This is a genomic window from Allobosea sp. 67-29 (assembly GCF_001898115.1).
GTDB lineage: Bacteria > Pseudomonadota > Alphaproteobacteria > Rhizobiales > Beijerinckiaceae > Allobosea.
Window position 1 is genome coordinate 469,247 of sequence record NZ_MKSQ01000005.1, and the last position, 55,975, is coordinate 525,221.

45 protein-coding genes and 1 pseudogene (1 of these 46 only partly in view) are annotated in these 55,975 nt (G+C 68.8%); 21 read left to right on the plus strand and 25 right to left on the minus strand.

What is annotated here, in order from left to right; genetic code table 11:
* From BGO20_RS02775 to BGO20_RS02815, 9 genes and pseudogenes are all read right to left on the minus strand, one after another.
* Positions 1–642, minus strand: the 5' portion of a protein-coding gene (locus BGO20_RS02775) for a Gfo/Idh/MocA family protein (RefSeq protein WP_291663225.1). 504 nt of this gene lie to the left of the window's left edge; 642 of the gene's 1,146 nt are visible here — the first part of the coding sequence; it begins with the start codon at positions 640–642; the stop codon falls past the left edge of the window.
* 85 nt (positions 643–727) lie between these two features.
* Entirely contained in the window at positions 728–1,708 is a 981-nt protein-coding gene (rocF, locus tag BGO20_RS02780) for an arginase (protein WP_291663227.1), read from the minus strand.
* A gap of 106 nt (positions 1,709–1,814) precedes the next feature.
* On the minus strand, positions 1,815–2,636 hold the full coding sequence (efeO, locus tag BGO20_RS02785) for an iron uptake system protein EfeO (RefSeq protein WP_291663230.1): 822 nt from the start codon (positions 2,634–2,636) through the stop codon (positions 1,815–1,817).
* Position 2,637: 1 nt separating this feature from the next.
* Positions 2,638–3,957 carry an iron uptake transporter deferrochelatase/peroxidase subunit gene (efeB, locus tag BGO20_RS02790; protein ID WP_291663231.1) on the minus strand — a complete coding sequence of 440 codons (1,320 nt, stop codon included), beginning with the start codon at positions 3,955–3,957 and terminating at the stop codon, positions 2,638–2,640.
* Entirely contained in the window at positions 3,954–4,967 is a 1,014-nt protein-coding gene (locus BGO20_RS02795; protein ID WP_465245989.1) for a cupredoxin domain-containing protein, read from the minus strand. The genes efeB and BGO20_RS02795 overlap by 4 nt, the downstream gene beginning before the upstream one ends.
* A gap of 6 nt (positions 4,968–4,973) precedes the next feature.
* Positions 4,974–5,783: pseudogene (efeU, locus tag BGO20_RS02800) on the minus strand (iron uptake transporter permease EfeU); the annotation flags it as partial.
* Between the two features lie 185 nt (positions 5,784–5,968).
* On the minus strand, positions 5,969–7,351 hold the full coding sequence (locus tag BGO20_RS02805; RefSeq protein ID WP_291663233.1) for an aldehyde dehydrogenase family protein: 1,383 nt from the start codon (positions 7,349–7,351) through the stop codon (positions 5,969–5,971).
* 36 nt (positions 7,352–7,387) lie between these two features.
* On the minus strand, positions 7,388–9,043 hold the full coding sequence (locus tag BGO20_RS02810; protein WP_291663234.1) for an acetolactate synthase large subunit: 1,656 nt from the start codon (positions 9,041–9,043) through the stop codon (positions 7,388–7,390).
* Positions 9,044–9,191: 148 nt separating this feature from the next.
* Positions 9,192–9,980: a class II glutamine amidotransferase gene (locus tag BGO20_RS02815; protein WP_291663236.1), complete on the minus strand. Its 789-nt coding sequence runs from the start codon at positions 9,978–9,980 to the stop codon at positions 9,192–9,194.
* 289 nt (positions 9,981–10,269) lie between these two features.
* Between BGO20_RS02815 and BGO20_RS02820 the strand changes: the two genes are divergently transcribed.
* From BGO20_RS02820 to BGO20_RS02830, 3 genes are all read left to right on the plus strand, one after another.
* Complete coding sequence (locus BGO20_RS02820) at positions 10,270–10,866, plus strand: TRAP transporter small permease subunit (protein ID WP_291663237.1); 597 nt, start codon at positions 10,270–10,272, stop codon at positions 10,864–10,866.
* 158 nt (positions 10,867–11,024) lie between these two features.
* Positions 11,025–12,686 carry a TRAP transporter large permease gene (locus BGO20_RS02825; RefSeq protein ID WP_291663509.1) on the plus strand — a complete coding sequence of 554 codons (1,662 nt, stop codon included), beginning with the start codon at positions 11,025–11,027 and terminating at the stop codon, positions 12,684–12,686.
* Positions 12,687–12,701: 15 nt separating this feature from the next.
* Positions 12,702–14,120 (plus strand): sodium:proton antiporter, encoded by a 1,419-nt coding sequence (locus tag BGO20_RS02830; RefSeq protein ID WP_291663238.1) that lies wholly within the window; start codon positions 12,702–12,704, stop codon positions 14,118–14,120.
* 85 nt (positions 14,121–14,205) lie between these two features.
* Here BGO20_RS02830 and BGO20_RS02835 read toward each other — a convergent pair whose 3' ends face one another.
* The 3 genes from BGO20_RS02835 to BGO20_RS02845 form a co-directional block, all read right to left on the minus strand.
* Complete coding sequence (locus BGO20_RS02835; RefSeq protein WP_291663240.1) at positions 14,206–15,216, minus strand: Lnb N-terminal periplasmic domain-containing protein; 1,011 nt, start codon at positions 15,214–15,216, stop codon at positions 14,206–14,208.
* Positions 15,217–15,253: 37 nt separating this feature from the next.
* The gene (locus tag BGO20_RS02840; protein WP_291663241.1) at positions 15,254–16,864 is read right to left on the minus strand and encodes a phosphoenolpyruvate carboxykinase; all 1,611 of its coding nucleotides are present in this window, start codon (positions 16,862–16,864) and stop codon (positions 15,254–15,256) included.
* Between the two features lie 240 nt (positions 16,865–17,104).
* On the minus strand, positions 17,105–17,884 hold the full coding sequence (locus BGO20_RS02845) for a HugZ family pyridoxamine 5'-phosphate oxidase (protein ID WP_291663242.1): 780 nt from the start codon (positions 17,882–17,884) through the stop codon (positions 17,105–17,107).
* A gap of 172 nt (positions 17,885–18,056) precedes the next feature.
* Here BGO20_RS02845 and BGO20_RS02850 point away from each other — a divergent pair, with 172 nt between their 5' ends.
* The 5 genes from BGO20_RS02850 to BGO20_RS02870 all read left to right on the plus strand — a co-directional run bounded on the left by BGO20_RS02850 (position 18,057) and on the right by BGO20_RS02870 (position 21,952).
* Positions 18,057–18,758 (plus strand): response regulator transcription factor, encoded by a 702-nt coding sequence (locus BGO20_RS02850; RefSeq protein WP_291663243.1) that lies wholly within the window; start codon positions 18,057–18,059, stop codon positions 18,756–18,758.
* Positions 18,759–18,828: 70 nt separating this feature from the next.
* On the plus strand, positions 18,829–20,628 hold the full coding sequence (locus BGO20_RS02855) for a stimulus-sensing domain-containing protein (protein WP_291663245.1): 1,800 nt from the start codon (positions 18,829–18,831) through the stop codon (positions 20,626–20,628).
* On the plus strand, positions 20,618–21,103 hold the full coding sequence (locus BGO20_RS02860) for an HPr kinase/phosphorylase (RefSeq protein WP_291663247.1): 486 nt from the start codon (positions 20,618–20,620) through the stop codon (positions 21,101–21,103). The genes BGO20_RS02855 and BGO20_RS02860 overlap by 11 nt, the downstream gene beginning before the upstream one ends.
* Positions 21,104–21,215: 112 nt before the next feature.
* On the plus strand, positions 21,216–21,617 hold the full coding sequence (locus tag BGO20_RS02865) for a PTS sugar transporter subunit IIA (RefSeq protein WP_158445927.1): 402 nt from the start codon (positions 21,216–21,218) through the stop codon (positions 21,615–21,617).
* A gap of 20 nt (positions 21,618–21,637) precedes the next feature.
* Positions 21,638–21,952 (plus strand): HPr family phosphocarrier protein, encoded by a 315-nt coding sequence (locus tag BGO20_RS02870; RefSeq protein ID WP_291663250.1) that lies wholly within the window; start codon positions 21,638–21,640, stop codon positions 21,950–21,952.
* 13 nt (positions 21,953–21,965) lie between these two features.
* Here the strand turns inward: BGO20_RS02870 and tsaE are convergent, their stop codons facing one another.
* The 3 genes from tsaE to ahcY form a co-directional block, all read right to left on the minus strand.
* Positions 21,966–23,525: a tRNA (adenosine(37)-N6)-threonylcarbamoyltransferase complex ATPase subunit type 1 TsaE gene (gene tsaE / locus BGO20_RS02875; RefSeq protein ID WP_291663252.1), complete on the minus strand. Its 1,560-nt coding sequence runs from the start codon at positions 23,523–23,525 to the stop codon at positions 21,966–21,968.
* Entirely contained in the window at positions 23,522–25,957 is a 2,436-nt protein-coding gene (locus BGO20_RS02880) for a sensor histidine kinase (RefSeq protein WP_291663254.1), read from the minus strand. The genes tsaE and BGO20_RS02880 overlap by 4 nt, the downstream gene beginning before the upstream one ends.
* Positions 25,958–26,404: 447 nt before the next feature.
* Positions 26,405–27,799, minus strand: coding sequence for an adenosylhomocysteinase (gene ahcY, locus BGO20_RS02885; RefSeq protein WP_291663257.1), 1,395 nt, complete (start codon positions 27,797–27,799; stop codon positions 26,405–26,407).
* Positions 27,800–27,988: 189 nt separating this feature from the next.
* On the opposite strand from ahcY, the gene BGO20_RS02890 reads away from it, so the two are divergent.
* The 5 genes from BGO20_RS02890 (at position 27,989) to trxA (ending at position 36,420) form a co-directional block, all read left to right on the plus strand.
* Positions 27,989–28,732, plus strand: a complete 744-nt coding sequence (locus BGO20_RS02890) for a nucleotidyltransferase family protein (RefSeq protein WP_465245984.1) — start codon at positions 27,989–27,991, stop codon at positions 28,730–28,732.
* On the plus strand, positions 28,725–31,835 hold the full coding sequence (gene addB, locus BGO20_RS02895) for a double-strand break repair protein AddB (protein WP_291663260.1): 3,111 nt from the start codon (positions 28,725–28,727) through the stop codon (positions 31,833–31,835). The genes BGO20_RS02890 and addB overlap by 8 nt, the downstream gene beginning before the upstream one ends.
* Complete coding sequence (gene addA / locus BGO20_RS02900) at positions 31,832–35,317, plus strand: double-strand break repair helicase AddA (RefSeq protein WP_291663262.1); 3,486 nt, start codon at positions 31,832–31,834, stop codon at positions 35,315–35,317. Before addB ends, addA begins: the two co-directional genes overlap by 4 nt.
* A gap of 8 nt (positions 35,318–35,325) precedes the next feature.
* Complete coding sequence (locus BGO20_RS02905) at positions 35,326–35,982, plus strand: DUF1345 domain-containing protein (protein WP_291663264.1); 657 nt, start codon at positions 35,326–35,328, stop codon at positions 35,980–35,982.
* 117 nt (positions 35,983–36,099) lie between these two features.
* Positions 36,100–36,420 carry a thioredoxin gene (gene trxA, locus BGO20_RS02910; RefSeq protein ID WP_089177311.1) on the plus strand — a complete coding sequence of 107 codons (321 nt, stop codon included), beginning with the start codon at positions 36,100–36,102 and terminating at the stop codon, positions 36,418–36,420.
* Positions 36,421–36,517: 97 nt separating this feature from the next.
* On the opposite strand, the gene BGO20_RS02915 is transcribed toward trxA, so the two are convergent.
* Positions 36,518–36,910, minus strand: a complete 393-nt coding sequence (locus tag BGO20_RS02915) for a DoxX family protein (RefSeq protein ID WP_291663267.1) — start codon at positions 36,908–36,910, stop codon at positions 36,518–36,520.
* Between the two features lie 260 nt (positions 36,911–37,170).
* Here BGO20_RS02915 and BGO20_RS02920 point away from each other — a divergent pair, with 260 nt between their 5' ends.
* Complete coding sequence (locus BGO20_RS02920) at positions 37,171–39,342, plus strand: transglycosylase domain-containing protein (protein ID WP_291663269.1); 2,172 nt, start codon at positions 37,171–37,173, stop codon at positions 39,340–39,342.
* Between the two features lie 16 nt (positions 39,343–39,358).
* Here the strand turns inward: BGO20_RS02920 and BGO20_RS02925 are convergent, their stop codons facing one another.
* Together BGO20_RS02925 and BGO20_RS02930 are read right to left on the minus strand one after the other, a co-directional pair.
* Positions 39,359–40,570 carry a multidrug effflux MFS transporter gene (locus BGO20_RS02925; protein ID WP_291663271.1) on the minus strand — a complete coding sequence of 404 codons (1,212 nt, stop codon included), beginning with the start codon at positions 40,568–40,570 and terminating at the stop codon, positions 39,359–39,361.
* An 89-nt stretch (positions 40,571–40,659) separates the two neighbouring features.
* Positions 40,660–41,859, minus strand: a complete 1,200-nt coding sequence (locus tag BGO20_RS02930) for a diaminopropionate ammonia-lyase (protein WP_291663273.1) — start codon at positions 41,857–41,859, stop codon at positions 40,660–40,662.
* A gap of 107 nt (positions 41,860–41,966) precedes the next feature.
* On the opposite strand from BGO20_RS02930, the gene BGO20_RS02935 reads away from it, so the two are divergent.
* Positions 41,967–42,437, plus strand: coding sequence for an Lrp/AsnC family transcriptional regulator (locus tag BGO20_RS02935; protein ID WP_291663275.1), 471 nt, complete (start codon positions 41,967–41,969; stop codon positions 42,435–42,437).
* Between the two features lie 3 nt (positions 42,438–42,440).
* On the opposite strand, the gene BGO20_RS02940 is transcribed toward BGO20_RS02935, so the two are convergent.
* Genes BGO20_RS02940 through BGO20_RS02955 form a run of 4 tightly spaced genes read right to left on the minus strand, consistent with a single transcriptional unit; the run spans position 42,441 to position 46,447 of the window.
* Positions 42,441–43,661, minus strand: a complete 1,221-nt coding sequence (locus BGO20_RS02940) for a c-type cytochrome (RefSeq protein ID WP_291663277.1) — start codon at positions 43,659–43,661, stop codon at positions 42,441–42,443.
* Positions 43,658–45,421 carry a GMC family oxidoreductase gene (locus BGO20_RS02945; RefSeq protein WP_291663279.1) on the minus strand — a complete coding sequence of 588 codons (1,764 nt, stop codon included), beginning with the start codon at positions 45,419–45,421 and terminating at the stop codon, positions 43,658–43,660. The genes BGO20_RS02940 and BGO20_RS02945 overlap by 4 nt, the downstream gene beginning before the upstream one ends.
* 18 nt (positions 45,422–45,439) lie before the next feature.
* Positions 45,440–46,180, minus strand: coding sequence for a gluconate 2-dehydrogenase subunit 3 family protein (locus BGO20_RS02950; RefSeq protein WP_291663282.1), 741 nt, complete (start codon positions 46,178–46,180; stop codon positions 45,440–45,442).
* Between the two features lie 57 nt (positions 46,181–46,237).
* Entirely contained in the window at positions 46,238–46,447 is a 210-nt protein-coding gene (locus tag BGO20_RS02955; protein WP_291663284.1) for a hypothetical protein, read from the minus strand.
* Here BGO20_RS02955 and BGO20_RS02960 point away from each other — a divergent pair.
* Positions 46,434–48,233, plus strand: a complete 1,800-nt coding sequence (locus BGO20_RS02960) for a chloride channel protein (RefSeq protein ID WP_291663286.1) — start codon at positions 46,434–46,436, stop codon at positions 48,231–48,233. The two genes, BGO20_RS02955 and BGO20_RS02960, sit on opposite strands and share 14 nt — an antisense overlap.
* Before the next feature lie 14 nt (positions 48,234–48,247).
* On the opposite strand, the gene BGO20_RS02965 is transcribed toward BGO20_RS02960, so the two are convergent.
* A complete protein-coding gene (locus tag BGO20_RS02965; protein WP_291663287.1) occupies positions 48,248–48,763 on the minus strand; it encodes a hypothetical protein in 516 nt (171 codons plus the stop codon).
* Positions 48,764–48,884: 121 nt separating this feature from the next.
* On the opposite strand from BGO20_RS02965, the gene BGO20_RS02970 reads away from it, so the two are divergent.
* The 4 genes from BGO20_RS02970 to BGO20_RS02985 all read left to right on the plus strand — a co-directional run bounded on the left by BGO20_RS02970 (position 48,885) and on the right by BGO20_RS02985 (position 52,954).
* Positions 48,885–50,000 (plus strand): ABC transporter ATP-binding protein, encoded by a 1,116-nt coding sequence (locus BGO20_RS02970; protein ID WP_291663289.1) that lies wholly within the window; start codon positions 48,885–48,887, stop codon positions 49,998–50,000.
* A 14-nt stretch (positions 50,001–50,014) separates the two neighbouring features.
* Positions 50,015–51,145: an ABC transporter substrate-binding protein gene (locus BGO20_RS02975; protein ID WP_291663291.1), complete on the plus strand. Its 1,131-nt coding sequence runs from the start codon at positions 50,015–50,017 to the stop codon at positions 51,143–51,145.
* Positions 51,146–51,305: 160 nt separating this feature from the next.
* Entirely contained in the window at positions 51,306–52,142 is an 837-nt protein-coding gene (locus tag BGO20_RS02980) for an ABC transporter permease (RefSeq protein ID WP_291663292.1), read from the plus strand.
* Positions 52,142–52,954 carry an ABC transporter permease gene (locus BGO20_RS02985; protein ID WP_291663512.1) on the plus strand — a complete coding sequence of 271 codons (813 nt, stop codon included), beginning with the start codon at positions 52,142–52,144 and terminating at the stop codon, positions 52,952–52,954. Before BGO20_RS02980 ends, BGO20_RS02985 begins: the two co-directional genes overlap by 1 nt.
* 26 nt (positions 52,955–52,980) lie before the next feature.
* Here the strand turns inward: BGO20_RS02985 and BGO20_RS02990 are convergent, their stop codons facing one another.
* Together BGO20_RS02990 and BGO20_RS02995 are read right to left on the minus strand one after the other, a co-directional pair.
* Complete coding sequence (locus tag BGO20_RS02990; RefSeq protein WP_291663293.1) at positions 52,981–53,913, minus strand: acetamidase/formamidase family protein; 933 nt, start codon at positions 53,911–53,913, stop codon at positions 52,981–52,983.
* 124 nt (positions 53,914–54,037) lie between these two features.
* Positions 54,038–55,234 carry an MFS transporter gene (locus BGO20_RS02995; protein WP_291663294.1) on the minus strand — a complete coding sequence of 399 codons (1,197 nt, stop codon included), beginning with the start codon at positions 55,232–55,234 and terminating at the stop codon, positions 54,038–54,040.
* A gap of 93 nt (positions 55,235–55,327) precedes the next feature.
* On the opposite strand from BGO20_RS02995, the gene BGO20_RS03000 reads away from it, so the two are divergent.
* Positions 55,328–55,975, plus strand: a 648-nt coding sequence (locus tag BGO20_RS03000; protein ID WP_299856522.1) for an AraC family ligand binding domain-containing protein, incomplete at its 3' end; no start/stop codon positions are given.

A 55,975-nucleotide genomic window follows, 5' to 3' on the forward strand; every position in this document is an offset into this window, starting at 1 on the left:
CCCCTTGTCCGGGAAAGTCACGGCCGAGAAGGCGGTCAGGCTCTCGACCGGGCCGAACAGCGTGACCAGCCAGGAGAGAGCGTAGCCGGCATGCTCCAGCGTGCAGCCGATCTCGAATTCGTGCAGCCCCGGCCAGGGCGCGCCCGAACGCGAACGCCAGCTCGCCCATCTCTCGCGAAAGACCGGGCCGTCCTCCATCGCGGCATAGACCAGCCGCGGCGTCCCGATCCGCGCCGCGCGCAGGGTGTCCTCGACGAGGCGATGTGCATCGCTGAGCCCGTTGGCCGGCGCCGTCGCCAGCGTCAGCCCGCAGGCGTGCGCCTGCGCGATCAGCGCCTCGGCCTGTGCCAGCTCCATCGCGAGCGGCTTCTCGCAATAGACATGCTTGCCGGCGGCGAGCGCGCGGCTGGTGATCTCGTAATGGCTTTCCGGCGTCGTCAGGTTGACGACGATGCCGACGGTCGGATCGGCGAGAAGCGCGTCGAGATCGGGATAGGCCGGGACATTGTGGAAGCCGCTGAAGCCTTCGAGGCGTGCGGCGTCACGGTCCCAGGCACCCGCCAGCGACAGGGCCGGGTGGTTCGCCAGCGTCGTCATGTAGTAGTCGGCGACGAAGCCCGTGCCGACGAGCGCGATCTTCATGATCCGGTTCCGTTGCGCCGGCAGGCAGCCGACGCAACAGCCTATCTCAGGCAAGAATGAAGATCGGCTTTCGCGAAGCCGAGGCTCAGGCCGCGCCGATCGCGTTCGACGGCGTCTGGCGGTCGGTGATCTGCTGGCCGAACAGGCTGCCGGCGAGCTCCACCGCGAGCCGGGCCGTCTGGCCGCGATCGTCGAGGAAGGGATTGAGCTCGACGATATCCATCGAGCGCACCAGCCCGGAATCGTGCAGCAGCTCCATCACAAGATGCGCCTCGCGATAGGTCGCGCCGCCCGGAACGGTGGTGCCGACGCCAGGCGCCAGCGGAGGGTCGATGAAATCCACGTCGAAGGAGACGTGCAGCACGCCATCGGCCGCGCGCACCTTCTCGATGACCTGACGGATCAGCACGCCGACGCCATGCTCGTCGATGGCGCGCATGTCGGCGACATCGACGCCGCGCGCCTTCACGGCCGCCTTCTCGAGCGGGTCGACCGAGCGGATGCCGAACAGGCTGAGCTGCGCCGGCGTGATCGAGGCGCGGGGCTCGCTGCCGAGCAGGTCATCGAGCCCGGCCTCGCCGCAGAGGAAGGCCGAGGACATGCCGTGCATGTTCCCCGAGGGCGAGATCGCCGGCATGTTGAAATCGGCATGGGCGTCGAGCCAGAGCACGAAGAGCTTGCGGCCCTGCTCCTGCCAGTGGCGGGCGACGCCGTTGACCGAACCCATCGACAGGCTGTGGTCGCCGCCGAGGAAGATCGGCGTGGCGCCGGTGCGGGCAAGCGCGTAGGCGCGGGCGCTGAGCGCACGCATCCAGGCGGCGATCTCGTTGTAGAAGCGGGCGTTCTCCGGCGCGGGCCCGCCCACGGGGGCCAGGTCGCGCGGTAGGATGTCGCCATGGTCCTCGACCGCGTAGCCGAGGCTTTCCAGCACGCCGACGAGACCGGCGGTGCGCAGGCCGGCCGGACCCATCAGCGCGCCGCGGCGCGAGGCGCCGACCTCGATCGGCGCGCCGAGCAGGGCGATACGGCCCTGGGAAGCGGGAGCGTTCGTGGGATTCGCGGTCATGCTGGCAGTCCGTTGATGCGATTTGACGGGCGCGTTGCGCCGATGCGCCGTGCATGGCGCATCGGTTTCCGCCTGTCGAGTGCCGTGCCGGCGTGACCGTTTCGTGTCAGCCCAGGCCGAGCACGCCGCGCAGCTTGGAAAGGTCCTCGGCCAGCGTGGTGATCATCGCGGCGAGCGCCTTGCGGTCGGCCTCGCTCAGCTTGTCGTAGGTCTCGAAGCCGCCATCCTTGAGCTTGTACTTGGCCAGCGTCTGGTCGACGGTCGCGAAATTGGCGTCGATCTTCTCGGCCAGCGCCTTGTCTTCCTTGACGACGAGCGGCCGCAGCAGGTCGACGATCTTCTTGGCGCCGTCGACATTGGCCTGGAAATCCCAGAGATCGGTGTGGCTGTAGCGATCCTCCTCGCCGGAGACCTTGGTCGCTGCGACCTCCTCGATCAGCGCCGCCGCGCCGCCGACCATCTTGTCCGGCGGAACCGTCAGACCCTTGATGCGGCCCTGCAGTTCGGAGACGTCGGCCATCAGCCCGTCGGCGAAGGGGGCCAGACCCTCGGTGCTGTTCTTGGCGAAGAGCCCGTATTCGATGCGGTGGAAACCGGTGAACTCCGGGTCCTTCTCGGCCTTCTCGTGATCGTCGGCCCGCGAATCGATCTTGCCGTCGAGATCGCTGAACAGTTCCGCGACCGGTTCGATCATCTCGTAGGAGAAGCGTGTCGGCGCGTAGAGCGCCTTCGCCTTGGCGAGGTCGCCGGCCTTGACCGCATCGGTGAAGGCCTTGGTGTCCTTGACCAGCTTGTCGACGCCCTGCGAGACATAGAGCTTGTATTCGGCGACCGGGGCCACGAGGTCGAGCGGCGAGGCGGCCTGTGCCGGTCCGGCGAGGGCGGCGATCAGGCCGGCCCCGGCCAGCCATGCGAAACGCAAGCGCATATCAGTCTCCTGTCTTGCGGGGGGAAGTCGCGGTCGAGGCCGGCGCGATGCCGCGCGCGGCCCGGATCAGCCCCGCGCCGAGATAGCTTCCGGCATCGGGCACCCCGGGCAGGGCGAAGAAATAGCCGCCGCCGACGGGCTTGATGTATTCCTCCAGCGGCTCGCCATCGAGCCGCTTCTGCACGGCGATGAAGCTGCGCTCGAGATCCTGCTGGAAGCAGATGAAGAGCAGCCCCATGTCGAGCTGGCCGGCCCGGGTGACGCCGTTGGAATAGTTGAACGGCCGGCGCAGCATGCGGCTGGCTTCCGTCTCCGGCCGGCGCGGGTTGGCAAGCCGGATATGGGCGTCGAGCCTGGTGCGCTTGCCTTCGGGGTCGTCGGCGTAGCCCGGCGCGTCATATTCGCGATGGCCGCCGATTGGCGCGCCGCTCGCCTTCTCGCGGCCCATGATGTCCTGCTGCTCGCCGAGCGGCGTGCGGTCCCAGCGCTCGACGAAGTTGCGGATGATCCGGACCACCTGATAGCTGCCCTGTGCCGCCCATTCCGGCTCGTCCGAGCCGGGCTGGACCCAGACCAGCCCGTTCATCAGCGTCGCGTCGGCAGCGTCGGGATTGGCCGTGCCGTCTCGGAAGCCGAGCAGGTTGCGGGCGCTCTGCGCCGGCTCGCCCGGCTTCGGCTTCAGCACCGGCACCGTGCCCTCCTGCTTCCAGCGCAGCACCAGCAGGTCGGGCGCGTTCTTCAGGATGTCCCGCAATGCGTGGATGTTCGTATCGGCGGTGTTGGAGCAGATCTGCAGGAGCAGGTCGCCATGGCAGAGCGCTCCGTCCAGCGCATCATTGGGGAAGCGCCGCATCCGCTGCAGGCGCTTCGGCTTGTGCGAGGCCAGCCCGAAGCGCTCGTCGAAGAGCGACGCGCCGAGTGCGACGGTGATCGTGAGATTGTCGGGCGCGATGACGGGGCCGAGGATGCCGCTGTCCGGCGGCGGGAAGCCTGGGTCGGCGGTCGGCGCGGGCCCGCCCTCGGTCAGGAAGGCGATGCGCTCGGTCAGCAGGCGGAAGAGCCGTTCGAGTTCGCCGGGCGAGGTCGCGGTGACGTCGAAGGCGGCGACGAGGCCGGTGGCCGGGCGCGGCGTGACGATGCCGGATTGATGGAGGCCGTAAAAGGGCTGGCGCTCGGCGGTCGTGTCGCTTTCGGGCGCCGCCGCTGGATTCTGTGTCGGCTCGCTGGCTGCCTTGGCGAGCGAGGCGCCGCCGAGGGCTGCTGCGCCGCCGGTCAGGAGCGAGCGGCGTGAGGGCGAGAAGGTCTGGCCGGTGCGGGTCATGATTTGCGCTCCGCCTCGGGCAAGGCGAGCGCCCTGCGCATGGCCGAAAGGTCTTCGCGCAGCGCGCGGATCGCGCCGCCCGGCTTGGCATCATGGGGCAGGGAGATGAGCACCGCTCTGGTCCGCGTCGCCAGATCGGGGTCGATGCGTGCCGTCAGCGGCAACAGCAGCTGCGCGATATGGCTCGCGGCCGCCACAGCCTCGGGGGAGACCGTCTCGCCGTCCTGGGAGGAGAGAAGCATGGCAGCGCCAGCCAGCATGGTGTCGGGCAGGACGGTGCGCTGGCTCAGAGCCGTGCGAAAAGCCTCGGCCGTGGGGCTGAGCTCGCCGGACGGTCCGCTCTCGTTGCCGGTCAGCGCGGCCTCGACCTTGCCGAACGACGCCTCGAGCTCGCCATCACCGGCCGTTGCCGGGCGCAAGGCGAGCAGGAGGGTAGCAGCGTCATGGCGGGCCTTGTCGGCAGCCGCCGCGTCGCCGGCGCCGCTGGCCTGCGCGAAAGCATCGAGTGCGGCGCCGAAGGCGGCGGAGCGCTCGCTCAGGAAGGCGCGATATTCGGCTGCCGGGCCGACCATGTCCATCAGCGTCAGGGCCGGGCGCGGCTGCCCCGTCGAGGCCTCGACGATCAACCGCCCGCGCGGGGCGCCGAGCAATCCGCAGGTGATGGCGTATTCGCCGGGATGGAGCTGCGTCGTCAGCCGCCGCGACTGGCCTGGCGCGATGTTCTCGCGCTCCTCCAGCACCATCACGCCGTCGAGGATTTCCCATTCCAGCACGCGCTCGCCGCGGTTGCTGACGACGAAGCTGGCCTTGCCCGCGGGAACCGTCAGCGTCGCGGGCTCGCAGGTCCGGTCGGTGATCGCGATGGCGATGTCGCTCTTGCCCGGCTCGACGGCACGCCGGTTGCCGGCGGCGTAGACGAAGGCGCCGATGCCACCGCAGACCAGCAGCAGCGTGGCGATGCCGGCGAGCTTCAGCCGCGGCGAGCGGCGGACTCCGGTCCGGGGCGCGATCGTCTGGGCCTGCTCGCCTCGACCTGAGGAGAGGAACAGCACGAGCATCGGGATCAGGAAGGCGAGATAGGCGATGACCTCGCCCAGCGCCGCCCGCTCCTGGTAGCCGAAGAAGCCGGAGAGGATTGCGCCCAGTGCGCTGTCGGCCGGCAGCACCGTGCCGAGATCGTAGACGCCCTGCTGGAGATGGTTCCAGAGCCCGGCCTCATGCAGCGAGCGCACAGCGTTGGCGACCAGTCCGGCCGCGACGAACAGGATCAGGACGCCGGTCCAGCGGAAGAAGACGCGCAGGTTGAGCTTCACGCCGAGCGCATAGATGGCATAGCCGATGACGGCGGCTAGCAGGAGGCCGAGCCCGGCGCCGAGCGGAGGTGCCCAGCCGGCGTTCTGCTGGAAGATGGCGAGCAGGAAGAACACCGATTCCAGCCCCTCGCGCACCACGGCGAGGAAGGCGAGGCCGACGAGCGCGAAGCCCTGGTGCTCCCCGGCCAGCGCCGCATCGACGCCGGCCTGCAGCTCGCCCTTGATCGAGCGCGCCGCCCTGCGCATCCAGAACACCATCGAGGTCAGCATCGCGGCGGCGACAAGCCCGATGACGGCCTCGAACAGCTCCTGCCCGCGCTGCGGGAGTTCGCCGGCGACGATGTCGAGCGCGGCACCCGCCACAAGGCTGACGGCGCAGGCGAGGGCGACGCCGATCCACAGCGCCGGCAGCCATTCGCGCCGCCCGCTCCTGACCAGATAGCTCGCGACGATGCCGACGATCAGCGCGGCCTCGACGCCTTCGCGCAGCATGATGAGGAAAGGTACGATCACGGCGAACCAGCTACGATGCGCGTCGCGGGCGCTGCCGTCCGCGGCACAGATGCCCCGTGCCTAGGCATCCGGGGCGCGCAGGTCAACCGAAACCGTTCACTTTAGAACGATGATAAACTACTGAAATCGCTGATGTTCTTGCCTCGGTGCCTCGCGAATTCTACCGCCCGCGAGGCAGCGCGCCCTCATGGCCGCTTCAGCAGAATCATCTTGTCCTGCGTCATGTCGTGCATGGTGTAGGGGATGCCGCCGGTGCCGTAGCCCGAGACGCGCCGCCCGGCAAACGGCATCCAGTCGACGCGGAAGCTGGTCGGGTCATTGATCATCACCGCCGAGGCCTCCAGCCGGTTCGCGGCCCGGAGCGCGACATCGATGTCCTGCGCGAAGATGCTCGACTGGAACGAGACCGGCAGCGAATTCGCACGGGCGATGGCGTCGTCGAGCTCGCGAAAGCGGTAGATCGCGACGGCCGGTCCGAAGATCTCCTCCCGCGAGATGCGGGCTTCCGGCGCGGGATCGACCAGCACGGCGGGCTCCAGCGTCGTCTCGGACAGGCGCCTGCCACCGGTCAGCAGCTTCGCGCCGCCCTTGACCGCCTCGTCGATCCAGGAGGCGACGCGGTCGGCCTCCTTCGGCGTGATCAGCGGCCCCACCTCCGTGTCCTTCAGCGTCGGGTCGCCGGTGCGCAGCGACTTCACCCGGGCGACCAGCCGCTCGGTGAAGTCGTTGACGATGGAGTCGTGCACGTAGATGCGCTGCGTCGACACGCAGACCTGCCCGGCATGGTAGTAGCCGCCCTTCACCAGCGGTTCGATGATCGCGTCGAGCTTGGCGCTCTTGTCGACGATCGCCGGGGCGACGCCGCCATGCTCCAGCGCCGAGCGCGCGCCGGGCGCAAGCTTCGAATGCAGATACCAGCCGACCTTGGCCGAGCCGATGAAGCTGAGGAATGCGATGCGCGGATCGGTAGCGAGCTTTTCGGCCAGCGCGGTCTCGGCGGGCACGAAGCTCTGGCACCAGGCCTCGGGCAGCCCCGCCTCATGCACCAGCTTGACGAAGTCGAGGCAGGAGAGCGGCGTCGTGCCGGCCGGCTTGACGATGACCGGGCAGCCGGTGGCGATCGCCGGCGCGACCTGATGGACGATCAGGTTGAGCGGGTGGTTGAAGGCCGAGATCGCGGCGACGATGCCGATCGGCTCCTTGGTTGTGAAGGCCCAGCGTCCGTCCGCTGCGGCCGAGAGCCCCATCGGGATCTCGCGGCCGGCGAGGTTGCGCAGTTCGTCGGCGGCGTTGTGGACGCCGTCGATGGCGCGGTTCGTCTCGACGATCGCATCCGGCAGGGGCTTGCCGCCTTCGCGTGCGATCTGCATGGCGAAATGGTCGCGCCTGGCCTCCATCAGCCCGGCGAGCTTGCGCAGGATCGCGATGCGCTGATGCGGCTTCAGCCAGGCGTCGCGGTTCGCGAAGACCTGCTGCGCCGCCTGCAGCTTGCGTTCGAGTGCGGCCTCGTCGTCGGTCTCGATCTCGGTGATCGGCGCGCGGTCATAGGCCTGAACAACCTGGAGCATGGTCGTCTCCTTCGGGGAATGCGGTGAGCGCGAGGGTCAAGCCAGATCGACGTCCGGCACCTTGTTCCTGAGTTCCTCGACGAGGACGCGCGTATTCTCGGAATAATCGATCGGGCAGTCGACGAGATGGACGCCGCCGCCCTTGAAGGCCGCTTCCAGCGTCGGCGCCAGCGCTTCGGCAGAAGTCACGCGCGAGCCCTTGGCGCCATAGGCCTCGGCATAGCGCACGAAGTCGGGATTGCCGAAGGTCATGCCGAAATCGGGGAAGCTGTCGACGGCCTGCTTCCAGCGGATCATGCCGTAGGCGCCGTCGTTGAGCACGAGCACGACGAGGTCGAGCTTGAGCCTGACCGCGGTCTCCAGCTCCTGCGAGTTCATCATGAAACCGCCGTCGCCGCACACCGCCATGACGCGCCGCTTCGGATGCAGCATGGCCGCCATCATCGCCGAGGGCAGCCCGGCCCCCATCGTCGCCAGCGCATTGTCGAGCAGCAGCGTGTTGGCGACATGGGTGCGGTAGTTCCGCGCGAACCAGATCTTGTACATGCCGTTGTCGAGGCAGACCATGCCGTCCTCAGGCATCACCGCGCGCACGTCGTGGACGAGCCGCTGCGGCGTCACCGGGAAGCGGTCTTCCTCGGCGCGGTCGTTGATCTTCGCCAGGATGCGCTGGCGCAGCTCGAGCGTCTTCGTCTGCTCGGGCAGCTTGCCGCCGAGCCGCTCCGCCAGCGCCGTCACGCTCGCGCCGATATCGCCGACCACCTCGGCATCCGGATGGTAGACCTGTTCGACGGTGGCCGACTGGTAGCCGACATGGATCACCTTCGGCCCGCCGGCCGAGCGCATCAGGAAGGGCGGCTTCTCGACCGTGTCGTGGCCGATGGCGATGATCAGATCCGCCGCGGCGACGGCCTCGTGGACATAGTCCCCCTCCGAAAGGGCGGCGGTGCCCAGATAGAGGTTCGAGCCGCCCGTGACGGCGCCCTTGCCCATCTGCGTGTTGAAGAACGGCACGCCGAGCCGGCGCACGAAGGCCGAGAGCGGCTCGACCAGGCGCGGCCGGTTGCCGGCGGCGCCGATCATCACCAGCGGGCGCTTCGCGGCGAGGATCATCTGCGCCGCGCGGTCGAGCGCGCTCCCCGGCGCGACCGGCTGGTCGAGCGGATGGACCGGGATCACCGGGACATCCTCGATCTCCTCGGCGGCGACGTCCTCCGGCAATTCGAGATGGACCGGCCCCGGTCTCTCCTCCATGGCGACGCGGAAGGCATCGCGCACCGTCGCGGGAATGCTGGCCGGGCTGACGATCTGGCGGGTCATCTTGGTCAGCGGCCGCATCGAGGCGACGACGTCGACGATCTGGAAGCGCGCCTGCTTGGCGGTCATGATCGCCTTCTGCCCGGTGATCAGGATCATCGGCATCGCGCCGAGATGGGCATAGGCCGCGCCGGTCGAGAAATTGAGCGCGCCGGGGCCGAGCGTCGCCAGGCAGACGCCGGGCTTGCCGGTGAGCCGGCCATGGGTCGCGGCCATGAAGGCGGCGGCCTGCTCGTGCCGGGTCAGCACCAGCTCGATCTTCGAGCGCCGCAGGGATTCGAGCACGTCGAGGTTTTCCTCGCCCGGAACCCCGAAGACGCGCTCGACGCCCTCGTTCTCCAGTGCCTCGACCAGAAGATCCGAACCCTTCTTCATCGCCAGCAGCCTTTCATGGAGCCCCGTCCGCCGGACCAAGGCTAGGCGCTGGACCTAGGAAGGCAACCGTCGAGTTGCGAGCGGCGGCAACGCATGGCGGCCGCGCCCGGGGCGCAGCGGCGTGATGCGCGACGACGGGCCCCTCCGCTCAGGCGGCCTGCGAGAGCCCGATCTCGAAGGGGCTGAATTCGACCGCGCCGCCCTTCACCGTGACCAGCGTGTTGCAGGGCAGGGCCTGCCAGCATTCCCGCGCCGCGTCGACCGGCTCGGAGGCGATGACGACGCTGTCCGGCTTCGCGCAGACATAGAGGCTCGGCGGGCGGGCGTCGGACGACCAGCGCACGGCATGGATCGTCTCGCCATCCGCCAGGGCCGCCGCGCAGCGCAGCGGCTCGCGCGTGCCGGCCTCCTGCATCAGCGCGAGCGCGTCGGACAGCGCCGCGGCGAGGGCGGCGCCGGCCGAAAGCCCGTGCGCCAGATGCGCGATCGCGAGCAGGAAGATCGCCTCGGAATCCGTCGTGCCCGCCCTCATGCCATAGAGCGAATCCGGGATCAGGCCCTCCAGCTTGCGGCGGATCGCGCCATAGCCGCCGATCTGGCCGTTATGCATGAAAAGGTAGCGGCCATGGACGAAGGGGTGGCAGTTGGCCCGCGTCGTCGCCGTGCCGGTCGCCGCCCGGACATGGGCGAAAAACAGATGCGAGCGCACCTGCCTCGCGATCGAGAGCAGGTTCTCGTCGGACCAGGCGGGCCGGACCTCGCGATACTGCCCCGGCTCCGAGCGCTCGCCATACCAGCCGACGCCGAAGCCGTCGCCGTTGGTACCGGTCTTGGCCTCCTCGGCATGCAGCGACTGGTGGATCAGCGAATGGCAGGGCGAGGCGACGAAATCCTCGAGGAAGACCGGGACGCCTGAATAGGCGAGGAAGCGGCACATGCAGGGCTCGAATCAGTCGCGCGCAAGGGCTGTTGGCGGGGAATAATATTCTGCAGAAATGAATGGCGACATAATGATCGATCCCCGTCGCCGATCGTCGCTGTCGCGGCCGGCCGCGCCGTTCCGGCTCTTTCGCCCCGCAGGATGCGTCTTTCGTCCAATGGATGAGGCGCTACCCGTCTTGCGCCCCGGCATGCGCTCCTATACCGATCCACCCCACCAACAGCGCATAACCGGCAGACGGGCGAAGCATGACCGGGCCATGGCGCAACGCACTGGGAGCGGGACTGTGAAGGGCCTCCTTGCAATCAGCCGGGTCATCGACGCGGTCAATGGCTTCATCGGCAGGAAGATTGCCTGGCTGATTCTGGTCGCCGTGCTCGTGGCGGCGGTGAACGCGATCATCCGCAAGGTCTTCAACGTCTCGTCCAACGCCTGGCTCGAGCTGCAGTGGATGCTGTTCGGCGCCGTCTTCCTGATGTGCGCATCCTGGACGATGCAGGTGAAGGAGCACATCCGCATCGACATCGTGAACAACCTGCTGCCGCGGCGCCTGCGGCACTGGATCGAGCTGCTCGGGCACCTGATCTTCCTGATGCCGTTCTGCGTGCTGATCGTCTACCATTCCTGGCCGTTCTTCCTGCGCTCCTACGAGATCAACGAGCAATCGCTCTCGGCCGGCGGCCTGCCGCAATGGCCGGCGAAGGGTCTCGTCGTGGTCGGCTTCCTGATGCTAACCTTCCAGGGCATCTCCGAGATCATCAAGCAGATCGCGATCATGCGCGGGGACCTGGCCGACGACGACGTCCATGGCGGCCATGCCGCCGCGGAAGCGGAAGCCCAGCGCCTGCTTGATCAAGCCAAGGAACAGGGCCTCGCCTCGTGAGCGGCCCGCAAGAAGTCCGGAAATCTCCCATGCACGCTCCTCGCTTCCCGCGCGCCGCCGGCTTGCTGCTGGCCCTCACCGTCCTCGCCTTCTTCGGCCTCCACACCGGCGATGCCTTTGCAGCGGGTGGCGGCGTCGGCGACTTCCTGCGCGTCAACATGGCGCCGGTGATGTTCGCGACCCTGGTGGTCTTCCTGCTGCTCGGCTATCCCGTCGCCTTCGCACTCGCCGCCAACGGCCTGCTCTTCGCGATCATCGGCATCGATCTCGGCCTGTTCCAGGAGAATTTCCTGCAGGCGCTGCCGGAACGCATCTACGGCACGATGAACAACGACGTGCTGCTGGCCGTGCCGTTCTTCACCTTCATGGGTCTTGTCCTCGAGCGCTCCGGCATGGCGGAGGACCTGCTCGACACCATCGGCCAGCTCTTCGGGCCGGTGCGCGGCGGCCTTGCCTATGCCGTGGTCTTCGTGGGCGCGCTGCTCGCGGCCACCACCGGCGTGGTTGCGGCCTCGGTCATCTCGATGGGGCTGATCTCGCTGCCGATCATGCTGCGCTACGGCTATGACCGGCGGCTCGCCTCCGGCATCATCGCCGCGTCCGGGACGCTGGCGCAGATCATCCCGCCCTCGCTCGTCCTGATCGTGCTCGCCGACCAGCTCGGCCGCTCGGTCGGCGACATGTACGAGGGTGCCTTCATTCCGGGCCTCGTGCTGTCGGCGATGTATGCCGGCTATGTCTTCCTCGTCACCATCGTCTGGCCCCAGCGCGCGCCGGGCCTGCCGCCCGAGGCGCAGACGCTGCAAGACGCCGACGGCAAGACCCGCCGCTTCTCGCTGCTGGTCGTCGCGATCATCGCCTTCGCGTTGGCCTATACCTATATGAAGACGTTCACCCAGGTGAAGGCCGGCTCCGATTTCGTCGTGCTGACGATGTCGCTGATGGTCGCGATCGCCTTCGTGATCGCGCTGCTGAACAAGCTGCTGCGCCTCAACCTGCTCTCGCGCATGACCGAGCAGGTGATTTTCGTCATGGTGCCGCCGCTGGCGCTGATCTTCCTGGTGCTCGGCACCATCTTCATCGGCGTCGCGACGCCGACCGAGGGCGGCGCCATGGGCGCCACCGGCGCGATCCTGCTGGCGCTGATGAAGCGCCGCATGACCTTCGAGCTGCTGCGGCAAGCCACGGAATCGACCGCCAAGCTCTCGGCCTTCGTGCTCTTCATCCTGGTCGGCGCACGCGTCTTCTCGCTGACCTTCTACGGCGTCAACGGCCATGTCTGGGTCGAGCACCTGCTCATCGGCCTGCCGGGCGGGGCGACGGGCTTCCTGATCGTCGTCAACATCCTCGTCTTCGTGCTGGCCTTCTTCCTCGACTTCTTCGAGCTCGCCTTCATCATCGTGCCGCTGCTCGGGCCGGCCGCCGAGAAGCTCGGAATCGACCTGATCTGGTTCGGCATCATCCTGGGCGTGAACATGCAGACCTCGTTCATGCATCCGCCCTTCGGCTTCGCGCTGTTCTTCTTGCGCTCGGTCGCGCCCAAGACTGCCTACAAGGACCGCGTCACCGGCCGGATGATGGAGCCGGTCACCACCGGCCAGATCTACTGGGGCGCGGTGCCCTTCGTGATCATCCAGTGCATCATGGTCGCGCTCGTCGTGCTGTTCCCGCAGATGGTGATGCACTACAAGGCTTCGGCCGTGCAGCTCGACCAGAAGGCGATCGACAAGCAGTTCGACTCGATCCAGGTTCCGAGCATCGGCGGGCCGGGGGGCTTCGACTTCAGCGCGCCGCCCAAGATCGATTTGCCCAAACCTTGAGCTGAGGGGAGACGTATGGCGATAGGATGGAAGGCGCTCGCCGGCGCCGGACTGGCAAGCCTTGTGCCCGGAGCTGCGCTTGCTGCCGGTGACATCGGCGGTGCGACGATGGGCCCGCTCTGGGCGCTGCCCTTCGCCGGGATGCTGCTTTCGATCGCGCTCGGGCCGATCCTCTTCCACCATCTGTGGGAGCTGCACTACGGCAAGTTCGCCGCCTTCTGGGCGCTGCTGCTGCTGGTCCCGCTGGTCGCGCTGCGCGGCTTCGAGGCCTCGCTGGGCGCCGTCCTGCATACGGCTCTGCTCGAATACCTGCCCTTCATCATCCTGCTGTTCTCGCTCTTCACCATCGCCGGCGGCATCCTGATCACCGGCAACCTGCACGGTTCACCGGCGACCAACACGGTCATCCTCGCCATCGGCACCGTGATGGCCAGCATCGTCGGCACGACCGGCGCCTCGATGATCCTGATCCGGCCGCTGCTGCGTGCCAACGACAACCGGCGCCACAACGTCCATGTCGTGGTCTTCTTCATCTTCCTGGTCTCGAATATCGGCGGATCGCTCACTCCGCTCGGCGATCCGCCGCTCTTCCTCGGCTTCCTGCGCGGCGTCGACTTCTTCTGGACGACCGAGCACCTGCTGCCGGAGACCGGCTTTGCCGTGGTGGTGCTGCTGGCGCTGTTCTATGCGCTCGACAGCTTCCTCTACCATCGCGACGACAGCCTGCCGCCGCTCAAGGATCCGACGCCCGACCGCGACTTGAAGCTGTGGGGCAAGGTCAACCTCCCGCTGCTGGCCGGCGTCATCGGCGCCATCCTGCTCTCCGCCAACTGGAAGCCGGGCGTGGTCTTCGAGCTCCACGGCGTGCATGTGGAGCTGCAGAACCTGGTGCGCGACCTCATCCTGATCGGGCTCGCCGGCCTGTCGCTCTGGCTGACGCCGAAGCAGGTGCGAGCCGGCAACGAGTTCTCCTGGGGGCCGATCCTCGAGGTCGCCAAGCTCTTCGCCGGCATCTTCGTCTGCATCATTCCGGTGCTGGCGATGCTGCAGGCCGGGCGCGAAGGCGCGTTCTCGGCGCTGGTCGGCCTGGTCAACCATCCCGACGGCAGCCACAACGCCGTCGCCTATTTCTGGCTGACCGGCATCCTGTCCTCCTTCCTCGACAATGCGCCGACCTATCTCGTCTTCTTCGAGCTGGCGGGCGGCAACGCCAAGGAACTGATGACCACGGGGGCCCTGACGCTGGCGGCGATCTCGGGCGGCGCCGTCTTCATGGGCGCCAACACCTATATCGGCAACGCCCCGAACTTCATGGTCTATGCCATCGCCAAGGACCGCAAGGTCGCGATGCCGAGCTTCTTCGGCTACATGCTCTGGTCCGGCGCGATCCTGATCCCGGTGTTCATCGTGCAGACGGTACTGTTCTTCGGATAGGCGCTTTTACGGGTCGGTCCGGGACGGCGCGCTGCGCCGGTCCCGGGCCTTTCACCGTCGTCGCACCCGTGCCGAGGGTCGGCGTTCACGGCCGTCCGGCCGGCACCCCTTCCCGGATCTTTTCCGAGAAGTCTGGATCGTCGAGCGAGAGCGTGCGTGCCTTGTCGCCGATCCGGGCGCGCCGGATCAGTTCGTCGAGCGGGATGTCCTGGCGGATCGCGCCGATGCGCTGGAGATAGCCCGGCAGATAGCCCGACAGCAGCACGCGCGGGTCCAGCGGCAGCGAGAACTTCCACGCCGGCGCCACGGTACCGACCAGATGGTAGACGACCGTGGTGCAGTTGGTCGTCAGCGTGTTGTACCAGCGCGGCTTCGCGGCGAGGTCGTTGATGTCGCCGGCATAGGCCAGCAGCAGGTCGCGCGCCTGCCGGGGCGAGGCGCTGAGCCGGAACAGCCGCGCATCCTCCTTCCGGGCATGGGTTCGCAGGCCGACGATGTCGCGCTCGTCGGCGGCGACATAGGCCATCTCGTAGCTGCGGAAGAAGCCGGCCAGCGCCGACCAGTCCTCGCCCTTCTCGCGCCGGACCTCGATCGAGAAGGTCAGCGGCACCGAATCCGAGAAGGTGAAGCTGACCAGGAGATGCGCGATCGCCTCGCCCGACCAGTAGCTCAGGAAGATATCGGCTCCGGTGACCTTCGCCAGGTCGTAGCGTCGCGTCTCCCAGTGCTGGTCGTAATCTTCTTCCGTGCGCCAGCGGAAATTGCGCAGGTTCGAGACGGTGAGGACGTCGCCCTCCTGCGCGATCGCCGGCAGGCGGGCGAGCTCGGGGATCCAGTCTCGGTCATGCGAGGGGTGAAAGCTGCTCCACCAGCCGAGCAGGCTCACGAACAGCACGGCGAAGCCGAGCGGCAGCCGCGCTTCGCCGCTCCAGACACCGACGAGACCGGCCAGCGCCGCGACGCCGAAGCCGATCGCGGCCAGGCCGGCCATGGTGCCGGGCAGGCGGAAGTACAGGAAGCCCGCGCCCCAGAGCGCGGTGCCGAGGATCAGGAGCGTGAGGGCGAGCTTGAGCACGATGACGGAGAGACGGCGCATGGCCGCCTCTCCTTAGCATGGACGCCGTCGCCTGGTCTCAGGCGGCGAGCGAATTGCTGGGCGCCGCCGCCTTCACGGCGTCGTCGACATGGGCCTCGAACTTGGCGAAGTTCTTGGCGAACATCTCCGTCAGGTTCTTCGCGGTCTCGGCGAAGGCGGCTTTGTCGGCCCAGGTCTTCACCGGATAGAGGATGTGCGGCTCGACGCCGGGCACCGAAGTGGGAACGGCAAAACCGAAATAGGGATCGCGGCGGAAATCGGCGCGGTTGAGAGAGCCGTCGAGCGCCGCCGAAAGCAGGCGGCGGGTGACGCGGATCGGCATGCGCCGGCCGGTGCCGTACTGCCCGCCCGTCCAGCCGGTGTTGACCAGCCAGCAATCGACATGGTGCTTGGCGATGAAGTCGCGCAGCAGGTTGGCGTATTCCGACGGATGCCGCGGCAGGAAGGGCGAACCGAAGCAGGTCGAGAACTCCGGCTGCACGCCGGTCAGGCCGCGCTCGGTGCCGGCGACCTTGGCGGTGTAGCCCGAGAGGAAGTGGTACATCGCCTCTGCCGGGGTCAGCTTGGCGATCGGCGGCATCACGCCGAAGGCGTCGGCGGTCAGCATCACGATGTTCTTCGGGATGCCGGCGCGGCCGGTGCGCGAGGCGTTGGGGATGAAGTCGAGCGGATAGGCCGAGCGGGTATTCTCGGTCTTGCTCTCGTCGTCGAAATCGACCTCCCGCGTGATCGGATCCCTCACGGTGTTCTCGAGCACGGTGCCGAAGCGCAGCGAGGCGGCGTAGATCTCCGGCTCGGCCTCCGCCGAGAGGCGGATGGTCTTGGCGTAGCAGCCGCCCTCGAAGTTGAAGATGCCTTCCTTCGACCAGCCATGCTCGTCATCGCCGATCAGCGTGCGCTCGGGATCGGCCGAGAGCGTGGTCTTGCCGGTGCCGGACAGGCCGAAGAAGATCGCCGGATCGTCCTTCGGCCCGACATTCGCCGAGCAGTGCATCGGCACCACGCCCTTGGTCGGCAGCACGAAGTTCAGATAGGTGAAGACCGACTTCTTCATCTCGCCGGCATAGGCCGAGCCGCCGATCAGCACGATCTTGCGGCTGAAGTCGATGGCGATCACGGTCTCGCTGCGGCAGCCGTGCCGGGCCGGGTCGGCCTTGAAGCTCGGCAGGTCGACGATGGTCATCTCGGGGACGTAAGCGTCGATCTCGGATCGCGCGGGGCGGATCAGCAGGTTGCGGATGAACAGCGAGTGCCAGGCCATCTCGGTGTAGACGCGCGCCTTGACGCGATGCGCCGGGTCGGCACCGCCGTAGAGATCCTGCGCGAAGAGCTCGCGGCCCTCGGCATGGGCGATGAAGTCGCCGAGCAGCGCCTCGAAATGCTCCGGCGTCATCGCCTGGTTGTTGTCCCACCAGACCGTTTTCTCGGTCAGCGCGTCGCGCACCGTGAACTTGTCCTTCGGCGAGCGGCCGGTATGGGTGCCGGTATCGGCGCAGAGCGCGCCACCCCGCGCGAGCTCGGACTCGCCGCGGCGCAGCGACTCCTCGTAGAGCTGCGGCGCTTCCAGGTTCCAGTACACGGCCTTGAGCTTGCGGAAGCCGAAACCCTCGGCACCCTGGGCGGCGTTGAACTGACCGATCGTGTCCACTGAAATCCTCCGGCGGCCGCGTTGTGCTGCAGCCTGTTGTCGAACGAAGACGCGCGAACCCTCGAAAAGGTCCGTCGCCCGGCGGGGGCCCTGCGGCCTTGCCCGGTCTTTAAGCCCGCGCGGCACCGCACTCAAGTCGCTGAAATCGCAAAAGACCCGGCCATTTCGGCTAAATCGTTTGAAATCAGGCGGCATGGTGAGCGAGGATGGTGAACGCCCGGCGCGGCTGCAAACCGGCCTTCAGCCCTGGCCGCGCGCCTGCTGCGCGAGCGCGACCAGGACGCGGCGCAAGCCCGCGGGATCGGTGACGCGCTCCGGAAAGACGAGCCGGCCGCTCTCGTCGCCGCAGACGAGGTCGAGGCCCTCCGGGTCGAGCCCCGTCGCCTTCCAGCGCCCCTCGGGCAGGCCGAGCTGGTGCGTGGCATAAAGGTTCAGCGCTTCGGCATGATCCGCGTTGAGATGGGCGACCGCATCGTCCTCGGCCGCGATCAGCGTCTCGCAGCCCGCGAGATCGAGCAGAACCGCGCCGACCGCGATCTCGCCCGCGCGTGCGAAGCCGCCATTGGGATGAAAGCCGAGGACGGCGAGGCGGAACAGCGAGAAGTCGGGAAAATCGGCGTAGAGCTTCGCCTTGGGATGGCGGGCGAGGAAGCGGCGCCTGGCGTTGGCGTCCGTGCAGCGCTCCGCCCGTCCGACGACGCTGAGCCGTGCGGAATTGGCGAGCGGGTCGCCCTTGCCGAGCGAGGAGACGAGCACGGAGACGCGCGGATCGGCCTCGATGTTGCGCGTGTGGAGCGAAAGCTTCGAGGCCAGGAACAGCGGCGAGCCGTCGACATCCGTGGCGAGGTTGACCAGCGTAGCCAGCGGAAAGCCGCTCGCCGGGTCGAGCGTCGCCAGCGCCGCGATGCGGGCGGTGCGCAGCGTCGCGCGCGCCATGGCGACGGGATCGAAGTCATCAGGGGCGGAACCGCCGAGCTCGAGGCCGCGCGGCGTGATGGCGGCGGGGGCGGCTTCGGTCATCTCCGTCGGTTCCTTGTCGGTCCGATTCCGCGGGCGCGCCGAACCGTTGCGGTATTCGAGCGTTGCGCCATAGCGAATCCGCCTCCGAGCCGCTAGATTGCTGCCATGCTTTGGCCGCTCTCGCAGGGGAGTGGACCCCTTTATTGCAACAAGAGCAAGAGACGAAAGCCTTATGCCAACGATTGCGCTGGTCGATGACGACCGTAACATCCTGACGTCGGTATCCATCGCGCTCGAAGCCGAGGGCTACCGCATCATGACTTACACGGACGGTGCCTCGGCTCTCGACGGGCTGAAGCAGAACCCACCCGACCTCGCGATCTTCGACATCAAGATGCCGCGCATGGACGGCATGGAGCTGCTGCGCCGGCTGCGCCAGAAGTCAGACCTGCCGGTGATCTTCCTGACCTCGAAGGACGAGGAGATCGACGAGCTCTTCGGGCTCAAGATGGGCGCCGACGACTTCATCCGGAAGCCCTTCTCGCAGCGCCTGCTGGTCGAGCGCGTCAAGGCGATCCTGCGCCGGGCCGGCGCCAAGGACACCACCGCCGCAACCCGTGCCGAGGACGCCAAGGCGCTGGAGCGCGGCCTGCTGCGCATGGACCCCGAGCGGCACACCTGCACCTGGAAGGGCGAACCGGTGACGCTGACCGTCACCGAGTTCCTGATCCTGCAGTCGCTGGCGCAGCGCCCAGGTGTGGTCAAAAGCCGCAACGCCCTGATGGATGCGGCCTACGACGACGAGGTGTATGTCGACGACCGCACCATCGACAGCCACATCAAGCGGCTGCGCAAGAAGTTCAATCAGGTCGATGCCGATTTCGACATGATCGAGACACTCTACGGCGTGGGCTACCGCTTCAAGGAAACCTGAGGCCGCCCGCGGCGATGCCAACCCAGACCGGCGCGCCGCAGCGCCGGAGGAGCGGACGTAAAGCCTGAGCATGGCAACGGTCGACAACGAAATCTCCGCGTCGTCGGCGAGAAGCCGCTGGAGCGCCGCCCTGAGACGGCGGCTCGGCCTTGTCTGGCGCCGCACGGCGCGCGCGGTCTCGTCGCGTGCAGCGTCCAGCCTGACCCGGCGTATCGTCGTGCTCAACCTCGGCGGCCTCGTCGCTCTGCTGCTCGGCTTCCTCTACCTCAACCAGTTTCGCGAGGGCCTGATCGAAGCCCGCGTCCAGAGCCTGCTGACGCAGGGCGAGATCATCGCCGGCGCGATTGCCGCCTCGGCCACGGTCGAGACCGATACGATCACGATCGATCCGGACAAGCTGCTGCAGCTCCAGGCCGGCGAGAGCGCCGGCATCGCCGACGATCCGCTCGATTTCTCGATCAATCCGGAGAAGGTCGCGCCGTTGCTGCGCCGCCTCGTGACGCCGACCAAGACGCGGGCGCGGGTCTACGACAAGGACGGCCTGCTCACCATCGACTCACGCAACCTCTATTCGCGCGGCGACATCCTGCGGCTCGACCTGCCGCGCGTCGGCGAGCCGGACGAACCCCCGCTGCTCGAGCGCACCTGGAACATGCTGCGCAACAAGCTCGGCCGTGCCGACGTGCCGGCCTATGATGATTTCGAGAACGCCAACGGCAAGTCCTATCCGGAGGTCGCGCGGGCGCTGAACGGCGTCCCGGCGAGCGTCGTGCGCGTCAACACTCGCGGCCAGACGATCGTCTCTGTGGCGGTGCCGGTGCAGCGCTTCCGCACGGTCAAGGGAGCCCTGCTGCTCTCGACCCAAGGCGGCGATATCGACGCCGTGATCGGCGCCGAGCGCTTCGCCATCTTCCAGGTCTTCGCTGTGGCGGCGGCGGTGATGATCGTGCTGTCCGTCCTGCTCGCCGGCACGATCGCCGAGCCGATCCGCAAGCTCGCCGACGCCGCCCAGCGGGTGCGCCGCGGGGTCAAGTCGCGCGAGCAGATCCCGGATTTCGGCAACCGGCACGACGAGATCGGCCACCTCTCCGGCTCGCTGCGCGACATGACCAAGGCGCTCTACAGCCGCATCGAGGCGATCGAGAGCTTCGCCGCCGACGTCGCCCACGAGCTCAAGAACCCGCTGACGTCGCTGCGCAGCGCCGTCGAGACGCTGCCGCGCGCCAGGAGCGACGAGTCCCGCGGGCGCCTGCTGTCGGTCATCCAGCACGACGTGCGCCGCCTCGATCGCCTGATCTCGGACATCTCCGACGCCTCCCGCCTCGATGCCGAGCTGGCGCGCAACGATTCCGCCCCGGTCGACGTCGCGCAGGTGCTCGAGGCGGTGGTCACGATCCAGAACGAGACGCGCCGCGACGGCCAGGCGGCGATCGCGTTCTCGGCCGACCGGCGCAGCCAGAAGCTCGGCAACGACGCTTTCCTCGTCATCGGCCACGACTCGCGGATCGGCCAGGTCATGGTCAATCTGATCGACAATGCCCGCTCGTTCTCCCCCGCGGAGGGCACGGTGCGCGTCATGCTGTCCCGCATCGCCAACGATGTGCTGGTGACCGTCGAGGACGAGGGGCCGGGCATCGAGCCGCATGCGCTGGAGCGCATCTTCGAGCGCTTCTACACCGACCGTCCGAACGAGGGCTTCGGCCAGAATTCCGGTCTTGGCCTGTCGATCTCCCGGCAGATCGTCGAGGCACATCGCGGCTCGATCCGGGCCGAGAACCGGCTTGGCCCCGCCGACGCCGCGGGCGAGGCCAAGCGGCTCGGCGCCCGCTTCATCGTCCGGCTGCCGGCCGCACATCAGCATGCTGCCTGACCTGCGAGGACGGCCGGCGCCGCGACAGCCCGGCGAGGAGCGCATCCACGGAACCACGATCGCCGTCGGCGAGGCCGGCATCTTGCTGCGCGGTGCCTCCGGCGCGGGCAAGTCGCTGCTGGCGCTCGCCATCATCGCGCTTGCCGGCCAGGCGGGCCGCTTCGGACGGCTCGTCGCCGACGACCGGACGGCCCTGGCCGCGCGCGGCGACCGGCTGATCGCCCGCCCGGTTCCGCCGCTGGAAGGCATCGTCGAGCGCCGCGGGCTCGGCCTCACGCCGGAGCCGGCGACCCCCGCCGCAGTGGTGCGGCTGGTCGTCGATCTCATCGGCGAGGAGCCGCCGCGCATGCCGGAGCCGGAGGAGCTGGTCGACAACCTCTGCGGGATCGACCTGCCGCGCCTGCGCGTGACGGGACGTGCCGGCGACGAGCGGCTCGTGCTCGCGGCGCTCGACTTGTTCACAGGCCACGGCTGAAGGCCATGATTCCGGCGCCTTTGGCCGCAAGTGACTTGCGATTATCTCGCACCTGCCGCATAAACCGCCACCTTGTCCGGGCGCCGCTGCGCGCTCTCCGGTGCTGGATTGAATGATCGGACTGGTCCTCGTGACTCATGGGCATCTGGCGACGGAGTTCCGCGCGGCCCTCGAACATGTCGTCGGCCCGCAGGCCAACCTCGCCACCATCGCCATCGCGCCCGATGACGACATGGAAAGCCGTCGCCGCGACATCATCGCCGCCGTCGAGCAGGTCGAGAGCGGCCGCGGCGTCGTCATCCTGACCGACATGTTCGGCGGCACGCCCTCCAACCTCGCCATCTCCGTGATGGAGCCGGGCCGTGTCGACGTCGTCGCCGGCGTCAACCTGCCGATGCTGATCAAGCTCGCCAGCGTGCGCGAGGAAAAGACGCTCGACGAGGCCGTGACGAGCGCGCAGGATGCCGGGCGCAAATACATCACCGTCGCCAGCCGCGTGCTGGCCGGCAAATAAGGGACAGGCGGAAGGCCGGGATGGACGAAGACTGCGACTGCCCCGAAACCGAAATCCCGCCCGGTGCCCTTTACGGCGAATTCCAGATCATCAACAAGAAGGGGCTGCACGCCCGCGCCACGGCGAAATTCGTGCAATGCGCCGCCCGTTTCGATGCCGACCTCACGGTCAGCCGCTGCGGCGAGACGGTCGGTGCCACCTCGATCATGGGCGTGCTGACGCTCGGCGCCGGCATCGGCTCGACCATCACCATCGTCGCCAGGGGGCCTGAGGCCGGCGAGGCGCTGAAGGCGCTGGGCGAGCTGATCGCCGACCGCTTCGGCGAAGGCGAATAAGACCGAGCCGGGTTTAGCGCGCCTCGCCGGGTGCCTCGAACAGCTTCGGCATATGCGCCTGGTACCAGGCCTTGAGCTCTGCCAGGGCGGGATGCTCGAGATTGCGGCGCAGATAGGCCTCGATCCGCGGCAGGTGCTTGAGATAGCCCGGCTTGCCGTCGCGCTTGTCGAGCCGGGCGAAGATGCCGGCGATCTTCGTGTTACGCTGCGCGCCGAGGATCGCATAGGCGCGGGCGAAGCCGGCGAGGTCGAAATCCGGCGTCTCGGCCCGGCGGGCTGAGCCATAGGCGGCGAGCAGCCGGAGCTCCAGCGCGGCCGGCACGTCGACGCGCGCATCCTGTCCGAGCGCGGCGAGGTCGTAGGCCGGGTGGCCCAGCACCGCGTCCTGGAAGTCGATCACGCCCACCTTGGCGAGGCCGTCCCGCCCGGCGAGCCAGATCAGGTTCGGCGAGTGGATGTCCCGCAGCGTCCAGGTGGCCGGCGCGGCCAGGATCTCGTCGAAGAGCTTCCCCCAGATGCGGCCGAACTCGGCCTGCGTCACCGCCGGCAGCGTCACCCCGGCGATGTGCGGCCCGTACCAGTCGAGGATCAGCTCGGTCTCGATGGCGAGAGCCTGCCGATCGTATTCGGGGATGATGTGGTCGCGCCCCTCCGCCACCGGCAGGATCGCCGGCAGGGTGTGGCGATGCAGGTCGGCGAGCAGCAGGGCCGTCGCCTCGTAGCGCTCGGCGATCGGCTGGCCGTCCTCGTCGAGCACGCCTTCGCTGCCGAGGTCCTCCAGCAGCAGCAGCCCCGTCGCAAGATCCTCGGCCAGGATGTCGGGCGCGGAATAGCCGAGCGAGCGCAGGCCCCGGTCCATCGCGACGAAGGCGTCGACGGTCTCGGCAAGATGGGCGATGGCGCTGTAGGGCTTGCCCATGCGGATCGGCGGCCCGTCCGGGCGCGGCGGCGAGATCATCAGCACCGCCGTCTCGCCCGTGGGGCGGGTCAGGCGCTCATAGGCCCGCGTCGAGGCGTCACCCAGCATGAAGTCGCGCCGCGCCTCGCCCCAGCCGGCCCTGTCGATGAGCCGCCGCGAAGCGACCGCGATCGCAAGGCGCTGCTTCCACAGCACGCCGCCGGCCAGGTCGGCGATACGGCCGGTCTCCGGATTGTCGGGGTCGACGTCGAGCACGATGTCGAGGCGCCGCCCGGCCGGCAGGCGCTCGCCGGCGCGGTCGGGCCATTCCACCAGCATGACCGCCTGGTCGACATCCTCGACGAGGCCGAGATCGTCGAGCTCCTCCGGCGAGCGGACCCGGTAGAGATCGGCATGCAGCACCGGTCCGCGCGGCGTCTCGTAGCTCTGAACGAGGGTGAAGGTCGGGCTCGGCGCCTCCAGCTCCGGATCGCCGGCGAGCTCGCGCAGGATGGCCCGGGCGAGCAGCGACTTGCCGGAGCCGAGATGGCCCGACAGCGCGACGATGTCGCCGGGCTTGAGGATCGCGGCGATGTCCGCGGCGAGGCGCGCCGTCGCCGCCTCGTCCGCCAGCAGGAGCCGGTGCGTGCCGGCCGCGCGGGCTTCGTCCGTCATTCGGCGGCGTCCGAGAGCGGCAGGCCCTGCGCCGGGAAGATCGCGGTGACGCGCGTGCCCTGTCCCGGCGTCGAATCGAGCTCGACATGGCCGCCGTGCAGGGCGACGATCGAGCGCACGATCGAGAGGCCCAGGCCGACGCCGCGATGGCTGGAGCCGAGCGAATGGCTCTCGAAGCGTTCGAAGACCTTCTCCTTGACCTCGGCCGGGATGCCGCGGCCCTGATCGGCGACGGTGAGGCGGATGTCGCTGCCCTGCCGCGTCGCGGTGACGCGGACGGTCTGGCCGGGCGAGGAGAAGCCGATCGCGTTGGAAAGCAGGTTGAACAGCACCTGCCGCAGCCGCTTGCCGTCGGCCCTCAGCGAGCCGGTGCGCGGGTCGATCTCGACCTTCAGCGCCAGTTTGCTGTCGGTCAGCCGGTCCTGCAGCCCCGCCGCCGCCTGGGCGATGGTGTCGGCGACGTCGACATCCTGGATGTCGAGCGTCAGCGCGCCGTTGTCGATCGTGGCGAGGTCGAGGATGTCGTTGATGATGGCGAGCAGGGCGCCGGACGAACGCACGATATGGGAGGTGTAGTCGCGCTGCTTCTCGTTGAGCGCGCCCACCGTCTCGGTGCCGAGGAGCTGCGCGAAACCGATGATGTTGGTCAGCGGCGAGCGCAATTCGTAGGAGACGTGGTGGACGAAGTCCTCGCGCAGCCGCGAGACCTTTTCCAGCGCCTCGTTCTTTTCGGTCAGCGCCCGCTCGACGTTCACGCTGGCCGTGACGTCGGCGAAGGAGAGCAGCGTCGCACCGTCCGGCAGGGGCGCGGCGGCGATGTCGAGCACCACGCCGTCGCGGCGTTCGATGCGGCAGCGATAGTCCTCGCGCGCGTCACGCACGCCGGTGACGGTGCTCAGCAGTTCGCGCCAGACCTCGTCCTGCGGGAAGAGCGGCCGGCAGAGCCTGACCACCTCGTCGATATGCGGCGCGCTGGCGAGCATCTCCGCGTCGATGCGCCAGGATTGCGCGAAGGCCGGGTTGGAGAGCCTGAGCCGCCCGTCCGAGCCGAACACGGCGACGCCCTCGCGCAGCGAATCCAGCGTCTCGCGCTGGGTCCGGGTCAGCGCGTTGAAGCGCGATTCCAGCGTGAAGCGCTCGGTGACGTCGTCATAGAGATAGGTGACGCCGCCCTGCGGATTGGGGCTGGAGACGACATGGATCGTGCGCCCGTCCGGCAGGTACCACCAGTCCTCGGCGGCACGCGTCGCGGTGTAGGCCGCATGCACGCCGGTCTTCCAGCTCCGGTAGTCGCCGAGCTCCGGCAGGCGCCGTTCCGAGCGCAGCCGGTCGAGGATCTCGCCGTCGCTGGGCAGGCCGTCGAGGAAGGACGGATCGAGCGACCAGAGCGCGTCGAAGCCGGAATTGCGATAGAGCAGGCGCTGCGAGCCGTCGAAGACCGCGACGGCCGTCTTCAGCCGGTCGAGCGTGCGGACATGGGCGTCCATCTGGCGCTGCAGATCGGCGCGGACCGACTCGAGTTCGCTCATATCGGTGGCGAAACCGGCAAAGCCCGTCGGCGTCGGCAGTTCGACGACGTCGAGGGTCCGGCGCTGGCCGGCGACCACGGCGGGCGCGCGGATCGTGAAGGGGTTGCCCTCGCGCCGGGCCCGCGCCGCGGCTTCGCGTTCGTTGCGGTCGAGCAGCTCCAGCCCGCCCTTCACGGCGGTGCCGGCATCCGAGGCTTCCACCGCGCCGACATAGGCGGCATTCACCCAGGCGAGGCGGCCATCGGCATCGCGCATCCAGGCCGGGTGCGGCAGCCCGGCCAGCAGGCTCGCCAGCGCCGCGTGATCGGCGGTGACCCGCTCAAGCTCGCTGCGCAGCGTCATCACCTGCGCGCGCTCGCCGGTGACCTCGCGGAAGCGGATGACAGCCCGCCCGGCAACAGGTCGGCCTTCGATGTCGACGAAGGGGCCTGATTTGCTGCGGATCGTGAAGGCGAAGGCCTCGCCATGCTCCTTCAGCGCGTCGGTCGCGAGTTCGAGCCGCTTGGCGTCGGTCGGCGCGGCCCAGCTGCCATAGGCCAGGGCGAGAGCCGCTCCGGGTGCGCCGAGGAAGCCGCTGTCGCCTTCGAAGACCGGCTGCGCGTCGCGTCCGTTCCAGCTCGCGATCACCTGCGGGTCGGCCGCGAGCAGGATGGAGAGACGCTCCTGGTGCCCGCGCGCCGCTTCGAGCTCGCTTGCCAGCCTCGCCTCGCGCCGCTGCCAGCGCGAGCGCTCGCGGACGTAGACGAGGGAGGTGGTGGTGGCGAAGACGGTGAGGCCGGCGAGGATGATCGAGAGCGCGCCGGTGCTCATCAGGTCGAGCTTGGCCGGGGCGAACCACTCGCTCTGGGCGAAGGCCGGTACGGGCAGCAGGGCGAGTGCGGGCACATATCCGGCGGACAGCATCCTGCGCGCACGCCCGCCGCCACCTCGCCCCTGTCTCCCCGCGCTTCTCATGCCGCGTCCGTCGCCTCTCGGGCGGCCTGGGCCGCCAATATCGCAGGTCTCGCCGGAATCGGTCTCGCGGAGCCGGGCTTCGCACCCTCTCCGGCGGCCGATACACGCGCGCCACCACGCCAATCACATCAGAGCTTGAACCGGGCCGCGCCGTCTCGGCACCCCCGAATCAGTTCCACTGTAATCACCGCTCGACTCCGTCAGGAAGTGCTTAATCGCCGGTAAACGGGGAGTTTTTCGAAGTGGGCGGAAAGTGAATCCGCCGCTAACAAGGTCTAGTGATTTGCAGGATTCAGAATACCATTAGTTGGGTTCTCGTGTTGTTCCGGGCCGACCTGTCCGACAAAAAAGGCCCGGCTTGCGCCGGGCCTGCTGGTTCTTGCCGCTGCCAGGATGTCAGTAGCGGTAGTGCTCCGGCTTGAACGGGCCCGCCTGCGGCACGCCGATATATTTCGCCTGGGCGTCGTTGAGCTTGGTGAGCTTGGCGCCGACCTTGGCGAGGTGGAGCGCGGCGACCTTCTCGTCGAGATGCTTCGGCAGGGTGTAGACGTTGTTCTGGTAGTTGGCGTGATGGTTCCAGAGCTCGATCTGGGCGAGCGTCTGGTTCGAGAACGAGCAGGACATCACGAAGGACGGGTGGCCCGTGGCGTTGCCGAGGTTCACCAGGCGGCCTTCCGAGAGCAGGATGATGCGCTTGCCGTCGGGGAACTCGATCTCGTCGACCTGCGGCTTGACGTTGTCCCACTTGAAGTTCTTCAGGCCGGCGACCTGAATCTCCGAGTCGAAATGGCCGATATTGCAGACGATCGCGCGGTGCTTCATCGCGCGCATGTGGTCGACCGTGATGACGTCGAGATTGCCCGTCGCCGTGCAGAAGATGTCGCCGCGCGGGGCTGCGTCTTCCATCGTCACGACCTCGTAGCCTTCCATCGCCGCCTGCAGGGCGCAGATCGGGTCGACCTCGGTGACGAGCACGCGGCAGCCGGCCTGGCGCAGCGAGGCGGCCGAGCCCTTGCCGACGTCGCCATAGCCGGCGACAACCGCGACCTTGCCCGACATCATCACGTCGGTGCCGCGGCGGATGGCGTCGACCAGCGACTCGCGGCAGCCATAGAGGTTGTCGAACTTCGACTTGGTGACGCTGTCGTTGACGTTGATCGCCGGGAACGGCAGGCGGTTGGCCTTGGCCAGCTCGTAGAGGCGGTGCACGCCGGTGGTGGTCTCCTCGGAGACGCCCTTGATCGCGGCGCGGGTCTTGGTGAACCAGCCCGGATTGGCCTTGAGCTGACGCTTGATCAGCGCGAAGAAGATCGTCTCTTCCTCATTGCCCGGCTTGTCGAGGAAGGCGGCATTGCCGGCCTCGGCCTCGGCGCCGAGGATGATCAGCATGGTCAGGTCGCCGCCGTCGTCGAGGATCATGTTCGGCGTCCCGCCGTCGCCCCAGGTCGCGGTCTTCAGCACGTATTCCCAGTACTCCTCCAGCGTCTCGCCCTTGATGGCGAAGACCGGGGTGCCGGTCGCGGCGATCGCGGCGGCGGCGTGGTCCTGGGTCGAGAAGATGTTGCAGGACGACCAGCGCACATCGGCGCCGAGTTCCTTCAGCGTCTCGATCAGCACGGCGGTCTGGATGGTCATGTGCAGGCAGCCGGCGATGCGGGCGCCCTTGAGCGGGGCCTTGCCCTTGTATTCCTCGCGGATCGCCATCAGGCCCGGCATCTCGTCCTGGGCCATGTTGATTTCCTTGCGGCCGTAATCCGCAAGCGCGATGTCCTTGACGATGTAATCCGACACGGGGGCGCTCCAATCGCTCGATCTGAATCTGGCCGGCTCTCTAGCAGCCCTCTCGAGCGAAGGCAATCAAAGATATAAAGATGTCTTTATATGGACTGGTCGAGCAGCGATCCGCGATGCACGCGGAAGCTGGACGATGCCGTCGGCGGGCTTGTCTGCTAGCCTCCGGCGACCGACAGGGAGATTCGCGTGACCACATCCGCCTCGCCGCCAATCCGCCGCGCCATGGTGCTTGCGGCCGGGCTCGGCCAGCGCATGCGCCCGATCACCGACACGCTGCCGAAGCCGCTGGTGAAGATCGGCGGGCGGAGCATGCTGGATCATATGCTCGACCGGCTGGCGGATGCCGGCGTCGAGGAGGCGGTGGTCAACGTCCATCACCTTGCCGGTCAGGTCGAGACCCATCTTGCCGGCCGGCTGCGCCCGCACATCACTGTCTCCGACGAACGCGCCGAGCTGCTCGAGACCGGAGGCGGCGTGAAGAAGGCGCTGCCCCTGCTGGGGACGGCGCCGTTCTTCCACACCAATTCCGATGCGCTCTGGAGCGAGACCGGCAAGCCGGCCTTGCCGGCCATGGCGCAGCGCTGGGAGCCGGAGCGCATGGATATCCTGCTTCTGCTCGCGGATATGGAGACCAGTCTCGGCTTCGACGGTGCCGGCGACTTCTTTTGCGACGGCGATGGCCGCCTGGCGCGCCGCGGTGCGGCTGCGCGCGCGCCCTGGGCCTATGCCGGCGTCGCCATCCTGAAGCCCGGGCTCTTCGCGGATACGCCCGAGGGGCCGTTCTCGCTCAACCTGCTCTTCGACCGTGCCATCGCGCAGGGGCGGCTCTTCGGCGAGGTGCTGGAAGGGCGCTGGCTGCATGTCGGCACGCCCGAGGCGATCGCCCCGGCCGAGGCCGCGCTCGCCGCCGCACAGCCGGTCCATGCCTGAGCTCAACCTGTTCAGCATTCCGGCCGGCGCGCCCTTCCTGGAAGTGCTGGCGCAGGCGATGCTGGATGGCCGCTTCGGTCCGGTCCATGACCCGGCCGATCCTGCCGCCATGGCCCGCGCCACCCTTTATCTGCCGACGCGCCGCGCCGCTCGCGCCTTCACCGCGATTCTGGCGGACAGGCTCGGCGGCAAGCCGTTGCTGCTGCCGCGCATCGTCCCGCTCGGCGATGTCGACGAGGCCGAGACCGCTCTGATCGGTTCCGGCGCCTGGGCAGGCGAGCGTGTCGTGCCGATCGAGCCGCTGGCGCGGCGCATGCTGCTGACCCGGCTGGTCGATGCCTGGGGCCGCAGCGCCAATCGCAGCCATCTCCGCCTCGATCCGTCGGAGCCCTCGCTGGTGCCGGCGACGCTCGCCGAGGCCTATGGGCTCGCGGGCGACCTCGCCGCATTGCTCGACCAGATGCAGACCGAGCGCGTCCCGGTCGAAAGGCTGGGCCACCTCGATGCGGTGCGCTTCGACAAGGTCTGGCAGCTCAATGCCGGCTTCCTCGGCATTCTCGGCGAGGCCTGGCCGCAGATCCTCGCCGATCTCGGCGCCTGCGATCCCGCCGCCTTCCGCAATCGCATGCTGGCGGCCGAGCGCGAGCGCCTGCTCGCCGACGGGGCGAGGGGGCCGATCATCGCCGCCGGCTCGACCGGCACGGTGCCGGCCACCGCGGAATTGCTCGCGGCCATCGCCCGCCTGCCGAACGGGGCGGTGGTGCTGCCCGGCATCGACCTTGCCCTGCCGGAGCGAGCCTGGGCCGCGATCAAGGACGAGCCCGCTCCCTCGCATCCGCAGGCGGCCCTGCACCACCTGCTGGAGGTGCTGCAGGCGACGCGCGACGATGTGCGCGAGCTCGCCGCGCCGGATGCGCCGCGCACGGCCCGCGCCGACCTCGCCCGCGAGGCGATGCTGCCGGCCTCCGTCACCGAGCTCTGGTCGGATCTCGGCCAGCGCGTGCCGCACGCGGCCGCCGAGACCGCCTTCGCCGGTCTGCGCATCGTCGAGGCGGCCGATGAGCGCGAGGAGGCCCTGCTCGTCGCTCTGGCGCTGCGCGAGGCGCTGGAGCAGCCCGGCCACCACGCCGCGCTGGTGACGCCGGACCGCGGCCTCGCGGAGCGCGTCGCGGTCGAGCTCAGGCGCTGGGATGTCGAGGTCGACGATTCCGCCGGCCTGCCGCTCGGCCGCTGGCCGGCCGGCTCGCTGCTGCGATTGATCCTGGAAGCCGCATTGGCGCGGATGACGCCGACGACGCTGGTGCCGCTGCTCGCTCATCCCCTCTGCCGGCTGGAGTTGAGCCGCGAAGCGCTGGCGCGCGGTGCGTCGGCGTTGGAAATCGGCGTCTGGCGCGGCAATGCGGTCGGGAAAGGGCTCGCCGGCCTGCATGTCGCGCTCGATCAGTGGGACGCGCTGCGCGAAGGGCGGCATGTGCCCGGCCCGCGCGAGCGCCTGACGAGCGAGGATCGCGCCGCTGCGGTGGAATTGCTGCGCGCCATCGAGCGGGCGAGCGCCTCCTTGCTCGAAGCGCTCTTCCTCGAAAAGCCGTCGCTGGCGGCGGTCGTGGCGGCGGCGCGCGCCGCGGTCACTGCGTTCAGCGCGGGCGAAGCCGGCCAGCCGCTCGCCTTCGTCGGGCCTGACGGCGAGGCGCTGTCGGGCCTGTTCGACGAATTGGCCGCAGCGGAAGCCGTGATGCCGCCCGGTGGCCGGGCGCAGGATTTCGTCGCGATCCTCGACGGCTTGCTCGGCGAGCGCGCCGTGACGCGCAAGGTGCCCGGCCATCCGCGCGTCGCGATCTGGGGGCTCCTCGAAGCGCGCCTGCTCGAAGCCGACCACATCGTGCTCGGTGGCCTCAACGAAACCGTCTGGCCGCCGCAGACCACGACCGATTCCTTCATCAACCGGCCGATGCGCGCCGAGCTTGGCCTGACGCCGCCGGAGCGGCGCATCGGCCAGACCGCGCATGATTTCGTCCAGGCGCTGATGGCGCGCTCGGTCACGCTGACCCGTCCGCGCAAGGCCGGCGAGGCGGAGACCATCGCCTCGCGCTTCTGGCAGCGCCTGCAGGCGGTGACGCCGGCGCCGGTCTGGCAGGGGGCGTTGGTGAAAGGCGAGAAGCTGCGTAGCCTCGCCGCTTTGCTCAGCGCTCCCGCCGCTGCGAAGCCGGTGGGGCGCCCGGCGCCGCGCCCGCCGCGCGATCTACAGCCGCTCTCGCTCAGCGTCACCGAGGTCGAGACGCTCTATCGCGATCCCTACCAGATCCATGCCCGCAAGATCCTCGGGCTCGATGCGCTCGACGACCTGATCGAGGACCCGAGCGCGCAGGATCGCGGCAAGCTGCTGCACGGCATCGTCGAGGGCTTCACCAGAACCTATCCCGAGCAGTTGCCCGCCGATGCGCTGGCGCAGGTCGTCGCCATCGGCAACCGCCTGTTCCACGACTATGACGACGTGCCGGAGGTGCGCGCCTTCTGGTGGCCGCGCTTCCTGCTGACGGCAGGCCATTTCATTCGCTGGGAGGAGCGCCGCCGCGGCGACATCGCCCGCATCGGCGTCGAGCTCGGCACCGGCGCGAGCTTCAGGCTGGCCGATGGCAGCGAGTTCCGCCTGCACGGCCGCGCCGACCGCATCGAGCTGACCCGAGAGCCCAGCCTGCGCATCGTCGATTTCAAGACCGGCGCGCCGCCGAGCAAGGCGCAGGTCGAGAAAGGCTTCGCCCCTCAGCTCACGCTCGAAGCCGAACTCGCCGCCCGCTCCGGCTTCAAGGGGCTCGCCGGGCCGACGCCGGTCTCAAGCCTGCTTTACATGAAATTGCATCACGATCCGAAGGGCTGGGCCAAGGACAAACCGCTCGACTTCGACGGCGAGCCGCTGGCCGATGTAGCTGCCCGCCATCTCGACAACCTGCTCAAGCATCTCGACGCACTGCGTTCCGGCCGCGAGCCCTACGTCTCGCGCCGCGCCCCCGACTACATCCGCTACGCCAGCCCCTACGACCATCTCGCCCGGGTCAAGGAATGGTCGGCCGCTCCCGGTGGCGGCGACGAGGGAGGCGAGCCGTGAAGCCGGGCTGGATCGTCCCGCCGCTGACCAATCAGCGCCAGGCGTTGGCCGCCGACCCCGGCCTCTCCGCCTGGGTCTCGGCCAACGCTGGCTCGGGCAAGACCCATGTGCTGGTCAACCGCGTGCTGAGGCTCCTGCTGGACGGCGTCCCGCCCGGCCGGATGCTCTGCATCACCTATACCAAGGCGGCCGCCGCCAACATGGCGAACCGCATCTTCAAGGCGCTCGGCAACTGGGCGACGCTCGACGCCGAGAGCCTGCGCCGCGCGTTGACGCAACTGACCGGCCGGGCGCCGACCCTGGCCGAGCAGGCGAAGGCCCGCCGCCTTTTCGCGGAATCGCTCGAGACGCCGGGCGGCCTCAGGATCGAGACGATCCACGCCTTCTGCACGCGCGTACTGCAGGCTGCCCCGTTCGAGGCCAATGTGCCGCCGCGCTTCGAGGTCGCGGACGATCTGGCCCAGGCCGAGATGCTGCGCGAGGCGCGGCGTGAACTGCTCGCTCTCGTCGCCGCCGACCCGCAAGGTGCCGAAGCCAGGGCGCTCGACTTGCTGGCAAGGCTGGCGGCGCAGGATTCCTTCGAGACCATGGTGCAGGAGGCGCTGCGCCAGCGCGCCCTGTTCAGCGACGAGAACGGTCGCGCCCGTGATGCCGAAGGAATGCGCGCCGGTATCGCCGCCTTCCTCGGCATCGCGCCCGATCTCGACGCCGGCACGGTCAAGGCCGCTTTTCGCGCCGAGCTGGCGGCGCTTCCCGGTCTTTCCGGGCTGATCGAGACGCTCGGCGCCGGCAGCACGACGCGCCAGACCTGCGCTGCCAATCTCCGCGCGCTGCTGGCGGGGCAGGACGATGGCGACCCGGTCGCCTTCTGCCGCCGCGGCCTGATCACCGCTGAGGGCACGGTCAACGCCAACATTCGCGGCAAGGGGAAATCCGAGCTGGACGGTGCGCCGCTCGCCGCCCTGGAGGCGCTTGCGGCACTGGTGCTGGCTGCGGGCGAGCGGCTGAATGCCGTCGCCATTCGTGATCGCAGCGCAGCGCTGGCGCTGCTGGTGACGCGGATGCTCGCCTCCTATCAGCGCCAGAAGAGCCTGCGCTCGCTGCTCGACTATGACGACTTGATCGCGCGCACACGCTCGCTGCTGGAGCGGGTCGAGGCGGCCTGGGTGCTTTACAAGCTCGACGCCGGCATCGACCACATCCTGCTCGACGAGGCGCAGGACACCGGCGAGGCGCAATGGGCGATCCTGCGCAAGCTCGCCGAGGAGTTCACCAGCGGCGGCGATCTCCGCGTGAAGCCGCGCACCATCTTCGTCGTCGGCGACGAGAAGCAGTCGATCTACGGGTTTCAAGGAGCGGCACCGGCCGCGTTCGGCGAGGAGCGACGCGCGCTCGCCCAGCGGATCGAGGCGGCTGAACTCGCCTTCGAGGCGATCAGCCTCAACACCTCCTTCCGCTCGGCGCCGGACATCATGCAGGCGGTCGATGCCGTCTTCGCCCTGCGCGAGCACGCACGCGGCCTCGTCTTCGACGGCGCGCCGCGGCCGGAGACGCACGATACGGTCCGCCGCAGCGTGCCCGGCACGGTCGACCTCTGGCCGCTGGCCGCCAACGATACCGGCGAGCCGCCCGATGCCTGGACCACGCCGGTCGACGCGCCCGAGCGCCGCAGCGGCACGATCAAGCTCGCCGGACGCATCGCGGCGACCCTGCAGCGTTGGCATCGCGATCGCCGCGACGATCGCGGCAACCCCTTCGCGGCCGGCGACGTCATGATCCTGCTGCGCCAGCGCGGCGCGCTGTTCGAGGCGATCGTCAAGGCACTGAAGGACGCCGGTGTCCCCGTCGCAGGCCGCGACCGCCTGACGCTCGCCGAGCATCCGGCTGTGGAGGATCTCGTCGTGCTCGGCCGGGCACTCCTGCTGCCCGACGACGACCTGACGCTGGCGACGGCGCTCAAGACGCCGCTGATCGACTTCGACGATGACGACCTCCTGCGCCTCGCGCCCGGCCGCAGCGGCTCGCTGCGCGCGGCCTTGCAGGAGGCGGCGGAAGGCGAGCCGCGCTATGCCGCCGCCGAGGCGAAACTCGTGCATTGGACGCGCGAAGCGGGGCGTTGCGGGCCGTTCCGCTTCTTCGCCGACCTGCTCGGCCCCGGCGGCGGGCGCAACCTCGCCCTGGCGCGGCTCGGCGCCGAGGCGGGCGACGCGCTCGACGCCTTCCTCAATGCCGCGCTCGAGCATGAGCGGCGCTACGGCCCCTCGCTCGCTGGCTTCCTCCAGCACGTCACCGGCAGCGCGACCGATGTGAAGCGCGACCTTTCGGCCAGCGCCGGCGAGGTCCGCGTCATGACCGTCCACGGCTCGAAGGGGCTCGAGGCGAAGATCGTCATCCTCGCCGATCTCGGCCCCGAGCCGGGTGCGAAACGCCTGCCCAAGATCCTCGCCGTGCCGGCTCCCAGAGGCGAGATCGTGCCGATCTGGCCACCGGCCAGCGCCGAGGACACGGCGGCGACGGCTGGCGCCAAGGCAAAGGTCGTCGAGCAGATGGTCGAGGAGCATCACCGGCTGCTCTACGTCGCCATGACCCGGGCCGAGGACCGGCTGATCATCTGCGCGGCGCAGCCCAAGGGCGAGGCGCCGCAGGGCAGCTGGTACGCGATGATCGCAGAGGGGCTTGCCGCCTCCGAAGCCGGCTTGCAGGAGATCGGGGAGGGCGAGGCGGCGATCCTGCGCTTCAGCGTGACGCCGCCTGCGCCGCCCGCCGAGAGCAAGCCGACACTCGCAGACGCGGCGAAACCCGTGGCGCCCGCCTGGCTCGCCCGCCCCGTCCCGCGCGAGGCCGAGCCGCTGCCGCCGCTGAAGCCCTCGGGTGCGCTCGCCGCCGCCGATGGCGAGGAGCGGCCGGGCGATGGGCCGTTCCTCGCCGAGGCGGCGGCGGCCGGCCGGCTCGCGCATCTCCTGCTGCAGATCCTGCCCGAGGTGCCCGTGGAGCGCCGTGCCGGGACGGCGCTGGCCCTGGTCGCGGCTCGTGGGGGTGCCCTGCCGCAGGCCCGGCGGCAGGAGATCGCGGCGAAGGTGACTGCCTTGCTGCATGCGCCGGAGCTGGCCGGGCTGTTCGCCGGCGATTCGCTGGCCGAGACGCCGGTATCGGGAACCGTCCGGCTGCCGGACGGCACGGTGCGCACCATCTCCGGGCGGATCGACCGGCTCGCGATCACGCCGGGGGCCGTCATCGTCGCCGATTTCAAGACCACGGCGCGCCCGCCTGTCGGCCTCGACGCGGTTCCGATGGCGACGATGGCGCAGCTTGCCGCCTACGCCGCGCTGCTGCGCGACATCTATCCCGGACGTAGCATCAGGGCCCTGCTGGTCTACACGGCGAACCTGGCCTGTCTGGAGATCGGGGCCGACCGGCTTGCAGCCGCGCTGGCGGCCCTGGCCGGTCGCGCGCCCGGCGCCGGCGCGGCGGAACTAGGATAGGCTCGATCATGCGAATCCTGCCCTCCCTGATGCTGCGCCCCCGGTTGCTGGTGGCGCTGGCCGCCGGTGTGGGAGCGGCGGCGCTGCTCCCAGGCGATTGGCGTTGGGCGACGCGGCTCCTGCTCGCATGGGACGCCGGCGCGATCCTCTACCTCGCGCTGCTGGTGTCGACGATGTTCACGGAGACGGTCGACCAGATCAGGGCGCGGGCCGAGCGGCAGGACGAGGGAGCGCTGGCGATCCTCGTCATCGCCTGCCTGGCGGTGAGCGCGAGCCTGATCGCGATCGTGGTCCAGCTGGTCGGGCTGGGGAATATCCCGGCTGCCGAGCGGGGTGCCCATCTCGGGCTCGGAGGCTTCACGATCCTGTGCTCGTGGACGCTGCTGCACGCCTTCTTCACGCTGCACTACGCCGGCATCTACTATCGCGCCGGAAAGGTCGACCGCTGCCTCGATTTTCCGGGCAAATCCGATCCGGACTACATCGATTTCCTGTATTTCTCCTACACGATCGGCTGCACGTCGCAGACATCCGACATCGCCGTGACGACGCGCCACGCGCGCGGCATCGTCCTGCTCCATTCGATTCTGACCTTCGTCTTCAACACCTCGATCCTGGCCATGGCGATCAATGTCGGCGCGAGCCTGGTGTCGGGCGGGCAATAGGCGGCGCGCGCGGCTCGTCCCTGCGGCGGCCGCGCCTTGACCGGAAGGGCGGGCGTTCATAGCTTCGCTGGCGAAGGGTGGCCCCGGCCTCCCGCTGTAACCGAAAGGCGGCCAGTCATGGCGACGAACAAGGTAACCGACCAGAGCTTCGAGGCCGACGTCCTGAAGTCCTCCGAGCCGGTCGTTGTGGACTTCTGGGCGGAATGGTGCGGCCCTTGCCGCATGATCGGCCCGGCGCTTGAGGAGATCGCGACCGAGCTCCAGGGCAAGGTCAAGATCGTGAAGATGAACGTCGACGAGAATCAGCAGATCCCGGCCCAGTTCGGCATCCGCTCGATTCCGACCCTGATGCTGTTCAAGGACGGCAAGCTTGCCTCCCAGAAGGTTGGCGCCGCCCCCAAGAGCGATCTTTCGCGCTGGATTTCGGCGGCCGTCTGATTCGCAGCCGGCCGGGAACGAAAAAGGCCCGCCCCTGTCGGAGGGGCGGGCCTCGCCGTTTCAGGGCCAGGAGCTTCTTCAGGGCCAGGACTTCGCCTCAGCCCCGGCTGTTCTTGTCGATCGCGAACGCGCCCGCGCCGGCGAAGACGAGATAGAGGAAGACGAAGCAGTAGAGGATCGCGGCGTCGCCGCCGTTCAGCGCCGGATAGAGGCTCCTGGGCGCATGGGCCATCCAGTAGGCGAAGGCCATCTGGCCGCACAGGATGAAGGCGACGATCCGGGTCTGGAAGCCGACGAGCAGCAGCAGGCCGCCGACGAATTCGAGCACGCCGGCGAACCAGTAGAGCGTGAAGGCCGCCGGCAGGGCGCCGCCGGCGGGCGGTGCCGGAAAGCCGAACAGCTTCTGGGTGCCGTGCAGGATGAAGATCAGCGCGGTGACGATGCGCAGCAGCCCGAGACAATAGGGCGCGTAGCGATTGAGCGAGTTCATCGGTATCCTCTGTCGAAGCAGTGAGCGGGTTTTGAACGGTCCTGCGCGTTTCCTGCCGGCTTTTAGGCAGGGCTCTCGACTTTGCGCAATATCCCGATGGACGTGATTTCTGCTTGCGCTTTTGCAAATTTGATCACGTTCGCGCGACGGTTGTGTTATTCGTGCCGCAGCGCACGCTTTACGAACCCTTAAAAGCGCCATGTTTGAATCCTGTTACACCTGATCGCTTGATGGGCGGGATTTCGGCCGAACGGGACAGGATGAACGACCGGTTTTCACGAGGCGAGCGGCGCGAGCCCTCCTTTGGCTACGAGCGCGGCGAGAGCCGCGATGACGGTGACATGCGCCTTTCTCCCGACGATCGTCCGACCCGCTTCCAGAGGGCCGCGGCTCCGGCGGAACCGGAGCGGCAACTGCGCAACCCGCCGCGCCGCGACAAGCGCCCGGCCGGCGGCGGCGGTGGCGGCGGCAAGAAGCGGGGGCGCCGACGGCGACGCTCGCTCTTCGGCGGGCTGATCTACTGGAGCATGGTTCTCGGTCTGTGGTGCGTCATCGGCGTCGGCGGCGTCGTGGCTTACTACGCCTCGCAGCTGCCGCCCATCGACCAGCTGACCGTGCCGCGCCGGCCGCCCAATATCGCGATCCTGGCGGCTGATGGCTCGCTGCTTGCCAACCGGGGCGAGACCGGCGGGCGCACCATCACGCTCGGCGAGGTGCCGCCTTATCTGCCGAAGGCCTTCGTCGCCATCGAGGACAGGCGTTTCTACGACCATTTCGGCGTCGATCCGGTCGGCATCACCCGCGCCGTCGTCAACAATCTGCGCGGCCATGGCGGCATGCAGGGCGGCTCGACCCTGACCCAGCAGCTCGCCAAGAACCTGTTCCTGACGCAGGAGCGCACGGCCGCCCGCAAGATCCAGGAAGCGATCCTGGCGCTCTGGCTGGAACGCACCTACACCAAGGACCAGATCCTCGAGCTCTATCTCAACCGCGTCTATTTCGGCTCGGGCGCCTATGGCGTCGAGGCGGCGGCGCAGCGCTACTTCAACAAGTCGGCGCGCTCGGTGACGATCGCGGAGGCGGCGATGCTGGCGGGCCTCGTCCAGGCGCCGTCGCGGCTGGCGCCCAACCGCAATCCCGACCTCGCCGAGAAGCGGGCGAAGCTGGTGATCGCCGCGATGGCCGACCAGGGCTTCATCTCGCAGGAGGCAGCCAAGACCGCGATGACGGCCCCGGCCGAGGTGCCCGAGCGCACGGGCGCGGGCTCCGTGAACTACGCCGCCGACTACGTCATGGACGTGCTCGACGACTTCATCGGCGCCGTCGACGGCGACGTCACCGTGCTGACGACGATCGACACGAAGCTGCAGAGCTCGGCCGAGACCATCCTGGTCGATGCGCTTTCTGCCCAGGGGACCAAGCTGCACGCCTCGCAGGGCGCGGTGGTCTCGCTGGCGCCGGACGGGGCCATCCGCGCCCTGATCGGCGGGCGGGACTATACCAAGAGCCAGTTCAACCGCGCCACCGCGGCCCGCCGCCAGCCCGGCTCCTCCTTCAAGCCCTTCGTCTATCTGACGGCGATGGAGAAGGGGCTCACGCCGGACACGATCCGCGACGACGCGCCCTTCTCGATCAAGGGCTGGGAGCCGGAGAACTATTCGCGCACCTATCGCGGCCCGGTGACGCTGCGAACCGCGATGCAGCATTCGCTCAACACCATCGCGGCGCGGCTGATCCAGGAAGTGACCCCGCGCGAGGTCGTGCGCACGGCGCAGCGCCTGGGCATCACCTCCGCGATCCAGCCGAACCTGTCGCTGGCGCTCGGCACCTCGGAGGTGACGCCGCTCGAGATGACGGCCGCCTATGCCACCTTCGCCAATGGCGGCCAGTCGGTGCTTCCCTATGTCATCCGCGAGGTCCGGCAGACCAACGGCAAGGTCGTCTACGCCCGCAAGGCCAACAATCTCGGCACGGTCATCCAGCCGCAACCGCTGGCGATGATGGACACGCTGTTCAACGCGGTGATGAACGGCGGCACCGGCAGCAAGTTCAACATTCCCGGCTGGGAGGTCGGCGGCAAATCGGGCACGACGCAGGACTACCGCGACGCCTGGTTCGTCGGCTTCACCGCCCGGCTGGTCACGGCCGTCTGGGTCGGCAATGACGACAATTCGCCGATGCGGCGCGTCACCGGCAGCGGCCTGCCCGGCGAGATCTGGGGCAAGTACATGAAGCTCGCCCATGCCGGCGCCCAGCCGATGCCGTTGCCCGGCGGCTTCTGGCAGGGCGCGCCGACGCCGGTCGAGGCGCCGGTCGCCCAGGCCGGGCCGCCGCAGGGCGTTCCGCAGCAGGCGCCGCTCGGCGGCGACCGGGCCTGGGTGCCGCCGCAGCCGCAGGAAAAGAACTTCTTCGAGCGCCTCTTCGGCGGCTGATGCCGGCTTCCGGCCGTCAGCTCCTGCCGGTCCGCTCCCTGGCGGCGCGGACCGGGCCGCTGAGCTTGAACAGCAGAAAGGCGGCGATCCCCAAAGCCGACATCACCAGCGGCAGCGGCAGCGCCGAGCTCTTCAGGAGATGGCCGACCAGCAGCCCGACGCAGGCCGAAAGCAGCATCTGGCAGAGCCCGTTGAAGGACGACGCCGCCCCGGCGCGATCCGGGAACGGCATCATCGCCGAGGCCTGGGCCTGCGGCATGGTCAACCCGACGCCGCAGGCATAGACGGCCCAGGACAGCGCGACGCCGGGCGCACCGCCCGCCCCGGTCGCGACGGCGCCGAGCATCATCAGCCCCCCGAGCGCGAGGCAGAGCACGCCGAGCGCGATCACCCCGTCCATGCCGCGCGGCCCGACCAGGCGCTGCGCCAGGATGGTCCCTCCGATATAGCCGCTGACGCCGAAGGCGAAGGCGAAGCCGTATTGCACCGGCGAGAGCCCGTAGACGCCGGTCAGCACGAAGGACGAGCCCGAGATGAAGGCGAAGAGCCCGGCATAGGCCAGCGCCGTCAGCCCGACATAGACGCGGAAGGCGCGGTTCTGCAGCAGCGAGCCGAAGCCGCGGAAGATCGCGAGCGGCGAGAGCGGCTGCGGCGAGCGCCGGCGCAGCGTCTCCGGCATCACCCCGACGATCACGGCGGCGAGGGCCAGCGCGAAGAGGAGCGAGGCGATGAAGGTCGATCGCCAGCCGAAGGCGACCTGCAGCACGCCGCCGATCACCGGTGCGACCGCCGGCACCAGCCCCATGATCATGCCCATCCGGGCCAGCTCCTTGCCGGCGCGCGGCCCGTCGTAGAGGTCGCGAACCATGGCCCGCCCGAGCACGATCGGCCCGGAGGCGCCGAGGGCCTGCAGCGCCCGCGCCGCGGTCAACGCCTCGATCGAGGGTGAGGCCGCGCAGGCGAGCGTCGCGACGGCGAAGAGGCCCAGCCCGGCTAGCAGGACGGGCTTGCGCCCCAGCTTGTCGGAGAGCGGGCCCCACAGGATCTGGCCGGCGGCGAAGCCGAAGAGGAAGGAGGACAGCGTCGCCTGCGCACCGGCGACGTCCGTGTCCATGACGTGGACGATCTCCGGAAGCGAAGGCAGGTAGAAGTCGGTCGAGAGCGGGCCCAGCGCCGTCAGCATGGCGAGGACGGCCGTCATCGCCAGCGTATCGGGACGAAGCTTCATCGGGGGCCTCCGGCACGCGGCCGGGTGGCGGGCCGCGTGCCCCTGCTACGACGCCGGCCGGTCATCCGGCAATGGGGAGGATGCGGCCGCTAGGCCGGCCTGCTCTTGCTCACCTCGTCCGGCGAGAGGCCGACGAGCTCGGCATAGCGCGCCGGGTCCGTGGCGCCCTCGGTGTTGACCAGGAGAACCCGCGACCGATCGTCGAGCCTAAGCGCCGCGCGTGCCTCCGGCGAACGCAGCGCCGCCAGCAGTCCCGCCAGCCCTGCCGCACCGCTTTCGCCGGCGACGATCGCGGGATCGCTTCCGACCGGGCGGGCGAGCCGGTTCATCGCTTCGACGGCGTCGGAATCGGCTGCCGTGAGGAAGGCGTCGGCGGCGCGATAGAGCACGCGCAGCGCCAGCGGCGAGGGGTCGTAGCATTCGAGCATCGCCATCACGGTCGGCGCGCCATGGGCGATCTTCACCGGTCGGCCCTGCCGCGCGGCTGCGAAGATGCAGGCGGCGAGTTCCGGCTCGACGACGGTGAAGAACGGGCGGTCCGCACCGAACCGCGTCTGCATCTGCGCCGCCAGCGCCGCGGCGATGCCGCCGACCCCGGCCTGCACGAAGACATGGGTCGGTCGCTCCGGAAGCTGGGCGAAGGCTTCCTGCGCGATCGCCGTGTAGCCCTGCATCACCAGTCCGGGGATTCGCTCGTAGCCCTCCCACGAGGTGTCGGATACCACGGTCCAGCCTTTCGAGCCGGCGACCCGGGCGGCCTCGACGATCGAATCGTCATAGGTGCCGGCGACCCGCACCATCTCGGCGCCGAAGCGCGCGATCGCGGCGACGCGCTCGTCGCTGACGCCGCCATGGACGAAGACGACGGAGCGGGCGCCGACGAGTTGCGCGCCCTGGGCGACCGAGCGGCCATGGTTGCCGTCGGTGGCGCAGGCGAAGGTCATGCCCGCCGCGATCGCCCGCACGGCGGCATCGTCGATCTCGCCGTCGTCCAGTGTCCGGCCGAGCCTCGCCGCCGCCTCTTCCAGGACCAGCCGGATCACGGCATAGGCGCCGCCCAGCGCCTTGAAGCTGCCGAGGCCGAGACGCTGGCCCTCGTCCTTGATCGAGAGACCGCCGATCCCAAGCGCGCCGGCCAGGCCCGGCAGCGCGTGAAGCGGGGTCGGCGCATGGCCGGGCCGCCGGGCGAGGTGACGGGCGATCGCCGCCGCCCCAGCCGGGCCGAGCGTCGCGGCATCGGCGGGGTCGAGATCGCGCCCGTAGTCGCGATGGGTATTGAGCAGCAGCATGGTCGCCTCGTCAGCGTGCGGGACGACGAATGGATATTGCAATCCAGGCGAGGATTGCGCTGAGATTGGGCAGGGTAGACGAAAATTTGTTTCGCGGAGCGAGCGCTATGGAGCGGGATGTCCAACTCGATGCTTTCGACCGGGCGATCCTGGCCATCCTGCAGCAGGACAATACGACGCCGCAGCGGGTGATCGGCGAACGGGTCAACCTGTCGGCGCCGGCCGTGCAGCGGCGCATTCGCCGGATGGAGGCGCGCGGCGTCATCCGGGCCAATGTCGCGGTGGTCGATCCGGCGGCGCTCGGCCATCCGATCACGCTTTTCGTCGAGATCGAGCTGGTCAGCGAGACGGCTGTTGAGATCGACGCGGCCAAGACCGCCTTCCTCGCCGCGCCGGAGGTGCAGCAATGCTACTACGTCACCGGCGAAGTCGATTTCATGCTGGTCGTGCTGGTGCCGAGCATGGCCGGCTACGAGGCGCTGACGCGCCGGCTCTTCTTCGCCAATCCCAACATCCGCAAATTTCGTTCCTTCGTCGCCATGGACCGGGTCAAGACGGGGCTGGCGGTGCCGATCTGAACGCTAGCGGGCCAACGTCGCCCGCAGGTCCTTGACCTGCCCGGCCGTCACCGGCGGGGCGGCGTTGCCCCAGCTGTTGCGGACATAGGTCAGCACGTTGGCGACATCGCTGTCGCTGAGGTTCCAGCCGAAGGACGGCATGGCCGGCGTCGTCGGCTTGGCGGTGGTGCCCGCGGCCTGGCTGCCTTCCAGCACCACCCGGATCAGCGAGGTCGGGTCGCTGCTGTTGACGACCGGGGCCTTGGCGAGCGTCGGGAACAGCGAGGCCTGGCCCTGGCCGGTCGAGACATGGCAGGCGGAGCAGCGGTCGAGATAGATCGCCTTGCCGGCGCTCAGCGCAGGGTCGTTGGCCGCGAGCGGGGCGGGCACCGCCGCACCGTCGCCCTTGACGTCCTTGAGATAGGTCGCAACCGCCTTGAGGTCGGCATCGTCCCACAGGCTGGTCGAATGGCTGACGGCCTCCGCCATCGGCCCGGACGCGATCTCGAAGCGGTTCGCGCCGGTCTTGAGATAGGCCACGACGTCGTCGATCGACCAGCTTCCGATGCCTTTGTGGGTGTCGCTCGTGATGTTCGGCGCGTACCAGCTCTGCAGATTGCCGCCGCGCAGCGCCTCGTCGCCCTTGTCCGCGCCCGTCAGGCTTTTCGGGGTGTGGCAGGTGCCGCAATGGCCGGCGCCGTTGACGAGATAGGCGCCGCGGTTCCATTCCGCCGTCTTGTTCGGATCGGGTCGGAACTCCCTGGGCGAGAAATTGAGCCAGTTCCAGCCCAGCATCGACAGGCGGATGCTGAACGGAAACGGGAGCTGGTTGGAGACGACGCGGTTCGACACCGGCTCGACCTTCTGGAAATAGGCCCAGAGATCGGCCACGTCGGAGTCCTTCATCGACGCATAGGCCGGGTAGGGCATGGCCGGATAGAGCCGCTTGCCGTCCTTGCCGATGCCGGTCTTCACCGCGCTGCGGAAATCCTCGTAGGTCCAGGAGCCGATGCCGGTTTCGGGGTCCGGCGTGATGTTGGAGGGTACCAGGGCGCCGAACGGCGTCTGCAGCGGCGCGCCGCCGGCGAAGGGCTTGCCGCCCGGCTTGGTGTGGCAGGCGGCGCAGTCGGCCAGGATCGCCTGGTAGCGGCCGGCATTGATGCGGTCGAACAGGTCGGAGGCGAAACCTTGCGTCGCGAAGATGGCCGAGGCCGCGAGGCCGGCGAGGAGCGCTGCCGTCTTCATGCTTCCACCAGCTTGCCGGGGTTCTTGAGATAGTGGTTGCGGATGGCGTCGGCGGCCCAGAAGGCGAGTGCTCCGACCGGGCCGGTCGGGTTCTTGCCGGCGTTCTGCGGAAAGGCGGAGGCGCCGATGACGAAGACGTTGGGCACGTCCCAGCTCTGCAGGTGGCGGTTGACGGCGCTGGTCTTCGGATCCGTGCCCATGATCGCGCCGCCGGTATTGTGCGTGCTCTGGTAAGGCACCGAGTTCCAGCCCTTGCGCAGCTTGGCGACGACGGACTGCTTGCCGCCGAGCGCATTGGCGATTTCCTGCATCCGGTCGCTGATCCAGTTCGACATGCGGACGTCGTTGTCGGGGAAGTCGAAGGTGACACGCAGCAGCGGCCGTCCGAAGCGGTCCTTGTAGGTCGGGTCCAGGTCGAGATAATTGCCGCGCGTCGCGTAGGACGAGCCCTGCGACGAGAAGGTCAGGGTGTTGTTGTAATACTGCTTGGTCGCCTTCTTCCAGGCCGCGCCCCAGCGCGGCGTGCCCGGCGGCACCGGCCGGTACTGGATCGGCCGCCCGTTCGTCGGGATACAGTTGAGCCCGGCGCCGCCGACGAAGTCCAGCGGGCCGTGGTCGAAGGCGTCGCCGTTGTAGTCGTCCACCGTCTGGCCGAGCGCGCCAGCCGCGATGAACGGGTTCATGTGCTTGCCTTCGAAGAAGACCTGCGTTCCCGCATTGGTCTGGTAGCAGTAGTTGCGCCCGACCACGCCTTCGCCGCTCGACGGATCATAGGGCTTGCCGATGCCGGAGAGCAGCATCAGCCGGACGTTGAACAGCCCGTAGGCGTTGAGCAGGACGAGGTCCGCCGGCTGCTCGAAGGCCTCGCCGTTGACATCGACGTAGGTGACGCCGGTCGCGGTCTTGCCGTCCGCGGACAGGTTGATCTTCAAAACCTCGCATTCGGTGCGCGCCTCGAAGTTCGACTTGCGCATCAGCACCGGCAGCACGGTCGTATGCGCGCTCGACTTCGAGTAGTTGGCGCAGCCGAAGCGTTCGCAGAAGCCGCAGGCGGTGCACTGGCCCATGGCGATGCCCAGCGGGTTCACATAAGGACCGGAGAGGTTGGCCGAGGGCGTCGGGAACGGGTGGAGCCCCTTGGAGCGCGCCGCTTCCGCGAACAGCGTCGGCGCATAGGTCATCTGCATCGGCGGCAGCGGGTAGTCGCGCTTGCGCGGCCCTTCGAACGGGTTGCCGCCCTGCTGGATCGCGCCGTTGAGGTTGCCCGCCTTGCCGGAGATGCCGCAGAGATATTCGAAGCGGTCGAAGGCGCTCTCCATCTCGTCATAGGTGACGCCCCAGTCCTGGATCTGGAGGTCGGAGATCCGCTCGGCGCCGTAGCGCTCGGTCAGGTGCGTCTTCAGCACGAAGTCGCTGGGAAAGAAGCGCCAGGTATGGCCGTTCCAGTGCGTGCCGGCGCCGCCGACGCCGGTGCCGGGCAGGAAGGAGCCGTAATCGCGCATCGGCAGCGCCGTCTGCGAGACGTTGTTGCGCATCGTCATCGCTTCCTGCGCCGGCTGCAGGAACAGGTCTTTGCGCACCGCGTAGCGCAGCTCGTCCGGCGCGTAGGCGAGGTTGAAATCGGTGGCGGTGTCGCGCCAGGGGCCGCGTTCGATCGCGACGACGTCGAGGCCGGCATCGGTCAGCTCATGCGCCAGGATCGAGCCGGTCCAGCCGAGCCCGACGATGACGACATCCTTGCGGGGCAGTTTGCGTGCCATCTGTGTCTGCTCCCGGCCTTACTTGTCGCCCGTCTTCCATTCCGGCCGCCCGGCGATCGACAGGGGCGGCAGGGGGAAGGGCTTGTTGTGAGCCGTGACATAGTCGCGGTAATCGTAGCGGGCGCCGGGGAAGCCGATGAACTTCCAGCCGGCCATGTCCTTGTTGCCGCCATAGATCGGGTCGGCGAAGAAGCCTTCCATCGTGTTCTGCAGCACCAGGTTGAAGAAGCCGGCGGCCGGCTTGTACTCGACCTTTCCGGCCTCGAAATCCTGCAGGACCTTGTCCTGCTCCGCCGGCGCGAGCTCGAAGAAGGCCTTGCCGCCGAGCGTGGCGCGGGCGTGCTTGTTCAGGGCGGCGAGGCCCTCGCGGTAGCGGCCGGCCGGCGTCGCGCTGCCCTGATAGCCCTGGGTGGGGAGTCCGGCGGCGAAGGGACCTTGCATGTACAGCCGATCGGACGAGCCGTAGCTGCCGGCGAGCTGGCGGTCGATGAAGCTGGCGCAGCCCGCTTCCTTGCCGCCGATGCTGAGTTCGTCGGCCGGAATCAACCGGTCGACCACGGCCTCGACGGTCCGGGCTTCCTCGGGAGTGAACACGTACCAGCGTCCGCCCGGAGGCGGGTCCGGTGGCAGGGCGGCGAAGGGCTTCCACGGCAGTGCGCCGGCATACTCGGCGGCGCGTGCGCCGGGCGCCGAGGCGATCAGCAGCATCATGCCCGTCGAGGACAGGAACCGGCGCCGGCTGAGGAAGGATGACGGCATGAAGGGCCTCGCTGCGCTGGCCCGCCACACAGAGCCTCAGGCCGTAACGGCGAAACTTCACCTTGGAATCATGACAATCAATGCGGCATTGAGCGCGGCAGTCATGCTTGAGGAGCATGGAACCGGATAACTTTTGCGAAACATGCCCCGTGCGAACATGCCCCCGGCATCTGCGACGGGCTTGCCCTTGTTCTCGCCATCGCGATATGCGACCGCCGGCCAACGCAAACCTCCTGCCTGACGGGCCCACGCCTTGATCACCGTCAAAGCTCCCGCTCCCGACGCGTCCCCCGCCGACACGCAGCAGGGCCTGCGCGCCTTCATCCGCTCCAGCGAGATCGGCATCGTCGTTCTCGCCTCGGCGATCGGGGTGCTGGCCGGCATCGTCGTGGTCGCCATGTCGGTAGCGACGCAGTTCATGCACGAACTGGTCTTCGGCATCGACAGTGGCCAGCGCCTCTCGGTCGTGACCGGGATTCCGCCCCTGCGTGCCATTGCCGGGCCCGTGCTCGGTGGCCTGGCGGTCGGCTTCGTCTCCTGGTTCTTCTTCCGCCGGCGCAGCCAGCCCGTCGACCCGATCGAGGCGAATGCGCTGCACGGCGGGCGCATGTCGATGCGCGACAGCATCATCGTCGCCCTGCAGACCATCGGTTCGAGCGGCTCCGGTGCCTCCGTCGGCCTCGAAGCCGGCTACACACAGGCGGCCAGCGGGCTCGCCTCACATATCGGCCGGCGCCTGCGGCTGCGCCGCGCGGATATGCGGCTGATCGTCGGCTGTGCGGCGGGCGGCGCGATCGGCGCGGCGTTCGATGCGCCCCTGACGGGCGCCTTCTACGCCTTCGAACTCATTCTCGGCAGCTACTCCATCGCGGTCTTCGTGCCCGTCATGGCGGCCACCTTCATGGCGACCGTGACGCACGATCTGCTGGCGCCCGCGCTGCTGTCGGTCGAGGTGCCGGCGATCGGGACGATCACGATCTCGGATCTGCCGCTCGTCGTGCTGCTCGGCTCCGCCTGCGGCCTCGTCGGCATCGTCGTCATGCGCGCCGCCGCCTTCGTCGAGGCCGGGTTCCGGCGCTCGCGGATCCCGGCCTATCTGCGCCCGGCCTTCGGCGGGCTGGTGGTCGGCGGCCTCGCAATCTGGATCCCGTCGGTCTTCTCGGCCGGGCACGGCGCGATCAACCTCTACCTCGGCATGGACACGAGTCTCGGCCTGCTGGCGGTCGTGCTCGTCGCCAAGGCGCTGGCTTCCTCGGTCTCGATCGGCTCCGGCTTCCGCGGCGGCCTGTTCTTCGCCTCGCTGCTGCTCGGCGTCTTGACCGGGCGCCTTTTCATCGGCCTTCTCACGCCGTTCTTTCCCAATCTCGTCGGCCACGAGACGCTGTTCGCGCTGGTCGGCATGAGCTCGCTCGCGGTCTCGATCGTCGGAGGGCCGATGACGATGGCGCTGCTGGCGCTGGAGATGACGGGCAACCTCAAGCTCACCCTGGCGGTGATGGGTGCGGCCGGCGCCGCCTCGCTTGTGACGCGCCGGCTCTTCGGCTTCTCCTTCGCCACCTGGCGCTTCCACCTGCGCGGCGAGAGCATCCGCGGCGCCTATGACGTCGGCTGGATCCGCGATCTGACGGCCGGCAGCATGATGCGCCTGGAAGTGCCGAAGATCGAGGCCGACGCCCCGATCGCCGAGGCCCGGCTGAAATATCCGCCGGGATCGACCAATTATCTCGTCGCCGTCGGGCCCAACGAGGCCTATGCCGGCATGGTGCCGCCGGGTGCGCTCTACGAGCCCGATCCGGGACTCGACGAGCAGGCGGTGGCCGAGCCCGCGCCGCGCACGGTGCGGCATCTGTTGCGCAACGCCGACAAGATGCTGCTGTCGAACATGTCGGTGCGCGACACGCTCAAGCTCTTCGACGAAGCCGAGAGCGAGGCTTTGCCCGTCGTCGCCGACCGCGAGAGCCGGCGCCTCGTCGGCATCCTCAGCGAGGCGCATGCGATCAAGCGCTACAGCGAGGAAGTCAGCCGGCGCAACCGGGAACTGACCGGCGAATAGCGTCGCGCTTCGGCCTACGCCGCGCGCAGGGGCACGCTGGCGACCACCCGCCATTCCGCGATCGGGATGTCCTGACCCGAGGTCACCACGCCGATCCGCTCGAAGCGGATGTGGCGGCCGGCGAACTGCGCGTTGACCTCCGCGATCGCCGCCGCCTTCGCCACGGGCTCGACCGGGCCGTAGAGCAGCGACACATGCGGCATGAAGCTCCCCAGCCCCTCGGGATCGAGCGTCCGTTTCAGTGCCGCCAGCGACGGCGATACGGCGAAGCGCGCGTAGAAGGACCGGAAGAAGGTTTCGCCACCTTCGATCAGCGCCACCGGTTCGGCGAAGGCCGCAACCGTCCCGGCCGCAGCTTCCGCGGCGCGCGCGAGCTCGGCGGGCGGCATCGTCGTGTCACCTTGCAATGTCAGATGAGGCGTGAAGGGGGGCGTGCCGAAGCGCTGCGACAAGGCGCCGACCAGCGATGCCAGCATCGCCTCGTCGGCAGGCGAGGCCATGAGCCAGAGAGAATGGATCTGCTGTGTCATCTGAGTTTCATAAAGCTCTTGCATAGACTGCGCCCCGTACGTAATGTTTATTTCAATAATGCCAGACAATGGAAGGAAAATTCCATTTCCTGGCAACAAGAGCAAAGGTGGGGAGCAGGCCTTGCAGCCGGAAACGCAAGCCAGAGCGGGCAGTGGCGCTGCCATCGCCGTGCGTGGCCTCGAGGTCGCCTATGGCGGCACGCGGGTGCTGCATGGCATCGACCTGGACTTCGCGCCCGGCAGCTTCACCGCGTTGCTCGGCTCCTCCGGCTGCGGCAAGACCACGCTGCTGCGCTCGCTCTCCGGCTTCGTGCCGGTCGAAGCAGGCTCGATCGTCGTCGGCGGCAAGGACATCGCCGCCCTGCCGCCGGAAAAGCGCGGCATGGCGATGGTCTTCCAGTCCTACGCGCTCTGGCCGCACATGACGGTGCTGCAGAATATCGGCTACGGTCTCAAGCTGCGCGGCAGGTCGAAGGCGCAGATCGCCGCCAAGGTCAGCGAGATGCTGGGTTTGCTCGGCCTCGCCGGCTACGAGAACCGCAAGGTCACGGCCTTGTCCGGCGGGCAGCGCCAGCGCGTCGCGCTCGGCCGTGCGCTCGCCATCGACCCTGGCATCCTGCTGCTCGACGAGCCGCTGTCGAACCTCGACGCCAAGATCCGCATGGTGATGCGACACGAGATCCGCTCCATCCAGCAGCGGCTCGGCCTCACCGCCGTCCACGTCACGCATGACCGCGAGGAGGCCATGACCATGGCCGACCGGCTCGTCATCATGCAGGCGGGCCGCATTGCCCAGGTCGGCACGCCGGAGGAGGTCTACGATCGCCCGGCGAGCGCCTTCGTCGCCAACTTCATGGGCGCGGAGAACGTCCTGCCGTTGCGCATCGAGCGCGACGAGGCACAGGCTTCCGTCGCCGCCGGCGCTGCCCGCGCGATGCTCGCGGGGGCAGGCGCTGCCGCGCTTCCGGCGGGCGAGGCGCTGGCCTATTTCCGCGATGATGTCGCGAGCCTGGGCGCGCTTGATGCGCCGGCCTCGGGTGGCGACCTCATCGTCCCCGGCACCATCGCCGCGCGCGCCTATCCCGGCGGCATCTACCGCTACAAGGTCGAGGCCGCCGGTCGCCAGATCACGGTCGACGATGCCGGCCGTCACGAACTCGGAACGAAGGTCGGGCTGCGCATTCCGCTGCAGCGCCTTCACATCTTCCCGGCGACCGAGGCCGGGATCGCCGCCTGACAGGAGTCGAACACATGCGCATCCTCACGCTTGCCTGCTCGCTCGCAGCGCTGATCGCGGCCTCGCCGCTGTCGGCCCAGACCCTCAACGTCGCCTCGGCCGGCGACCAGAACATGGTCGACTACGTCAAGGACTATCTCGGGCCGATGTTCGAGAAGGCCCATCCGGGCGTGAAGGTCGTTTCGGTCGGCACCGGCCCCGGCGATTCCGGCTCGCAGAAGATCATGGAGAAGCTCGACGCCCAGAAGAGCGCGGCGGCCGCGGATTTCGACGTCGTCGTCATCCACCAGAAGGCGGCCGGCCAGATGGTCAAGGACGGCCTGCTGGCGAAGTACACCGACAAGGTCGACACGGCGAAGCTGGTTTCCAGCGCGACCGCGAAGAACTCTCTCGGCGCGGATGTCTCCGGCTACGTCATGCCGATGTTCCAGTCGCAGACGGCGCTCGCCTACAACGCCGACATGCTGAAGAACCCGCCCGCCAACTTCACCGAGCTGAAGGAGTGGGTGAAGAAGAACCCGAAGCAGTTCGGCTACAACGGCATCAAGGGTGGCATGTCCGGCGTCGCCTTCGTCGCCGGCTGGGTCTATGCCTTCGGCGGCGACGCCGACAAGCTGATCCAGGGCCCTTATGACGCGGCCGAGAAGGCCAAGTGGGACAAGGCTTTCGCCGAGCTCAAGGACTTCAACCAGAACGTCGTCATCACCCCCGGCAATGCCGGCACGCTCGACATGCTCAACCGCGGCGAGATCGCGATGGGGCCGGTCTGGGTCGACATGTTCTATTCCTGGCAGGCCGACGGCAAGCTGCCGCCGAACATGAAGCTGAAGCTCGCCGCGCCCGGCATGCCCGGCCAGCCGATGTATTACGCCGTGCCCGAGAAGTCGGCGCAGAAGAAGCTGGCGGAGGAGTTCATCGCGCTCGCCACCAGCCCCCAGGTCCAGGCCGACGGCATCGTCAAGAAGTTCAACTGGTATCCGGGCATCGACGCGAAGAACCTCGAAGGCAAGCTCGACAAGGCCGCCTGGGACAAGCTCTTCACCGACATCACCCCGGCCGACCTGTCGAAGAACGCCAAGCCCTTCCCGATCGCGCCCTACTTCAACGACATCCTCGAGGGCTACGAGAAGAAGGTCGCGAACTGAGCTTCGCCTGCCGGGATGGCGCAGAAACCGCGTCATCCCGGACAAGTCGCGTCAGCGACGCTGATCCGGGATCCATTCCTGAACCGTTCCGGCATGGATCCCGGATCTCCGCTTCGCTGCGTCCGGGATGACACCCGCCTTTCTCGAAAAGCCGCGCAGAATGTCCCTCTCCCAACGCCAGCTCGCCTTGCTGCTGATCGCGCCCGGCCTCGCGCTCGTCGCGGGGCTGTTCATCTATCCGCTCAGCTTCTCGTTGATCTCGGCCTTCACCGGGCCTGAGGGCGGCTTCTCGCTGCAGTCCTTCGGCAAGGCCTGGGAACTCTATTCCGGCGACGTCCTCTTCACCGTCGTCATCGTGTTCTCGTCATGCGTCTTCACCGGGCTCGCCGCGATCGTCATCGCCGGCACGCTGACGCTGGGCGAAAACCGCTATATCGTCGGCACGCTGAAGGCGCTCTATCGCTGGCCGCTCTTCATCCCCTTCATCGTGGCGGCGCAGTGCATGCGCACCTTCCTCGCCAAGAACGGGCTGATGAACAACACCTTCGTCTCGCTCGGCCTGATGGAGCCGCTGCAGGCGGTGAGCTTCCTCGACTGGCGCGGCATCATCGCCACCTTCGTCTGGAAGCAGACGCCCTTTGTCGCGCTCTTGCTCGCCGGCGCGCTGGCGGCCATCGACCGCGCCACGCTCGAAGCCGGCCGCAATCTCGGCGCCTCGCGCATCCGCGTGCTTATCGAGCTCGCCTTGCCGCAGGTGATGCCGACGCTGCTCGTCGCGCTCGTGCTCTCCTTCGTGACGATGCTCTCGGTGCTCTCGGTGCCGATGATGGTGGCGGGTTCCCAGCCGACTATGCTGACCGTCGACATGGCCTTCCGCATCAACGCCTATGGCGACTATTCCACGGCCAACGCGCTCGGCGTCATCACCTATCTGATCTCGGCAGGCGCGGCGATCATCTATCTCAAGCGCGGCATGACCAGGGAGGGCGCGCCGTGATCCGCCTCGCCGCCACGGCGCGGGCGACGCTCGCCGCCTTTCTGCTCGCCGCCTTCGCCTTCGTTCTGATCGGCCCGCTCGCCAATCTGGCGCTGTGGTCCGTCGCCGAGCGCTGGTACACGCCCCACAAGCTGCCGGTGACCTATGGCACGCGCTACTGGGAGCAGGTCTTCCGGCCGACCGGCGACGCCATGGCCTCGCTCGGCACCTCGGTCTGGATCGCGGTGCTGACGGTCGTCGTCGCGCTCGCGCTCTCGATCCCCGCCGGCTATGCGCTGGCGCGGCTGAAGCTGCCGGCCCGCGCGCTCTTCATGATCCTGTTCCTGCTGCCGCAGGCCTTTCCTTCGGTCGCGATCTACATCAACGTCGCCCGCATCTTCTATCAGCTCGGCATCAACGGTACGGTGCTGGCCGTCGTGCTGGTCCATGCCGCGCACGGGCTGGTCTATTCGGTCTGGATCGCGGCGGCGGCCTTCGGCGCCGTCGATCGCGATCTCGAACTCGCCGCCCGCAATATCGGCGCATCGCCGCTGAAGACCTTCTTCTCGGTGACGCTGCCGCTGGCAGCGCCCGGCATCATCGCCAGCGGCATCTTCGTCTTCCTGGAATCGCTCGACGAGTTCACCGGCACCTTCTTCGTCGGCGTGCCGCAGGTCACGACCTTGCCGCTCCTGCTCTACAACGCGGCGATGGGCGGCAATTACCAGGTCGCCTCGATCACGGCGCTGATCCTGCTCGTGCCGTCGGTGCTGTTCATGCTGTTCATCGAGCGCTTCCTGCGCGCCGACGTGCTGGCAAAGGTCGGGGCCTGAGCGCCAGGCCCCGACGCGGCCGGCGCTCAGCCCTTGCCGCGTAGCGACATGCCCTGCGTGATCGCGGTCTTCTCCAGCCGGCAGGCGACGCAATAGGCCGGGTTGAAGACGTTCGCGATGTCGTAGCGCACCGCCTGCCCGAGCAGATGGCTGGCCTCGACGGCGTCGACGCCGAGGTCTTCCCCGATCCAGCGCAGCATCTCGGTCGTCGCGAACTGCAGCGGCTGGTCGAGCGGGCGCCCGGCGGCGATGACCAGGAGATCGGTCTGCGTCTCGCAGCGCGGCCAGAGCAGCTTGTGCCCCTTGCGCAGCTCGACGCGGAATTCGACCTCGAACGAGGTCTCGACGCCGGTACCGGCGATCTCGCCGTCGCCCTGGCAGGCATGGCCGTCGCCGAGGAAGAACAGCCCGCCCGGCGCATGGACCGGGAAGGCGATGGTCGCGCCGGGGCCGAACAGGCGGTAGTCCATATTGCCGCCATGGGCGCCGCTCGTCGCGGTCGAGATTGCCTGGCCGCGTTCGGGCGCGACGCCGAAGCAGCCGAGCATCGGCGTCAATGGGAAGCTCCAGTCGCGGATGCGGGCCGAGGGCTCCAGCAGCTTCACCGTGCCGGCCGCGGCGTCGATCGCCCACTCATGGCGCTCGCGCTTCGGCAGCTCGGCGAGGATCGCCGGGTCGAGCACGCCGGGCGCCAGTGGCGAATAGGTCCAGCCGGTCTTCCGGTTCGGGGTCATCCGCTCGACCGTCACCAGCAGCGCGTCGCCGGGCTCGGCGCCGGTCACGAAGAACGGGCCGGTCATCGGATTGCCGCGCGGCGCCCTCTGCGCGCTCTCGTGATCGGTTCCGGCGGCGTCGAGCGTCGTCGTGACGACGCGGTCGCCGCTGGCGATCTCCAGCACGGCGGGCAGGGTGCCGATCACGTTGTGATACTGCGTCGGCTGGAAGTGGTGGCGCGTCATGGCGGACCTTCTGCGGCGGGAGCGGACGCGAGTCGGAGAGCCGCCTCGCGCCCCGATCCTAGAAGAACGCGTGGGTCGGGGAAGAGCGGAGGGCGGGGGGCTGCCCTGCCTGATCCGCCTTACGCTACTCTGCCGGTGTCGCCGCCTGCGTCCGCGTGTCCTGCGCCAGAATGTAGAAGGCGAGTGCGGCGCACCAGACGATGAGGCCGAAGACGGCCGCCGCGCCCAGCACCAGCCCGAAGCCGCCCCGCGCATAGAGGACCGCCAGCATCGGCACAACGAAGCCGCTGACGGTGAAGCCGAGGAAATAGCGCACGCTGAAAGCCTTGGCGCGGTGTTGCGCTGGGACATAGCGGGCGACCATCGCATCGTTCACGACGACCTGCCCGTAGATCGCCGTCATCGTCAGGACGAGCCCGAGCAGCAGCGTGACGCCTTGCGTCGCCGCCGCGATGGCAAGGCCGATCGGCTGCAGCAGGGCGAGGCCGACGAACAGGGCCGGCAGCGTGTAGCGATCGACGAGCCGGCCCATCAGCCATTGCGCCCCGGCGCCGAAGACGAAGACCAGCGTCGCCAGCGAGCCGGTCAGGGCCAGCGGCAACTCCAGGCCCAGCCGCTCGTCGAGGATCTTCGGCAGGGCGATGGTGGTGAGATTGAAGGTCATGCCGCCTGCGATGATGGCGATGGCGAAGACCACGAGAAGCGCTGCCGGCCGGCTCAGCGGGATCAGCTCGGCCTTGCCCGAGCGGCTGCCATGCGGCTCGCCGTCCCCGGGCACCAGGATCAGGAACGCGACCCCCAGGGCGAGGCAGATCAGGCCGGGGAGCACGAAGGCGGCACGCCAGCCGAGGCTCGCGGCAATCAGCGCGGTGACGCCGGCCGCGGAAGCCGCTCCGAGATTGCCCCAGACCGCGTTGACGCCGAGGTCGCGTCCGAGCTGGCTGGCGTGGCTCACCAGCATCGTCGAGCCGACCGGATGATAGATCGCGGAGGCGACGCCGAGTACCAGGAGCCAGCCGGCGAAGGCGGCCGGCTGGCTCGCGGAGGCGACGCCGAGGCAGGACAGGCCATAGCCGACGAAGAAGACCGCGAGCATGTTCCGGCGGCCGAAGCGGTCCGAAAGCCAGCCCATCGGCAGCGAGCACAGGCCGAAGGCAACGAAGGCCCCGGTCGCGAGCCCGATCAGCTCGGCATAGCTCAGCCCGGTCTGCGCCGCGATCGCGATGACGGCAGTCGGGTAGATCAGCAGCACGAAGTGGTCGAGCGCATGGGCGGCATTGACGAAAAGAAGCGTTCGCTTGGACAGGGGTTCAGGTGACATGGCTCTGCTCGCGGTGGGGATACGCCTGTCTATCTTGACCCGTTGCGCGCCGTCGGGTCGTTATATGACGCGATCGGGCCAAAGGAGGATGCGGTGCGGGGGGAAAGCGACGCCTATCAGACGGTCCCGCGTGCGGTCGCGGTCATGCCGAAATCCTACGATGGCGGCGTCAGCACCGGCTGGCACAGCCATCCCCGTGCGCAATTGCTCTACGCGACCTCGGGTCTGACGCTGGTGACGGCCGAGGATGGCACCTGGATCCTGCCCGCCCGCCATGCCCTGTGGATCCCGCCCGGGCTTTTCCATGAGGTCAGGATGCACGGGCAGGTGACGATGTGCTCGGCCTATGTCACGCCGGAGGCCGTCGGAGTCCTGCCGACCGGTTGCCGGGTGTTGGAGGTGACCCCGCTCCTGGCTGCGGCACTGCCGGCGCTGGCGGCCGAGCCGATGCTCTACGAGGAGGACGGACGCGGCGGCCATCTCGCGGCGCTCGTCCTCGACGAGATCGCGCGGGCGCCGGAAACCTCGCTGACCTTGCCGCTGCCGCGCGACCCGCGCCTGCGGCGCGTTTGCGAAGCGCTGCTGCAGAACCCCGGCTCGCCGGTCGATCTCGACGGCTGGGCGCAGCGCGTGGGCGCGAGCCGGCGCACGCTGACCCGCGGCTTCCGGGCGGAGACCGGCATGAGCTTCGGTGACTGGCGGGCGCGGCTGCGCGTCGTGCGGGCGATGGCACTGGCGTCG

Coding starts and splice junctions, on each gene's coding strand:
- rocF (WP_291663227.1), bottom strand. CDS start 1,708: ATGACCGCGAATCCCACGAACGCTCCCGCTTCCCAGGGCCGTATCGCC.
- efeO (WP_291663230.1), bottom strand. CDS start 2,636: ATGCGCTTGCGTTTCGCATGGCTGGCCGGGGCCGGCCTGATCGCCGCC.
- efeB (WP_291663231.1), bottom strand. CDS start 3,957: ATGACCCGCACCGGCCAGACCTTCTCGCCCTCACGCCGCTCGCTCCTG.
- BGO20_RS02805 (WP_291663233.1), bottom strand. CDS start 7,351: ATGCTCCAGGTTGTTCAGGCCTATGACCGCGCGCCGATCACCGAGATC.
- BGO20_RS02810 (WP_291663234.1), bottom strand. CDS start 9,043: ATGAAGAAGGGTTCGGATCTTCTGGTCGAGGCACTGGAGAACGAGGGC.
- BGO20_RS02815 (WP_291663236.1), bottom strand. CDS start 9,980: ATGTGCCGCTTCCTCGCCTATTCAGGCGTCCCGGTCTTCCTCGAGGAT.
- BGO20_RS02825 (WP_291663509.1), top strand. CDS start 11,025: ATGGCGCCGGTGATGTTCGCGACCCTGGTGGTCTTCCTGCTGCTCGGC.
- BGO20_RS02830 (WP_291663238.1), top strand. CDS start 12,702: ATGGCGATAGGATGGAAGGCGCTCGCCGGCGCCGGACTGGCAAGCCTT.
- BGO20_RS02835 (WP_291663240.1), bottom strand. CDS start 15,216: ATGCGCCGTCTCTCCGTCATCGTGCTCAAGCTCGCCCTCACGCTCCTG.
- BGO20_RS02845 (WP_291663242.1), bottom strand. CDS start 17,884: ATGACCGAAGCCGCCCCCGCCGCCATCACGCCGCGCGGCCTCGAGCTC.
- BGO20_RS02850 (WP_291663243.1), top strand. CDS start 18,057: ATGCCAACGATTGCGCTGGTCGATGACGACCGTAACATCCTGACGTCG.
- BGO20_RS02855 (WP_291663245.1), top strand. CDS start 18,829: ATGGCAACGGTCGACAACGAAATCTCCGCGTCGTCGGCGAGAAGCCGC.
- BGO20_RS02860 (WP_291663247.1), top strand. CDS start 20,618: ATGCTGCCTGACCTGCGAGGACGGCCGGCGCCGCGACAGCCCGGCGAG.
- BGO20_RS02865 (WP_158445927.1), top strand. CDS start 21,216: ATGATCGGACTGGTCCTCGTGACTCATGGGCATCTGGCGACGGAGTTC.
- BGO20_RS02870 (WP_291663250.1), top strand. CDS start 21,638: ATGGACGAAGACTGCGACTGCCCCGAAACCGAAATCCCGCCCGGTGCC.
- tsaE (WP_291663252.1), bottom strand. CDS start 23,525: ATGACGGACGAAGCCCGCGCGGCCGGCACGCACCGGCTCCTGCTGGCG.
- BGO20_RS02880 (WP_291663254.1), bottom strand. CDS start 25,957: ATGCTGTCCGCCGGATATGTGCCCGCACTCGCCCTGCTGCCCGTACCG.
- addB (WP_291663260.1), top strand. CDS start 28,725: ATGCCTGAGCTCAACCTGTTCAGCATTCCGGCCGGCGCGCCCTTCCTG.
- BGO20_RS02905 (WP_291663264.1), top strand. CDS start 35,326: ATGCGAATCCTGCCCTCCCTGATGCTGCGCCCCCGGTTGCTGGTGGCG.
- trxA (WP_089177311.1), top strand. CDS start 36,100: ATGGCGACGAACAAGGTAACCGACCAGAGCTTCGAGGCCGACGTCCTG.
- BGO20_RS02915 (WP_291663267.1), bottom strand. CDS start 36,910: ATGAACTCGCTCAATCGCTACGCGCCCTATTGTCTCGGGCTGCTGCGC.
- BGO20_RS02920 (WP_291663269.1), top strand. CDS start 37,171: ATGAACGACCGGTTTTCACGAGGCGAGCGGCGCGAGCCCTCCTTTGGC.
- BGO20_RS02925 (WP_291663271.1), bottom strand. CDS start 40,570: ATGAAGCTTCGTCCCGATACGCTGGCGATGACGGCCGTCCTCGCCATG.
- BGO20_RS02930 (WP_291663273.1), bottom strand. CDS start 41,859: ATGCTGCTGCTCAATACCCATCGCGACTACGGGCGCGATCTCGACCCC.
- BGO20_RS02935 (WP_291663275.1), top strand. CDS start 41,967: ATGGAGCGGGATGTCCAACTCGATGCTTTCGACCGGGCGATCCTGGCC.
- BGO20_RS02940 (WP_291663277.1), bottom strand. CDS start 43,661: ATGAAGACGGCAGCGCTCCTCGCCGGCCTCGCGGCCTCGGCCATCTTC.
- BGO20_RS02945 (WP_291663279.1), bottom strand. CDS start 45,421: ATGGCACGCAAACTGCCCCGCAAGGATGTCGTCATCGTCGGGCTCGGC.
- BGO20_RS02950 (WP_291663282.1), bottom strand. CDS start 46,180: ATGCCGTCATCCTTCCTCAGCCGGCGCCGGTTCCTGTCCTCGACGGGC.
- BGO20_RS02965 (WP_291663287.1), bottom strand. CDS start 48,763: ATGACACAGCAGATCCATTCTCTCTGGCTCATGGCCTCGCCTGCCGAC.
- BGO20_RS02975 (WP_291663291.1), top strand. CDS start 50,015: ATGCGCATCCTCACGCTTGCCTGCTCGCTCGCAGCGCTGATCGCGGCC.
- BGO20_RS02980 (WP_291663292.1), top strand. CDS start 51,306: ATGTCCCTCTCCCAACGCCAGCTCGCCTTGCTGCTGATCGCGCCCGGC.
- BGO20_RS02990 (WP_291663293.1), bottom strand. CDS start 53,913: ATGACGCGCCACCACTTCCAGCCGACGCAGTATCACAACGTGATCGGC.
- BGO20_RS02995 (WP_291663294.1), bottom strand. CDS start 55,234: ATGTCACCTGAACCCCTGTCCAAGCGAACGCTTCTTTTCGTCAATGCC.